The organism is Chitinophaga sp. YR627, from assembly GCF_900114995.1.
In the GTDB taxonomy this organism is placed as follows: Bacteria; Bacteroidota; Bacteroidia; order Chitinophagales; family Chitinophagaceae; genus Chitinophaga.
This window is the reverse complement of sequence record NZ_FOUX01000001.1, coordinates 1,441,786-1,499,456: the sequence shown is the minus strand read 5'-3', so window position 1 is coordinate 1,499,456 and position 57,671 is coordinate 1,441,786. Positions and strand designations below refer to the sequence as shown.

The following is a 57,671-nucleotide window of genomic DNA, read 5'->3' as shown; positions in this document are numbered from 1 at the left end:
TTGTCGCCGTCTGCCAGGCCTTCGATGGTAGTTACTTCCTTGTCCTCACAGGTGGCTGCAAGCGTCAGACATGACAAGACGCGCCTGCCATCAACAATTACCGTGCAGGCGCCGCACTGTCCATGATCACAGCCTTTTTTGGAACCCGTCAGGTCCATACGCTCCCGTAAAGCATCTAGTAAGGTCATACGTGAGTCTACCAACAGTTGCTGCGCGCTACCATTTACTTGAAATGATACATTAACGCCATTTTCAATGACTGTGGGGGGCAATGGAGCAACGGCGGTACTCCTGGCCATTAATTGCTCGATACCAAGAAGATGCGTTGCGAGTAGGCCAGTCCCTGTATATGTTATTAATTTAAGGAAATGGCGTCGCTTAATACCTGATGTAATGATTTCACTCATCTCATCAGGCAGCAGTTCCTCGAGGGCTCTTCTCTCAGCATCCGTCAGATCCGGAAACTTAGGTTGATCTTCCATCGTGTACGTTTGAGGGTACTTGAATATTTATCTGGTAAAAGGCTTCATGGTTGTATTCCGACCCGGACACCAAAACCTATAAGTGGCACAAACGCATGAGGGGCAACAAATTGAACTCAAATAGTATACCGGTAGCAGGCCGCTGGACCGTTCTAATTATCTGAAAATAACGTGATGCCGCACCTCACATCATAATCCTGTCAGCATATTTTTTTTTACCCCGTTATTATCCATTATTTACAATCAGGGTACCTATATGTATTTAGGACAATTTCCCCGCTTTGGGGATACGGATGAATATACATCGCCAGCACAGCTACCTGCGGAGTATATTCAGTAGGTGAGCTCGCTGCTGAGTAATAAATTAGTAACGGCACAAAAAAAAGATCAGTGCATTTTGCACTGATCTTTTTTTTGCATATAATATAAAGCCCTGCTTAATGACTAAGAGCCGGAGATAAACTTTTGGTGTTCACAAGCTTAATGACCCTAAAATATGATAACACACGAATCATATAATATACAGGGTCTATCTCATGCCAGCGACGGCCAAAGTTGACTGAAGCAGGACGTTTATGATGATTATTGTGATAAGATTCTCCCAACATTAATACATCCACGAACAGCAAATTCATAGATGTATTTTTCAGTTTGAAATTAATATAGCCATACTTATGCGCAAACCAGTTAACGATAGCGCCATGAAAAGCTCCCATAGATACGACTATCGGTAAAAGCAGATACTGCCATGGACTGGTAGCAAAAGCTATAAAGAACAGGATATATAGCGCGACCCACATTAGTCTTGAGAATCCGCTATTAGCAAATCGATCAAAGCTATCCCAGGACGGAATATTTTTGGTATATCGTTCTTCCACGTCTATCCTTTGATGCAGAACGTCCTGATAGACCTGTCTTGTATCCCACATCATTGAGAAGATGTTGGAAGAATTTGATGGCGAATGCGGATCAAGCGGCGTATCTGTATGTGCATGATGCAATCTGTGCATGATGGCATATGCCTTCGGACTCATATACGATGATCCCTGCGTAATATAAGTAACAATAAAAAAGAAACGTTCCCAGCTTTTACTCATTGTAAAAGCGCCATGTGCGGCATATCTGTGCTGAAAAAAAGTCTGCGAGAATAATGACAGGTACCAGATAGCAATGAAAAAGATGGCAATGACCATATCAGAGATTTGTTTGAAGGACGCTGAAAATAAATCTCAAATATGCTTTTTGATAGATGGAAATATGAAGAGTAGTCCGGGTGAAGTGATGCTCTGAAGGTAGCGCTTTAAATGTTAAAGAAATGGTAATGTGAAAAATATTTATTGAATATTTTTATCAAATGATGATTTTGAGATAACACTTAACATACGTTCCAGCATCTCGGTGTATCCCTGCATAGTATAAGGTTTGGAAAATACCTGAATGGCGCCTGCCTGTACACCACGTTCGTGCAGAGCGTTATCTGCATAAGTAGAATAAATAAAAACAGGGATAGACGAATAAATCAGGTGTTCCTTTAATAATTTAAGCGTCTGAAGTCCATTCTGTTTGGGCATATTCTGATCAAGAAGGATGATATCCGGTAAAGCAGCCGGCTCTTTTATTACCGTCAAAGTTTCCATTAGTTCAAGTCCGTTTTCAGCAAAGGCGAAAAGACTGACATCATCGCGACCGGTAAGGAAAGTTGAGAACATCTCTATATCGTCAGCATCATCTTCAGCTAATAATATTTTTATACGTGACATTGTGTTAGCTAATATTGTATGTTACAGGTAGAATGATCAGAAATTTACTTCCATACCCTACCTTACTTTTAACGTGAATAGCACCGTTGTGTTTCTCCACTATTTTTTTCGTAATGGCCAGACCAATACCTGTTCCCTCAAACGTCTCTTTGCTATTCAGTCGTTCAAAAAGTGCAAATATATTGGGTATATATTTTTCTTCAAAACCAATTCCATTGTCTTCCACACTGATCATATAATAGCCTCCATCAGGCATTTCAGGGCCATCAAAATTCTTATCAGCGAGAAAATAACCCCCTATTTTTATAACCGGGGCGACATCGGGATTTGAAAATTTTAACGCATTAGATAACAGATTCTGAAACATCTGGCGGATCTGGCCCTTATTCACTTCAAGCACTGGTAGGTTGACAATACTGATCTGTGCATTCTTTTCTTTAATGACCAGCTCAAAATCTTCCAGGATCTCCTGCACAATTTCACTGAGCTCAACCGGAACAAATTCACCGTCATTGACTGACAACCTTGAATAATTCAGGACATCGATGATCAATGTCTTCATACGTTCTGCAGATTTCAGCATCTTTTCCAGATATTGGTACTCCTTACCATCTGACTGCAAAACGCCCGCTGTTTTTATAAAATTCCCAAACATCTGTATTTTCCGTAATGGCTCCTGCAGATCGTGGGAAGCAACTGAGGCAAACTGCTGGAGGTCATGATTACTTAATTCAAGTGTACTGTTCAGTTGCTCCAGCTGCCGGTTATTGTCTTCCAGTATCCGCTGCGTGCTCTTCTGTTCGGAGAGATCCGTGAGGATAATATTCATAGACATTTCACTGGCAATTTCAAGTGGGTTCAATGATAATTTCGTCGGGATAAATGCACCGTTACGGAACAAATCTACTTCTCCCTTCGCATCCTCCCGCCAGCAGGACTCGTATAAATCCATATAAAATAAGCGGGAATGAGGTGCAACAAAATTATAAAGGGGCTGGCCAATGATATACATTAATGGAAGCGCTACCATCTCAGAAAACCGCGAATTGGCATATAGAATAACACCTTCCCTGTTCAGCGTCACAGCGCCTTCATTCATTTTTTCAATGAACATGCGGTACGCATGATCCGCTGTTTGCAGGGTATACAACTGATGAGAGTCTCCCTGTTGTACGACAAGCGCATCAACCTGACCTGTGCGGATGGCTTCGATAGTATCTTCCGCTTCCGCAAGACGCCGGCGTGTCTCGTTTAATTCCTCTAACAAATTGTTTTGTATGTTACTATGACTATCCATTATCCTTATTCACGTCCAGTATTTTTAATATTTTATCAACTTCTGACAAGTCTCCAATCAATTTACGTTGCGGCAGCGGCCGCTTTTTAATTAATAACGGCAATGCCACTATTTGCTCCTGCTGCGCTAATCCTGGTTCCTGATAGACATCGATGATTTCCAGGGAATACCTTCCCTTTAAATACGTTTCGCATATCTGACGGATGTTTGAGACTGCCCGGATTGAATTTGGCGTACTGCCCGTAATAAATAACCGAAGCATATATTCAGATGTATCCGCATCTTCTCTGTCTTGTTTTCCCATATATGCCATGTTAAACTTTTACAGGTTTGATATCGAGTCCAACCAGTACCTTTTCCTCATTAGACAGGTCTCCGATGATCTTCCGGACAGGAACAGGCACCTTTCTTACAAGGGTTGGAATGGCAAGTATCTGATCTCCGGCCGCCAGCTGTGGCTGAACAAGCAGATCGATTACCTCCAGTTCATACCTGCCCTTAAGATGCTCCTCGCAATATCGTTTGAGATTAGCGAGCGCAGCTACAGATTTAGGGGTATTACCTGCAACATATAACCGGAGCTGCCATCTCTCCTTCTGTGTTTTATTACTTTTAGTGTGCGGGGAAGCTACCGGTTGTTTTTCTTTATTTCCTTTTGCCATTGCCCGGTTTTCGGTTAGTACGATTGTTACTGAGGTCCTGTCTGTTTTTCGCCATAATGGAATTTGTTAATTCTTCTTCCAGGAAGGTCCTGTTCAACTCATCCTGCACGGACTCAAACTCTTCTCTCAGCGAAGCTATTTTCGCCTCCAGCACCATGCGTTTTCTTTCCACTTCGCGGTCCTTGCGACTCATCGCATGTGTACGCAATTCCATCCCTGTGGCTTCCGTCAATTCCTGCGCTCTGCGGGCGGAGCCAACAAGAATGCCGTTAGGACCCTGGTAAACATCTATCAGTTCCAATCCTGTATCTCTTATCACAAACTCCCGGACCTGGTTACTATGTTCCATCCCCCGGGATTTCATGATATAAATTCCACGGTTTCTTTCTCCGTTTGATTCAAGATCCCGTACAAGCACCCACGCATCCACCAGAGAAGATACACCTTCATCCGTTTGGGTGGTTGCTTCCTTTTCGAATACCAGGGCAGTGAATATTACCGTGATATTCTCCGATTGCAGAAAGTCAATAAGACGTATTAACATTGACTTGACCTCGGACATGGAACCGATTGTTATCAGGTTCGTAATAGGATCAATAATGACCGTGCGGGGTTTAAACTTCTTTATGACCTTATGCATAGCCACCAGGTGCATTTCCAGACCATATAACGTTGGCCTGGAGGAATGAATTTCCAGTAATCCTGCATCTACATGTTTCTGAAGATCTATGCCGATAGACTTCATATTACGGGTGATCTGTTTGGGAGACTCTTCAAATGCAAAATACAGGCAGCGCTCTTTTCTTTTGCAGGATGCATCTGCGAAGTAAGATGCAATACTTGTTTTACCCGTTCCGGCAGTACCAGATACCAGTATAGAGCTACCTCTGAAAAATCCATTCCCTCCCAACATGGCGTCAAGCGTAGGAATACCAGATGAAATACGCTGAGGGGATACATTATTGTCCAGTTTCAATGAAGTGACGGGAAGAACAGAGAAGCCCTCTTCGTCAATTAAAAACGGATATTCGTTCGTGCCATGTAAAGAACCTCTGTACTTCACAACGCGAAGAAGCCTTGTGGAAATATGATTAATAACGCGGTGTTCAAGCAAAATGACACAATCAGATACATACTCCTCCAGTCCCTGACGGGTAAGCGAGTTCTGCCCTCTTTCAGCTGTAATAATGGTAGTTACCCCCTTTTCTTTCAGCCAGCCGAACAATCGGCGTAACTCGGCACGTAAAATTCCCTCATTAGATAACCCGCTAAATAAGTTTTCTATAGTATCGAGCATTACCCGTTTGGCGCCGATACTGTCAATTGCATGACCAAGCCTGATGAATAAACCATCCAGGTCATATTCACCTGTTTCTTCAATTTCCGTCCGGTCTATATGTACATGGTCTATCCAGACCAGACCTTGTTTTTGTAACTTTTTCAAGTCAAAACCCAGCGAAAGCACGTTCTTTTCGAGGTCATCTGCCTTCTCCTCAAATGTCATAATAACACCAGGTTCCCCAAATTCAATGGCGCCCCTGATAATGAATTCGATGGAGAAAAGCGTCTTCCCTGCACCGGCTTCACCACAAATCAATGAGGGGCGCGCTTCCGGTAGCCCTCCTCCCGTAATTTCATCAAAACCTGTAATACCAGTGGGTTTCTTAGCTAAAGTCTGCTCGTGTTTGTTCTTAGTTAAACGGGCCATTCAATGACTTTTAAATGATCTAAATCCTGATTTTGCCTGGCTTATGAGCCGGCATGTTTATAACGGAAGATAAGTATAAATTTGAACCGTTAGCCCTCCGTTTATCCATGGAAATAATAAATTAGGTGAAAGTTTAAATAAGCCATACCTTTAACGAGATTACAGTTTGAGTTTATTGCATTAGTAACCTAGTTTCTTTCACAGTCTTCTTTTTTACCACCTGCGTTACCTCATTCGATTATTTTTCACAAATAAATAGACTATAATATGGATATCTATGTGTCCAACCTCAGTCCTTTTCTTGGAAAAGAGGACCTCACTAACCTGTTTTCCAAACATGGCGTTGTGAGTTCAGCAAATGTCATTATTGATAAATTCACAAACCGTAGCAGAGGATTTGGCTTCGTTACTATGCCCAACGATGTTGAGGCGGAAAAAGCGATTAAAGAAGTGAACGGTTCTTTAGTAGACGGAAAAACAGTTGCTGCGAGCCAGGCAAGACCAAGGGAGGAAAAGCCAGCCCGGTCTTACAATGATCGTTGGTAATTATATAAAAGCATTTACGGGAAAAGAGATCATTCTCTTTTCCCATAATTTAAATTTCTATTATGACCGTAGGGGATATATATGCACGATTACATAGCAGAACTTATTATGACAGAACTGAACAGTTTAAATTCAGATTTGTAAATAATGCCCTCTTGATAGACCGCCGCGCGATCATACCCATTGTCATTCATATGCTGGATGGCATATTTTATATGCAGGCATCGAAGCAAATCGCAAATGAAAGTTTGTTCCGTATTCAAATGAATGAAGAGGACATCACATTATATAGTGCAGTTGATAATAGTGCACTCTGGACATTAGAGTAATGTATGACTGTCTAAGGTCGCATTAGCCTGATATCCAGCCGTTTTTAATTTAATCCGATAGATTACAGCCAACTTACATCATTATCCCTAACCCAGGCTGTTTCCCCCAGTTTTTTAATTCTCAGCAAGCAATTCGATCACATTTTCCTCCGGATCAAGGATCACCCCTTCATAATATCCATCTCCGCTTACCCTTGGCTCTCCTATAACTTTAAAGCCCTGCGCGCTGAAATGCGCTATCATTGTATCAACCTGCTGACGGTCGCCCACTGTAATAGCAAGATGAGCTATTCCTGTAACGAAACCACGATGCTGGTTACTGCCCCCTATATCAGCCCGATGCATTAACTCTATTCTGCTCCCGCCATCATTGAAGGTGATGAAATAGGAAGAAAACTGTTTCACAGGATTAACATACCGCTCTCCGCAGGTGGTATCAAAATATGTCAGGTAAAAGTTTCTCATAGCCTCCAGGTCTTCTACCCAAAAAGCGACGTGGTCTATCTTCATATGCTAAGTTGTTTGATGTTTTGTTCCCGGATGCCTCCAGGCTGACAATACAAACATGCAACATTTTGCGATAATATGCAATAATCTGCATACTTAGTACAGATTCATACTTGTCGGAATGGACTAATTTCCAGTCGTTTCCTGTTATTTCAGGTAGCCCTTTCTGCCGTCCTTTGTATTCATAAAACAATACTCAATCAATAAAAACAGGACGACATGAAAATTATAACAGCAGGCTCACTAGGTAATGTAGCCACCCCCGTAGTAAAACAATTAATTGAAGCAGGTCATGACGTAACCGTTATCACCAGCAATCCAGATAAAAAGAGCGCAATCGAAGCATTGGGCGCCACAGCAGCTGTAGGCTCCATAGCTGATACATCCTTCCTGACAACCACCTTTACCGGTGCTGACGCTATTTATGCGATGATGCCTCCTGCAATGGGGTCTACAAATATGATTGACAATATCACCAGCGCCGGACAGGCATATGCCACCGCCATCAGAAACACCGGTATTAAGCGTGTGGTTTTCCTCAGCAGTGTTGGTGCAGACGCCCCTCAGGGTACTGGTCCGGTACAGGGCGTACACCGTGTAGAACAGCTATTTAAGCAATTATCAGACGTCAATATCACCGTATTGAGATCAGGCTTCTTCTATGTTAATTTTCTCAGGGATATTCCGCTAATCAAAGCGAGGAATATTTTTGGCAATAACTACGGTGGAGATGTTCAGCTGGCGCTTACATACCCCGGAGACCTGGCAAATGCCATTGTACATGAACTGCAGCAGACCGGGAACGGCTTTGAAGTCAAATATGTTGTCAGCGATATTTCGACAGGGAATGAAATAGCTGCGTTATTTGGCCAGGCGATCGGTAAACCGGATTTATCCTGGACATTTATCCCGGATGGCCAGTTACAGCAGGGAATGACAGCCGCAGGCCTTTCTTCAGAACTGGCGGGTTTGATCACTGAATTAGGTCAGGGTGTAAGAGCAGGGATTATCACCAAAGACTTCTTTGACAAAGGTGCAACGGTGACCGGTAGTACGAAATTGCCCCAATTTGCAGAAGAATTTAAAACCAGATATCAGCAGGCTTAACAAACAGGCATCAGGATGCGCATGTCGCACATCCTGATGTTATTGGGCTTTTTCCGGCATATTTCAGACGAAACTGAACGGCTATAGCTACTATATCAGGGGCATGACTATGCTCCTGATTTTCAGTTTAAAGTTATAAATTGCTGCAATAGCCAAAAGCCAGCAGGATGATATTCAGCTTTTCAGCAACGCCCGATTTCGATTTTATGACCTACTTTGCCCGCCATATCGGGGCGACGGTAAATGATAATTTGCTGGTAATACCTGAATATTTAGGCGAAGGATCTATTAGCAAACTGGATTTCGGCCCGGATTTCAAGATCACCATTCACCGGTATCAACTAAAAGAAGATCTTGTTATCAAACGCAATACTTCCGGTCAGGGAAATGACCTTATCACCGTATTCCTTTATAGCAACGAACAACCACTGGGTATCGCCTATAATGATGACCCGTATGTACAGTTTTCCCAGCGGGAGGATTCGGCGATCCAGGTAACCTCCAATGACCTGAGCTCAACCATCCGTTTTCCCGCCAATCATTCTATCCATTATATGGTTGTTGCGATTAAACCGCAATATCTGACCTCATTATTAGCCTCCAATCAGCTGAATTCCACCTTGCAAACCATCACAGGCAGTGGTAATTCCTTTCTCTACTTTGAGCAAATGACAGCTGAAACAAAGCTGCTGCTGAAAAACCTGAGCACTGTTGATATGCAGGATAACCTGAGCCACTTCTATATGCAGATTAAAGTACAGGAATTGCTGTACCTGATCTTTCACAAGCTGTCAACGCGTGAGAATACGCCACAACAGCACATCAACAATGCCGACGCGGCAAGACTACTCCATATCCGCAATGAGATCATCCGCGACCTCAGCGTGCCACCCGTATTACGGGAGCTGGCGCAGATCGCAGCCATGAGTGAAACCAAACTTAAACAGCTTTTTAAACAAGCCTTTGGCGCTACGATCTATAACTACTACCAGCAGGCAAGAATGGAAGAAGCAGCTTTCCTGTTAAAACAGGGTAAACATTCTGTTGCAGAAGTGGGCTATGAAATGGGCTTTTCCAATCTGAGTCACTTTAGCAGGGTGTTTGAAAAACACTATGGATTGAATCCCAAGAAATTCTCTTACTCATAATCCGTCGTATAAAAAGCAGCTATACTCCTTGCCTGTCGTTTAAGACTATTTTTCCGCCTTTTTGCGCTATTTGCCCCTCCTGAGATGATGCAACTTTGTGATGTAAATAAAAACATCGCAAAAATGAAACAGTTATTCACGTCTTATACAAAAGGCTCATTACAGTTAAAAAATCATGTTGTAATGGCTCCTATGACCAGAAGCAGGGCGCTGGGCAATGTACCGAATGACCTTATGGCCACCTACTATAAACAGCGTTCCGGAGCTGGTCTGATCGTTACCGAAGGTACATCACCCAGTCCTGAAGGATTAGGCTATCCACGCATTCCGGGTATCTTCTCTGAAGCGCAGGTAACAGCCTGGCAGGCAGTCACAAAAGTCGTACATGAAAGCGGATCAAAGATCTTCTTGCAACTCATGCATACCGGCCGGATCGCGCATGTAGCCAATCTGCCGGAAGGATATCATCCCGTTGGCATGTCTGATGTCAGAGCCGCCGGTGAAATCTTTACTGATAAAGAAGGTATACAGGAGCATTCTGTACCAACAGTGCTTGATGTACAGGGCATTGAACAGCTGATCAATGACTTTGTAAAAGCTGCTGAAAATGCCGTAAAAGCCGGCTTTGATGGCGTAGAACTGCATGGTGCGAATGGCTATATCCTTGAGCAATCCCTCAATCCGCTTGTAAATAATCGTACCGACCAATACGGTGGATCGATAGAGAACCGCAGCAGATTACTACTGGAAATAGCCGAAAGAACTGCCCGGACCATCGGTGCGGAAAAGGTAGGTGTACGTCTTTCCCCCTATTCTACCCTGAGTGACATGCCGGCGTATGACGAGACGGAAGTACATGATACCTATGCCTGGCTGAGTGCTGAATTAGGTAAACTGGACATCGCTTATCTCCATATTTCTGACAACCCGGCCATTCCGGAAAAAACGCATCAGGCAATACGCAGTGCGTTTTCTAATACACTGATCTACTGTAACGGACTAACACCTGAAACAGCTGCCGCTAAGTTACAGACCGGCGCTGCCGATCTTGTTGCCTTTGGCAGAAGCTTTCTGGCCAACCCTGACTTCATGAGGAGGATGGAGAAAAACGACCCTTTAAATGAGGTGGATTATATGACCTTATATGCGCCTGGCGAACAGGGATATACAGATTATCCGGTATTAAACTAACTCCACCTGTCATATGATTCACCATAAAGCCCGGCAGCTGTCAGGGTTGCCGGGTCTTTCTTTCTAAAAAATCAACAACAACGCTCTATGAAAAAAGTAATCTATAAACAGTTTGGCAATGAAAACGTACTGGAAATAATTGAAGACGCAGTACCCGTACCGGAAAAAGATCAATTGCTCATCCGGGTAAAAGCCGTCTCTATTAATCCGCTGGACTGGAAAGTCTATGGTGGAGAAATGAAACTGATGTCCGGATCAAAATTCCCAAAAACGATTGGTATTGACTTCTCTGGTATTGTAGAAAGCATTGGTGGCAATATTACCCGCTTTAAATCAGGCGATGCTGTAATCGGTTTAGTCGATGTATTTAAAGGTGGCGCACTGGCAGATTATGTGCTTGTCAAAGAAACAGACCTTGCGCCCAAACCTGCCAATATCTCTTTTGAACAGGCAGCCGCCTTACCTGTAACCGGACTTTCAGCGTTGCAGATCATTGACGAACTGGCCCACATCCATAAAGGCCAGGATGTACTGATAAACGGGGCTACAGGTGGCATTGGCGTATACGCCATACAGATCGCAAAAAAACGCGGCGCCAGGGTGACAGCGGTAGCTGGTACGCAGGGAACAGTCTTAGCAAAAACATGGGGGGCTGACCAGGTCATTGATTATACCAAACAGAATATCCTGCATATTGATCAGCGTTTTGATACGGTCATTGATCTTTCTACGAAACTGTCTTTTACTGCTGCTAAAAAGCTGATGAAAAAGAAAGCTACTTTCATCACTACGCTGCCCTCCCCGCTTGTATTGTTGCAATCTGTTGTCAATAACCTTTTCTCCGGAAAAAAACTGAAAGTATTGATACTAAAACCTACATCGGAAAAGCTGCATACACTGTCAGCGCTGGCGAAGCAGGATCTCAAAATTGTGTTAGATAAGACATATGCCTTTAATGAGATCAGAAATGCCTATCAGGAAGCAAGTAAAGGGAAAATAGTCGGAAAATCAGTAGTAGTAACGGATTGATGTGCAGGCGTAATTACATATTTTTTATACCGATGAATAAAAAGCAGATCAACAGATGGCGTTAAGTGATAAGCAGGATGATGGGGTTTTACTGTCATGTGCGTACCCGGAATATTTGATATCTTACAATAGAAAAGGAAGTAAATAGTATCAGATGCCGTTTAGATATTTGTTATCCTACGTTAATCCTACGTTCCGGAACGTAAGATTAACGTAGGATAACAAATATCTGGTAAAAGACAAACCGAATATCAGCCAGTATCCCTTCTGTTACGCCTGTTCATTTCCGGCCGGAGTAAATGTCCGCATATGAACACTTTAAACATCCGGAAAACTTAAGATAAGCCATAGTAGCCGGTATGGAAAGTGGCAGTCTTTTTGATCCTGTCCCCTGAATAAGATTGCCGCTATCATACCAACACATCATTATGTTAAAAAACTATCTAAAAATTGCCTGGCGCAACCTATCAAGAAAGAAGGCCTATTCGGCTATCAATATAACAGGTCTGGCCATTGGGATTACCTGTTGTATACTGATCATGTTATACGTCCAGGATGAGTTGTCATATGATCGGTATAATACCAATTTTAACCAGATATACCGGGTATTGCATTCCTACCGCAATGCAAAAGATGTTGACAAAAACACCGCTCCTTTTCCTGAACAATACCAGGTATGGGGTAATGCACCAACTGCTCCGGCGCTCGCAGCTGACTTTCCGGAGATAAAGAAAACTGTTCAGTTTACCAGTCCGAATACCTTCCTGCTGGAACATGGTGATAAACATTTCCAGGAAGAAGGCGTCGTATTTACCGACTCCACCGTTTTTGACGTCTTTAGCTGGAAGATGCTGGCAGGTAGCCCCAAACAGGCGCTTGTGGCCCCTAACAGCATCGTGCTGACCAGAAGCATGGCTAAAAAATATTTCGGTGATGAGAATCCTGTAGGGAAGACACTCCGTGTAGAAAACCAGGAGACTTTCACGGTGACAGGTATGATGGAGGATGTTCCGGCCAATTCACACCTCAGTTTTCATGCATTGGTGTCTATGACCACCTTCATCAAATGGCGGCCGGAGATCTTTAATGAATGGGGGTATATAGACTTCTATACCTACTTCCTTTTACCGGAGCAGACCGATATTAAGGCCCTGGAAGCGAGAATTCCCGGCTATGTGTCCCGTCATTATCCCAAAAACAACAATGATCTCTATACCGTCGCTTTTGAGCCTTTATCAGCAGCCTACCTGCATTCAAAGGCACTACGACAACCAGGTCCAACGGGAAGTCTGTCAAACGTCTATATATTCTCCATGATCGGATTGTTTATCCTGTTGATCGCCTGTATCAATTTCGTGAACCTCTCCACTGCCCGTTCTATGGAAAGAGCCAGGGAAGTTGGGGTCAGGAAAGCAGTAGGCGCTTATCAGCAGGGACTGATATACCAGTTTCTGACGGAGTCTATCCTTCTTTCATTTGCAGCAGTACTGCTATCCATCATACTGCTTATCATTACTTTACCTTTTGTCGGGGAGATAGCGGGCAAACCGTTCACTTATGCTTTACTTCTCTCCTGGAAAATAACGCCTGTGCTTATTTTAATGCCCTTCCTGCTGGGTTTACTAGCAGGTAGCTATCCCGCCTGGGTATTGTCCCGTTTCAGGCCTGTAGAGGTCCTCAAAGGGCAATTCCGCTCTTCCAGCAAAGGCGTTGCGCTGCGGAAGGGATTGGTCGTTGTACAGTTCAGTTTATCCGTTGCACTGATTGCGGGTACCATGATCGTCTATTCACAGCTGCGGCACATGCGATCACATACACTGGGTTTCCGTCAGGACCAGATGCTGGTCATTGATTACGGTGGCGATCAGAAAGTAAATGAATCTGTAGAAGCGATTAAAGCCACACTGGCAGAAAATCCTGCAGTACAATCTATTTCCGCATCCAGGGCGGTACCGGGTGACTTTTATCCAAACGGCACTACGCATATCGAATCCAAAAGCGGTGATATGAAAAGTGAAACGCCTGCCATGTATGAAATAGACTACGACTTTATTCCGGTCTACGAGATGAAAATGGCGGCAGGAAGAGCCTATTCCAGGAACTTCCCGGTGGATGATACCGCCTCACTCCTGATCAATGAAGCTGCTATGAAACAGTACGGCTATTCCAATCCGGAAGAGATCGTAGGCAAACGTTTTGAACAATGGGGCCGTAAGGGCACAGTGATCGGCGTGGTAAAAGATTTCAACTATCAGTCCCTGCATAAAAAGGTAGAACCGCTTGCCATGAGAATGGCGCCTCCTTCATCATTGAATAAGCTATCTCTTCGGATAAAAACAGATCACTTATCAAAGACCCTAAAAGAACTCGAACAGACCTGGAGCTCACTGGCGCCACACCGCCCGTTCCTGTACAATTTCCTGGACCAGTCCTTTAACACACAATATAAACAGGATGCCCGCTTTGGAGAGTTATTTGCCGCTTTCGCCGGACTGACGATCTTTATTGCCTGTCTGGGTTTATTCGGACTGGCCACTTATACAACCGAACAGCGGGTAAAAGAGATCGGCGTACGCAAAGTACTGGGCGCATCCGTAACTAACATCGTTACCCTGTTATCTTCGGATTTTGTAAAACTGGTACTGATCGCTATCCTTATCGCGACACCAGCAGTATGGTGGGCGATGCAGGAATGGTTGCAGGGCTTTGCCTACCGGGTAACCATCCAGTGGTGGATGATCGGAATAGCAGGTGTATTGAGCGTTGCCACAGCACTGCTGACGGTTAGTATGCTGGCGGTCAAAGCTGCGCTGATGAACCCTGTAAAAGCACTAAGATCCGAATAACTTTTAACAATAAACGTAATCCCGTCAAGGGGTTCTTACTAAAAAAGCGAATGGCATGGTCATCAGACTATGCCATTCGCTTTTTATACACTACATTTGCCACCCCAAACCATTTAGAGTTAAAAGCCCTATTAAACACGTATTTTTATGAAAGCCAGGTTTATTTACCAGGATGAGAAATCACACAAATTCTGGGACATCGAAACGAACGGTACTGACCTTACTGTACAATATGGAAAAGTTGGCACAACAGGACAATCCCAAACCAAACAGTTCGCTTCCGAAGAAGAATGCAAAAAGGCCGCTGACAAACTGATCGCGGAAAAAACAAAAAAAGGGTATGTAGCCCTCCCCCCTGCAGAAAAGCTCGTCATACCTGTAGAACTGTACGAAAACCTTTTGGCTGTAGCAGATTACGTAGAACAAAATTACCCTGACGTAAAGCCTGAAATTACACCCGTAAATGAAGACAACATTTCTGCGATGGAAGACTGCATCGACTTTGAAATGCCTTCCGACTACGTAGATTACTGGCTTGAAAAAGGAAATTTCTCTTTCGTCAAAGGACCTTTCATCTGTGACGTGTATGCTTTCACAGATGAATTTGAGCAGGCCAATAACCTGTATAACACTTTTAAGTTCTTCGAAGGCCATTACAAGCTTCAATTCGATCTGCTGGAACGGGAAAAGGATTATTTTATGCAGTGCTTCTGGGTACTCGGACAAGTAGGAGATGACGATGAAACGCGTGTGTATGTAGGTGATCCTTCAGGACATGTACATATGATCCACTTTTCCAAAGGATTTGGACACACTGACAAGGAGGGTTTTGAAGCCGCGATGGCTGAGATCATGCGTATAAGGCCACAATTCAGCATGATGATCGTTAAGAGTGCCGGCTTGTTTGATATAGAAACGCCATCCAGTGCTCCGGCAGCTGAAACACAGGTATCCAAAGCATTACAGGATGGTTTCAGAAAAGTATCCTATGATGAAGTGCTTCAGCTGTTGGGAGTAGATCAGCTATTCGACTTCTGGGATGATGAAGACAACAGCTATTCATATAACTATGAAAGCGAACGCGAATATTTCGAAGAAAACATCGAAGAAAAAGGATTCCTTTATCATGATGGTGATCTGCATCTCGACAGAGAGCTTTCTACCGGTGGCTTTATCATCGTACGCGGTGACCTGAATATTCAGGGTGAACTTCCTTCCGAATATTATGTAACAGGTAATACTACTGCTGATTATCTCGCACTTGGATACTTACAGAAAACACTTGGAAAAGAAACCATCAGATATGTAGCGCTCGCTACTGCGGAAGATCACGAAGTGTTAAGAACACTACCACACAGAGAGCTCGATGTGCCGTATTTCTTCTCCTGGTTCTTTGACCTTAACTCTTTCACCTTTCCTCCTGAAACGGTCATCACTGCGCTATATAATTACGATGATCTCATTACCTACCAGACGGACGCTCTCCTGCTGGCATGGCATGAATATGCTTATGTATTCAGGCCGGAGTTTTGCTACCAGATCGAGGAATCATGGCACGATTCCATGGATATCAATTACACAGCCATCTACGAAGCTGTCAAAGCCGGGAAGCATCCTTTTCTGGATGGTGTAACAGCAGAAGGCATCAGGTTAGTGAAAAAAGGAGCGGCACTGAAAGAAGAAAATGACCTTATCGGCGCTTACCAGGCGTACAAAGAGGCGATCAGTAAGTCTCCGGGGTATTACCCTGCCTACAGCGCTGCCGGTAAGTTGCTGTACAGCAAGAAAGCCTATGGACAGGCAATGCAGCTGTATGCCAAAGGGATCCCGCTTACTCCCGAACATGTGCTGTATGAATTTGAGTGTCTCCAGAAGGGAGGCATCTCCGCCATCCGGATGGGCGCCTACGACCAGGCCATTGAATGGGCACAGATAGGCATTGCCAGAAAAAAGGATACCCACTTCTATCTAAGGATCATCGCAGAGGCGCTGATCTATATGGGAGAACTGGAAGAAGCGAAAACTTATCTGGAGAGATCCATTGACATTGAAGGCTTTTTCAGCAACTACTGGTTACTGGGATTGGTTTTTTTCCTACAGGGAGATACCGAAACGGCAGACACCTGGTATCAACAGGCGCTTAGTGCAAATGATAAAGCCAGACCTTACACAGAACATAAAGACCTCTCCTATATCTTTGGTGAACCCGTGACGGTAGACTGGGATACTAAAAAACCGGTATCCACAGAGAAAGGACAGGAATACTGGGACAATTTCTTAACCGAAACCCTCAAAACCTATGGTCCTGATCTCTACGAGAGAGTCGGTCAATCGCCATCTCAATGGATCTATGCAAAGATCAGCAAAATACCGCCTGCGTTCAGAAGCACGGAGATGATGCATGCTTTACTGGACCACAGGACGAAGGGACAACTGGATGTCACCGGAAGCATCATCGCCTTTTTCGACGCTGCATCCCTGACTGAAGAAATCGTTTTCCATGCTGTACAGAGGGCTGAGCCGGCGGAGTATAAGGAAATTCCCGCACGATTCTTTTCCGAAAAACTGCTACGGATCCATCCCGAAGGGATCAACCTAACCGTTTTACCAGCAGATCAGCTAAACTATGCACTCTGCTTTGATGCGGTGAGTCAGAATCAGCATAGCTATCAGGCGGTGCCAAAGGAGTTCCAGGACGAGCGGATGAATATAGCCCTGATTGCCGGAGGAATTCTTGGGGACTATCCTTATAAAGAGCTCCCCTCTAAGTATTCCTCCAATGAATATATCAAACAGGCCGTTGAGACCCACATACTGGCGATCACCAATCTTCGTGCAGGACTGGTTGATAAGGAAATCTATGCGCATGCTGCTGAGAAATACGGGAATGACCCTATGTGGCCTTTTATCGTAGAACGTTATGACACAGATGCGTGGAAATATGGTTCCCTCTCATCTATTGAGAGAATGGGCGAGACGGTACGTAAGTTTGGCATTGACGCTTTTGATCATGTAAATGCAAAGTACGTTGGCAAACAGGACTATGATTACTTTAAAAAACACCTGGGACATCTTCCTGCATTCGCAGAGAAAGCAATAGCTTACGGCTGGGACAAGAACAAAAACAAGGTCGATGAATATGATAAGAGGAAAGAATTCGACTACGATACTTTCCGTAAAGTATGGGCCTGTTTCTGGACGGAAGACTATATCATCAAAGCATTGGATAAAAATGAAGACAAGGAACATCTGTACAATCTCCCGGATAAGTATAAGACACAACGGATCTGCGATATCGCTGTAAAGAGAGATTCCTATGACTTTGCACACGTTCCGGCACAGTTTATTACAAAGGAAATGTGTATGCAGGCCTGCTCAACAAACTATGGTACTGCCCTTGAATACGTTCCTTTGGAAATGCGTACCCGGGAGATCTGTGATGCAGCTATTGCCAGAAGTGCGGAGAATATCAAATTCGTACCTCTTCCGCTCCGCACCGTTGAAACGTGTGGTAGTGCACTCGCAAGGGAAAATAACCTGACCAATTACATCCCGCATGCGATCTATACAGCCGTATTTGAGTGGTGCTTTAAGAACAGAAAGAACAGATTCTCCAATGACTATCTGATGATGCATTGGGGCTTAGGTCTGATCATTGATAAAAACTATGAGGCGGCAAGGGAAAAGCTGTCTGCAGTCACTCCTGTGAACAGCTATGAATACCATCATCAGGCGGTCTATTACATCGGCTGGAGTTACTTCCTGGAAGGAGATGTGAAAACTGCCAAAGAATACTTTACACAGTCCCAGGAGATCGCTAAAACGGCTGGTATTGACGGATCATACAAACTGACATTCCCATATGCGTCTTTCCAGTTACTGCCAGTGCATGAGATCTATCCGTTCAATAAAGAATCGTTTGATGAACAAATGAAGGAGACTTCAGCGCTTGTACAAACCGGATTTTATGACGAGGCGCTTGCATTGCTGGAAAAACTGGAAAAAATGCTGACTGAATCTAATTGCACAGAGATGAGATGGTGGGCTTATGTATGGGATCACCAACGCTATGCCCTTTATGAAGCCGGTCGGGAGGAAGCGTCTTATGAGGTGTGCCACCGTATTATCAATGAATTAGGCAAGGTAACAATGTGGGATTACCTGGAAGAATTCAATATTCTTCGTGCTACATTACGTGCCGCTAATAATAACCTTGCTTACAGATATTATCTGACAGCGACGGACCTTGCAGGTGTGAAAGAGGGTCTTAATCACATTAAAACGACGATGAAGACGATCGCACCGATTGAGGATAAAAGTGTCCTGAATGGGTTCTACGAAACACAGGCACTGCTGCTGTACAAGGCGATGGGCTTTGATCCGGCATACAGGAAAGATCTGGAAAAGGTTGTCGCGAAGATCGAGAAACTGAAACAGAAAGAAGAAATAGAGCTAAGCGACGAATTTGAAAAGATAAAATTATAACTAAAATAGCCGGATCAGTTGATCCGGCTATTTTATTATTGCGTTTGTCAGTCCATCCTTTTGCGACGTTCGAGAATGATATTTTCTACTAATCCCCTGTTCTGCTCTCCCCATTCGTTCATCTGTCGCTGAAGCGGATATTGATACGTATTATGCGGGTGGGGAGAAAGGGTATATCGATTATCCTGATTACGAACCGGTAAATTCACTGTAGTATTTTGGGGGTGGTTATCACCCCCTCCTTTTGATCATTTCAATAATTCCTGGCACTAATGTCAACCAAGGTAATATTATCCTTCCTTCAACCTCAATATCACGGACACATATACGTTGTATTGACTGCTCACTGTTTAATCAGAAATGTACAAACCAATTCAGTCTTACGGGCACTTCTTTCCCCTGACAACAGCCTGGTTTCCATCTGGGCATAAGCGATAATACCCGTAAAGCATCCTTCTCAAAAGGGGAATAGTCAGCTTCGGCTTTATCCAGAATTTTCGCATCGCGCATCTGCCCATCAACATCAATGATATATGTTAACCGGATAGTACCCTGAAATTCATCGTGATCCGGGGGATAATTAAAATTCATCGAGAAAAACCTTAACTGGGCCTCGTCCCCGCTTGCATACTTCGGTCGCTCATCCACCCAATCATATACCTTCTGCTGCAATGTTGAATCGTACTGATAAGTACAGCCGGAAGTATCCTGTTGTGTAACAGTGGTGTTGTATCCGGAGGTATTATTTGTGGTATCCTGTCGACGTCTTTCTGAAGCAAAGCAGGCTGAAAAAACAGCTCCAATAGCTAACAACAGCACACTTGTCTTCATTATCATCATATTATTCTATTTGAGTACCGTGACGTATTATGGCTGATGTGCTTTGGGTGATGAATCGTTTGTCCTTTTAGTAAATGTCTGCAGGATATTACCATACCTGTCTTTTATACAGGTGATATAGATAGGGTTTGCAATGAAGTCACCTGTCGTAGTTGCCGCGTTAATCGTGGTATAGACTTTCAGGCCGTCCTCATACAGATTGTATGGAGATCCGTCAGGTGCTTTATGCGCATTGCACCATTTCTCCAGACTCTCACGCAATACATCTCTGAAGTACAGGTTATAACCTTTATTATATTCTATCTTACTATGACGGAGCAAAATAGGTCTAACTTCTGCTTCCGCTGCTTCCGCCTGGGTAATAAAATCATATTTCCGCATTAATTGAAGTACAGTATTACGGCGTAAAGGAGCCACTTTGGGATTTCGGTATGGATTATATAGTCTGTTACCTTTTAACATGCCAATAAGCATTGCAGCTTCTTCCAGGGAAAGATGACCAGGATCTTTGCTGAAAAATACACGGGCGGCATTTTCAATACCGTATATTTCTCCTCCAAAACGAGCTGTATTAAGATAAAGCGCTATGATTTCCTGTTTTGTGAAATGGCGCTCGAGTTTTATTGTCAGCAGACTTTCCTCTATTTTCAGAAAAGTATCAATATCATCGAACGCATTACCGGTACCATATCTGGCGCCATTATTGATCAGTAGTCTGCGGGACAGCTGCATAGAGATGGTACCATAACCATGTTTCCACTTCCCGATGAGCGGGTACATGAACATGCCCATCATATCGACACTCCTCACTCCGGTGTGATCATAAAAATGCCGATCTTCTGTAGCCAGGAGAGCATTGGTAAGATGCACTGAAATAGCCTCATAATCGGTGTAGGAACGATCTGTTTTATAATACTTACTTAATACAACACCGTCTTCCGTAATTATCTCAGATGACTGTACAGATCCGGGATTCTCTAATGCAGACATTGATACCATATGACCAATGATCCTGAAATTGACAAGTAATATTATCAGAACAAACGATACCATTGCTCCCAAGGCCGTGATCCATAATATTTTAACCGATATTCTCATAGTTAATCTTTCAAAGCTGGCCAGTGTATCCTGAAGCACATACCAGTACCGAGACGGGGACGGCATTACAAACAAAAATATTCAAAGAAATGAAATATGCATGGAGAATTATCGGCATACATCTCCCTGGCTGCCTGCCTTATTAATATTCATTGGCCCGGATGTTATAAAGGCCGGACATCGTCCAGCCTTTATAACATTGTATGTCTCTTTCCCGTTATAGCTGCTCATCCAGTATCACCTCCACAGGATTTGCAATGGTATTATAACCAGGAGAAAACCTGCGGACGTGCGCTACGATTTCATCGTATTGCTCCTGCGTACCATCACCCAGCCATCCCCCCGAGCATATAGCCCTGCGGACCCGGATAATTATTATCTCCTAATAACTCTTCCGGTTCACCGCTCATAAACTTAAACTGTCTGCTATTTTCCTGTGAACCTATTTTTTTAGCGTGTGTCGTTATTTCAGCATTGACCCCACCTTTCCATCGGGCGGTGATCCCCATAAAAGCCTTTCCTTCTTCCGGTTTGTTCTTTACCAGGTCTATATATTGACCAAGGGCTGCTAAGTTCAAATTGTTCAGCATATGAATAATTAATTTGTTGATACAAAGTTCGTATGCATGCTATGGGTGTACAATGGACAAGCAGGAATAAGTCTGGTAGTATTAAGCAAAATGCGAAGGCCCGCTCCCAGGAGCAGGCCTTCAGACTTATAATATCTCTATTTTAACAATAACTCACTAGTTATCAATCTTCGTCTTCATCATCCGGTTCATCCACTTCATCGGTCAGCACAACACGCTCGATGTATAGTTTACCTATAAACTGCTTGTATGTCTTCCGCATCAGGTCAAAAACTTCAGATGGCGCCTTGTCCTTCTGGTAATACATGTTAAATGCCTCCATTGGGATGCCAAGTTCTGCAGCAATAGCCGCTTCGGTTAAAGTTACGCCGGCGTCCTGTGCCCGCTCTATTAACCTGTCAATAGTGGCGGGAAATACCTCCCGTACATTCTCTTTTTTGGCTCTCATTATCAACGCTTTTCATGAAATTCCGGACGTTTGTAATAGTAACGCGCGTCCGCCTTGCTAATGTTCCTGACCCAAAAGTCAGCTTTGGCCGTAAAAATAGGTAAAACCGGGAAAAAGCGCCGGAAATTTTCCGGGAATTACCTGAAATGGTATGCATACATATTATTTCATTGCCAGAAAAATAATAAGGTAACTTTACCGGATGAAGTCCGTTTTAACCACGCTCACATTAGCAGGAACGCTGCTTTGTCAATTTGCCTATTCACAAACTTCCTTCAAAGTGATACCACTTGGCGTCAAAGGCGGTACCGACGAAAGCAATCTCTCGGCTTATATGATCGCTCCGCAGCAACATGAAGCGTATGTATGTCTGGACGCAGGCACAGTGCATTTTGGCATTGAAAAGGCCATACAGGCAAAACTGTTGCATGGTACGGCATCATCGGTATTAAAACAACAGGTGAAGGGCTTTCTGATCTCTCATGGTCACCTGGATCACCTGGCTGGCATGATCATTAATTCTCCGGATGACAGCACAAAGCACATTTATGGACTGGATTACTGTCTTGATATCTTAAAAGATAAGTACTTCACCTGGAAAAGCTGGGCCAATTTTGCCAATGAAGGCGATAAGCCTGCGCTTGGTAAATATCACTATACCACACTTGCACCAGGTGTCGAAGCGCCTTTGGAAAACACAGAGATGCAGGTAACGGCGTATCCACTCAGCCATTCAAATCCTTACCAGAGTACGGCATTCCTCTTGCGTAGCGAAGAGGCTTATCTGCTATACCTGGGGGATACAGGTCCGGATTCAGTAGAACATAGTGATAAATTGCACCTGCTCTGGCAACAGGCGGCGCCGCTGCTAAAAGCGAAAAAATTAAAGGCTATTTTTATAGAGGTCTCTTTTGCCAACGAGCAGGCAGATAAGCAATTATTTGGTCATCTTACGCCACACTGGTTAATGTCGGAGTTACAGGATTTAGCTTCACTTGCAGGCGCGGAAACTTTGAAGAACTTCCCGGTGGTGATCACCCATATGAAACCGGGCGGTAACAGAGAACAGATCATTCAGGAACAGTTAAAAGCATACAACCCTTTACATATTAAACTGATCATTCCTGAACAGGCGAAAATGCTTACATTCTAAATAGCTGGTAAGATTATCATTAAGAGTAGGGCTGGCAATGAGGCTAGCCCTACTCTTTTTATAGTGTTTACATAGGCAGCGAGCCAAGCTCTCCATTCGTTTCCATGATACAGGCATTCCCCACCATGTGACTGCGCAGGATCTCCACCCGTGGCGCTGTACCGCCGTCTATACCAACTACAAAAGCATAAGTACGGCCATTTTCTTTCACGATCTGCACCTGGTTAAAGAGATTAGGATCTCCTCCCGGAAATGCAACATCCTGCGTCGCAGCTGTTTTGAAGATATCGCCATCCTGCAACTGTCCAAAAGAGAGTTTCCTTCCAGGAATAACGGCTGTCAGCAGTGGCTGATAGTACAGATACGATTTCTCTTTTACCTTACCTAAATAGGCAGCTAATGACGTTTGCTGCCCATAATAGAACCCGTTTGCCGGCAGAAAGATTGTGTAGGTACGACTACTGCTCTGAACATATAAAAGTGTCGTATCGAAAGCCTTTTGCAGGTATTCTTTGTTAGTCGCAAGCGCATCGAAACCGCGCAACAGCGTATCTACATATGTAAAAGCAGGGTCCTGGTGCGTCCATCCGATCACAGTAGTCGCCGGGTAACTTTTCTGGCGAAGCGTAAACGTATCCGGGGTTTGAAAGATTGGACCATGGAAGGTTTGCCAGGAAAACGGACCTGCGCCCATAGCGGCAGGTACTTCCACCCAGATGGAATCAATACCATTGTTCTGTACGATCTTAAGCCGTTGTCCCAACAGGTAGATCTCATTGTCGTTATAGCTGGTACTAAAGTGTGCCGTGACCAGGGAGATGGTATCTCCCGGCATGCCATACAGCGGCCAGAACTTCTGTAATACGGGTGTACCATTTACTGCAATAAGCGGTCCGTTGGCACTCTGGAACTGCTGTCCGGCGCTTACTGTTACCTTCACTACGCCTGAAAGCGTTTGTGTGCCCACCACAACTATCAGACTATCACTAGTACTGTTTAACACCTGGCAACTACGATCATGAATGAATACTTCTGTGATACAATCTTTCTGCGCCAGTGATTGTCCGTAGATACGCAGCGTATCGCCTGCCTGGACGGCAGTACGGGCCAATCTGGTAATTAAGGGTGTTACGATCGCTACTGTGTTAGTGGCTTGTTCCTCCTTTTTACAGGCAAAAAAGCCTGTCAGCAGTAACAGGATATATATTCGTTTAAACATGGATCAGAAGTTAATAATGGTAGAAAGATTGAGCGTTTTATTTACATCGCCATCCGGTGTATTGTTATACCCTCGCAGGATCATGGTATAACACTTACCGGCTTCCAGCGGAAACGACTTACGCACCAGCTGATTGTCACCGTTCATGATCCTGATGGCTGGTTTTACATCCGGAGACACCGGAATGTAGTCAGTTACCCCCCGAAAATGCAGGTCCTGTATACCCTTTACAGCTGATTTATCCAGTAATAAGGAGACAGCACCGGCATCTGGACTCAGGTGTAATAACCTTATTTTAGCCATGCCAGGATCGGGGTTTACATCATCACTGGTATACATAGTTTCATAAAAACCGAGACTGTCAGCGAGGTATATAGTGTAATGCTTTTTATCAGCGAAATGATAAATACCCTCCGTTATCTTAGCGGCTTTAATGGTACTATCAGAAAAAGCGATGCGAAAATCACCGGTATCAGTGAATTGATAAAGGGACGAATTATACGCACCTATCAGACCACGGCCATTGTCATTATAGGCGAGTTGTCCGGCGTGCTGATTATTCACCAGTACCATACTTTTTGCATTATAAAAGTCGGGCGCCCCGTTATAGAACATCAGGTAGGCCGCCTTGGGAGGCGGTTTTATAGTCGCTTCTTTTCCGCAGGCGAACAACATCAGCAGCAGCGGTAATAGTTTCTTTATTTGCATACGGTTAGTTAAAGATTAATGTTCGATCACGATCTTACTGATCTTCATGTCTGTCGGTGGTATATTATAATCGAAGCCAACATACAGATTGCCAAACTGGTCAAATACAATTTTATTCAGTCTGCCGGTGAGATTTGCATTTTCACCAGACTGCCTTTGCTTTACCAGCGCACGTAAATCGCCGCCGTAAGTTCCACCACCGGCCAGTTTGGCGATAGTTTCCTCCTGTAAGTTCATTTTATAGATAATGTTCTGACCAAACAGGATATTGCCATCGAAGTCCACATCAAAGGAAGTAATACCTCCCAGGTCTACCTCCCGGAAAGTACCGGTACGTAGCGATGACTGCTGACCTTCCGGCATACCTACGATGGTAGCAGCTTCCAATGTTTCCGGATTTACCTCTACAATGTTCTGACGCCAACCGGCACCACTGCATGGGATATATAATTTACCATTACCTGCCAGTACCAGACCTGACGCACCAGACAACCGTACGGCATCGCCAAAACCATCCATATGCTCGTCGAGGGAATAGTAAAAAGGCACCTTATACAGCACACCATCCACGTCTTCATAGTCATACACCTCTTTACCGATCTTACCCAGTACAGTTTCGAGGGTACCGTCCCTGTTCAAACGCCTCAGCAGGGTGCCAGAACCAGCATATTCGGCCGTACCATCCAGGAAGTAGAGATTTCCCTGTTTATCAAAAGTGAAGGACTGGGGATAGATCACCATTGCCGAATCTCTGGAGCCATCCTCGATACCGGTGTAATCATCATAGGGACGGGAATAGTATTTTTCGATAACCCGCTTGCCACCTACTAATATTTCTACTACTCCTGTAGCTGGCTGCAGTCGTTCTATCAATGCATGGCGGGCTGTAAAACCTGTAACCGGGTCTGGATCCGTATAAAATTTGCTCGAAAAATACAACCATCCATCCGGGCCAGGTTGCAGGTCTTCGATAGCAGAAAGTTTTAATTGAGCAGCTGTAGTAGCCATGTAATTATTGCCACCGCCTGCAATGGTAGTTACCTGTCCCTGGCGCAGCTGACGGATGCGATAGGAATTGTCATCAGGCTGCCGGTCAATAAAGTAGAAAGTATTGCCATTCGCATCGTAAGCCAGACTGGACACCTGGTTGATGACCGCCTGTCCGACCATCCCATCCCGCAGTTCGTTAGGGAGCATATAGCTATAACTGCCATCTCCCTGTCTTACGCTGTCCATGTAGGTGTATAGGAATGGGTCTACGAACGATTTCCCCGGCACCAGAATATCTGGCCGGAAGATCTCAAAAGGAAGTGCCGCCGAGCTTTTTCCATCGAGCGAAAAGTAGAGGGTACCGGGACCAATCTTTGCTGTAGACGAAATTTGTATATCAAATGTATCCACTGGTAAAGCAGCGGTCTGGCCACCGGCTTCCGGTTGTACAATGATTTGTCTGCTACCATGCGATATCACATCGGCAGCAACACCACCGGCAAAGAATTGCAGAGCGGCTCCCGGTTCTCCGACCTTTGCATACACAGTAACCATTTCACCGATCTTTGCTCCGTTTACCCCTACCGATCCGTTTTGCGTGACCCGCACAATACCTGAAGAAAGATTTTGCTGCTCCAGCCTGGCTTCATATTTCCTGCAGGAAAAAAGGAACAATGCAAAAAAGAGTATAAGATTACGCATGTTAAAGTACCATATTGAGTGAGCATGAATAATAAGGCCGCAGGTAGTAGCGGCGGTAAATAATATCGGCGCCATCGAAGCCATTGCCATAAGCCGGAGGTTTACCCTGCAGCTCTTCATAATGATAGTTACGCTTCCAGTCCTGATACATGAGTACAGGTGTATTCAGTATGTTCTGTACACCGGCGCTCATACTGAGCAAATGGTTAATACGCTGCCGGAAAGTGAAGTCCAGTTGATTACGCGCGTGCATCATAATATCAGGATCACCACGACCAGCGTCTTTATTAGATCCTACCACATAGATATAGTCGCCTGCCCGGTTGAACGTCAGGGATATCTTTGTACCATAGACAATACTTTCATAATTCAGTGAAGCATTGATCAGGTAGGGTGACTGCCCCTGCATAGGCCGTTCGCGGGTACCGGCGTAACCACTATATTGTGGCATAGAAGGTACTTTTACGTTGCTATGGAAAAATGATCCATTGACGATCACCGACAGATCCCGACACCAGTTTACCGGCAGGAAATCAAGGTTTTTATGGATTTCCAGTTCTGTACCATAGACGGTTGCCTTTCCTGTATTTGTATAGAAATACTGATCAAAACCTTCTGATACAACATACCGGAGACGCTCTATCGGCCGGTCCAGTTGTTTATAGAAAAATCCTACATTGATCATATCATTGCGCAAACTGCTCCGCGGGTACCATTCGAAACGCAGTTCGCTGTTATCTATCTTAACGGTGGTTAGCGAAGGGTTACCATTGTAGCTCTCCTGATTCAGGTAGTCCACATAACGCATAGGAGCCGCCTCACGGAACTCCGGTCTGTTTAAGGTCTTGCCATATCCCGCACGGATAATAAAGCTACTATCCGCCTTAAAAGAGACATTTACGGAAGGCAGCACAGAGGTAATAGGTTGGTCCACTGATAATGGATAAGCTGCCAGACCCGTTGCATAGGCTCCCAGGATACGAAAACGGTTGTGTTCTACCCTCACACCGCCAAAGACATTCAATCTTTCCTGCAGGAAGTTCAGGTCAGCCAGCAGATAACCGGCACTCAGGGTATTGTCGGCGAAATACTGATTATTGGGGGAAGTACGTTCAAAAAAACGATAGCCGGTGCCATTGTCGCGGAATAGATCATTGGTAAAATACAGTGGCAGATACTTCTCATACACTGTGATCGGCGTACCTGATTGTTGCTTGCCATTACCCAGATCTGGATCTTCCCCTGCATTTATCAGCAGATTGGGATCGTACAGATTTTCGCCATTATTCAGTACGAAGGTGCGGCTATTGAAATCGCGCCAGCGGTGTTCAAAAAAGACGCCGCTCTTAAATGACAACCAGGATCGCGTTTGTATATGCAGATCCAGATTACCCTGCCAGGCATTTTCCTTTACATCATTGAAACTACGTGACAGCAGGTAGCGTGAAACACGCCCTGCAGACAAGGCCCATTCGTCTGTTGTATTGAGTCTGCGGGAGAATGTATAATCACGGTTATCCGGTTCCGATTTATGAATACTGGAATAGCTTACGTTGCCACGCAGGGTATTCTTTTCGCCAAACTGATAATTTCCCGATACCTGGCCGGCATAGATGAAATTGCTGACATAATACAGACTGACATGCCGGTTTTCAAAGTCGGGATGATCTTCCAGCACCCGATAGTCTTCCGCAGTAATACGTTGTCCCCCCTGATTGATGAAGTTGCGCAGTTCGAATGAAAGATTTTTATGTATGCTCATTTCATTGGTCTGGATCAGGGAAAGTCTCGCCCCATGTATCCCCTGTTGAATGTTACCATCGAGATAGCGACCATAGGAATTTTGCGTGGTAAGTCTTTGTTCGTGTGTATTGGTATAGGCAACGGCTGTAAGATTCTTCAGGTATTTACCCCCGATCTTCCAGGCATCATAATAGTTAGCGCTAAAGCGGAGATCTGGTCCGGCGTGAAATTGTTTATCTGCCACATAATTGTTGGCAAATTGACGGGATATGGCGGCATTATCAGCAGTAGACAAATGGTTAAACGCTGTTGCAGCAGGTATGCCCTTTGGAAGACTGCGTGTACCATTATCAAAGCCCAGAAAATCTGTTTTACTGCCTGCATAAGACCATACGTCATTGAAGCTGGAACCGGGCCTGTATTGGGCACTCACCTGTACGTCCACCTGTCGGGTAAGCTGACTTTTTCGGGTGTAGATCTTTACGAGTCCACCGGCAAACTCGCCTGGCAGATCAGGTGAAGGCGACTTATAAACGAGTATACGGTCGATAGCGTTGCTATTGATCACATCGTATGAAAATGCGCGGCTGTCTGCATCCGAGGCTGGTGCAATGGCATCATTCAGGAAAGTCAGGTTATAGCGCTTATTAAGACCACGCACGATCACAAAACGGTCTTCCGAGATATTGACACCGGCAATACGTTTTACCACTTCAGATGCGTCACGATCCAGTGTACGGGCGATCTGTTCGCTGGAAATACCAGATAATACAGTATGTGCATCATATATCTCGCTTGTCAGCGTCGCATCGGAGGTATTATTTACCTTTCTGCGGCTAAGTCCGTTTACCACCACTTCATGCATGTTATTCCCAGGCTGCAGTTTAAAATCTGCATTGGTGCGCTCTCCCGACCTTACCTTCACATTAAACAGGCGGTTGGTGGCATAACTCACATAAGAAAATACCAGTGTATAGCTACCCGGGGCTATATCATTGATATTATAGAATCCTGCACTGTCGGTAATAGCGCCTTTGGAAATACCTTCCACACGTACGGTGGCGCCGGGCAAAGGCTGAGCAGTTTCAAAATCAACCACACGTCCCCTTACCGATCCGCCGGGTTGTTGCTTTTGTACAGGTGACGCCATGCGGAAGGCAATGTTATTGCCAATCACTGACCAGGTAATACCTGATTTATCCTTTAACAGTGCCAATGCCTCCATCAGTGGCACATGTTTACAACTGATTTCATCTACCGGTATTCGTCCCATTTGCACTTCGTCAAATGAGAATACGTAGCTACTCTGTTTTTGCATAGCGACCAATACGGTGGTCAGATTGACGTTTTTAAGGTGTAGGGTAATGCTGTTTCCCGGAGGAGCAGCATCGGCACAAAGGTGCTGCGTGAGCAGCAACAGGCCTAATAACCAGGCAGCGATTCGTTGGTACCTGGTTAAAAAAGTGATACATTTGATCATCATTCGTTTTTTAGTAAACAGTAAATGTTTGCGATGTCCTCCGCTGGCCTGCGGAGGATTTTTTTATAGTGTCACCCGCAAAGTGTCTCCCTGCTGGTGGAAATGCAGTTTATATACAAAGGAGAGGTTAGATAATGCGGCTTTCAGATCATTACCCGGTAATACAGAATTAAAATACAAACCGGTTGGCAAAGGGGCGTCAAACCTGATATGCTTTCCGTAATGATCGCCTATACGTCTTAATACATCCGCCAACGGCAGGTGGTTGAATACCAGACTATTGCCTGTCCAGGCATCACTGAGCAGTACATTCACGGACTCTTCCCGCACGCCCTGTGCATCAGCGATAAGCGCCTTTCCTGGTTGCAGTACTACCTCCCCGGCAGCAAATTTTACGGCTACCTTTCCGCTTATCAGCGACACACGTGTCATCTGCTCCATCGGATAAGCTTCTACATTGAACTGTGTGCCCAATACGGTGGTGTGTAAGCTACCAGCTGTCAGTGTAAACGGATGCGCATTGGCTGCTACCTCAAAAAAGGCCTCCCCTGATAGTTTGACCTGACGGTTCGTTTTAAAATGGGTAACATATTGTAATGTCGCTTTCTGGTGCAGCCATACAAAAGAGCTATCCGGCAAAGTGATCTTTACGATATTAGCATGCGTGTTTACAACGGTTTTCCACTGAATAGCCATCTCTGGCGCCGGGGCTGGTGAATCAGTCTGCCGGTGCCGGCGTAATGTGATCATGACGCCTATTATTACGGCCGCCACTGCTGCACGCCATAACATAGACCGTATACGTCCCCGTAGCTTAAGTTTTGCCTGAAGAGCAGCCTTCAGACGGTCACTGGCTTCCGCCGGCATGACCGCGTCCGCCTTATCCCAGCTCTCATTCAACAGATCGTCCAGTAACTGAGGCTGAGTAGCCAGCAGCATTTCTATTTCCGCACGTTCGGTATCATCAGAAGTTCCATCTATCCAACGTTGTAATTGTAAAGGATCTAAGGGCATGTATTGACATCTTTACAACTAACCCGTAAAAACGCCTGCTTACCTCAATGCAGTTACACAGGCTTAACAATTACGTAACATGGAGGTCCTACCTTTAAAACATCTGAATATATGATGGGGACGAGTTACTCTGATAAAGAACAGCAATTCAACTACCTTTTTGCCAACACCCGTGACAAGCTTTATGGTTTCCTCTCACAGTACAGTAAAGACAGTGCGTTCGTGGAAGATATCATGCAGGAATGTTACCTGAAAGTATGGCTGAAAATGGGCACCTGGCAGGATACAGAAAACCTGCTGCCCCTGGTAAAAAAAGTAGCCAAAGACCTGTTGATCGATGCTATTCGAAAAAAAGCGCGGCTGCCTGAAACCTGGATGGAAACATTGGATACAATGCCACCGTTGCCTGTACAGGCAGCTGAGCTGACGCAGCCTGATCTGCATAAACTGGACCTGGCCATTGCACAGCTACCCGAAAAAAGCCGCACTATATTTTTAATGCACCGGGAGCTGGGCATGAGTTACAAACAGATCGCGGAACGTATGCAGCTCTCTCAGAGCGCTATTGAAAAGCATATGAGCAAGGCCATGAAGTTGTTACTGCAATCTTTGCAAAAAGAGGACCTGCTATTATTTTACGTCTTATTTATGCTGAAGTAGACATTAATAATGATTCGACGGGATAACTTATCTTTACAAGATGTTTGACATTCTAGACAAATACAAAACACAAGACCACTTCTTTCTCACTCCAGAACAGGATTTGCAAAAGGTATGCAATGCGCCTGCTGATAAAAGTGGCGTATATGTTATCTATGCGCTAAAAAAGGGAAGAGTTGAGCTCATCTATATCGGCCATTCAGGTAAGGTTGAAAAAGATGGTACCCTCTCCATCAGAAAAGAAGGATTAGGGGGGCTCAAAGATGAAATTGTTAATGGTCAGCAGTTTGGAAAAACACCTGCACATATTGCCTGGAAAAAACAGATGACCAGAGAAAATATTGAAGCCTTAAATATATACTGGTATGTAACCCATGATACGGGGTATACAGACTGTCCGGACGTGCTGAAAAAGACCTTATTAAGGCAACACCAGGATATCTTCGGATTATTCCCCAAGTGGAACAAAGCTGTTTAAGGAGATTATCATCAACTGATTCATAACGATGGCCGCAAAAAGACAGCTACTTTTTGCGGCCATTTCATTTGATATAGCAGGTATTCGCGAGAGGCCGCAGGAGCTTTATACGATTGTAACCAATGTTTGCACGATCTGCCGGAAAGTGACAAAGGGGTTATCAGACAGGAAAACAGCACACTCATTGAGCAATAGATCAAATGTTTTTTAAGTGTATTAAAAGTGTCATTACCCGGAAAATCCACAAATCTAAAGTGATGTTTTTCAATGCCTCTTTTTATGTGCAACATGTGTTTTAAGTGAATTAAATCACCTTCTCATTTATTGATAATCAGCATTTTGCGAGAACATTTCTTTGTTTTATTGACTTTTATTTCGATAAATTTGAGCATTCAGGAGACAGCCTAACCAACTGTTCATCCTGAGCCATGAGTCAATTATCTGTACACTATTATCGCTATCCACGTCCACGATTATGAAGAGTAATAAGTACCCTTTAACCATAAATATCAGATCCTATGACTTAGCAAGCTTTGCCTGAGCTAACATCAATCGGCCAATTATTAACCAGTAAAAATCCACAAAATGAGAAAAATTTATCTTCGGCTTGCCGCCGCAGGCATGCTTTGTATTGCATTTTATGCATGTAAAAAGAACATTAATACACCAGATGAAGCTGATGGCAGTCAGACAGTTGCGAGGGCAAATGAGTCTGTAAGCATCTGGATGACTACCGGCAACCAGAGTGCGCTCCTGCAACAACAGGGTAATGTCACATTTGCGCCTGATGCAGGCACCAGTGGCACAACAATTACAGTGAACGAGGGAACTACTTATCAGGGTATCGACGGTTTCGGATACACCCTGACCCAGGGGAGCGCCAAATTAATCAACAACCTGTCAGCGTCTGCACAATCGTCTTTGTTAAATGAACTTTTCAGTCCTGCCAGCGGTATCGGCATCTCGGTAGTCCGCATAGGCGTAGGTGCCACCGACCTGAGTGATTATTCCTATACCTATCGCGATGGTGCGTCTTTTAGTTTGTCTGGTCCGGACCTGACCTATACCATTCCCATCCTGAAAAAGATCCTGGCGATCAATCCGGCGATCAAAGTACTCGCAACACCATGGACGGCTCCCCGCTGGATGAAAACAAACGGCTCTTTCGTTGGCGGTACACTAAAGGCGGAAAACTATGAAAGTTATGGTCAATACTGGCTGGATTACATGAACGCCATGAGAGCACAGGGTATTGAAATCTGGGGCATCACCCCTCAGAACGAACCGCTGAATCCCTACAATGAGCCCAGCATGACACTCACCAAAGAAAACCAGCTCGGTCTGATCAATGACTATATCGGGCCCAAGTTAAGGGGAGCTGGTTTTAACTGCAAGATCATCTGTTATGACCACAACTGTGATAACACAGAGTATCCTACTTATGTAGCAAATAACAGCTCCTATGTGGATGGTTCTGCGTTTCACCTCTATGGCGGTAATATCTCTGCTATGACGACCGTAAAGAATGCCACTAATAAGAATGTTTATTTCACGGAACAATATACTTCCGTTGGTGGTAGTTTTTCCGGAGACCTCTCCTGGCACATCCAGAACGTAGTAATCGGTTCACTGAACAACTGGTCTAAAACTGTACTGGAATGGAACCTGATCAGCGATTCTCAGGGTGGCCCTCATACACCAGGCGGCAGCACCGTATCAATGGGTGCGGTAACTATCGACGGAGGCAATATCGTACGCCGTGTTGGTTACTATATCATCGGACATGTTTCCAAATTCGTACGTCCAGGCGCAGTACGAATTGCGTCTAACAGTTCCGGCAACATCCAGACGACTGCTTTCAGAAACAGCGATGGCTCTAAAGTATTACTGGCATTCAATAACGGTGGCGGAAATGTTTCCTTTAAAGTGAAATGGGGCAGCCAATCCTTTACCTATTCGCTGCCTGGCGGTGCTGCGGCTACATTTAAATGGTCAGGCGCCACGACTACACCAACTGCACCTATAGGCCAGAACATTACCCTGAAAGGCTTTAATAACCAATACGTAAGCAGCGAGAATGGTACACAGGCAATGAACTGTAACAGACCAACTGCATCCGGCTGGGAAACCTTTACTGTGGTAGATGCTGGCGGAGGCAAAATAGCGCTCCAGTCCCAGGGAAAATATGTATCATCAGAAAACGGTACACAAGCAATGACCTGTAGTCGTCTAACTATTGGCGACTGGGAAAAATTTGACTGGGTTGTCAATGCTGACGGTAAAATATCCCTCAGGGGAAGTAATGGTCAGTATGTAAGTTCCGAAAACGGAACACAGCCAATGAATTGTAACCGTGCCACAATATCTGGTTGGGAAGCCTTTGGCGTCAATCAGTAGCTCACCTGTTAAATTGAGTTTACCCGCCCGGACCTGCTTCCAGGCGGGTAAGCTACATCATACGCTATGAAATTCTTTTTATTTACAGGTATATGCCTGTTCAGTTGTATCATCGGCCATGCTCAAAACGTGGAATTTGCGGTAACGGGCGGATACCAGACAGCTGATCTGCGATGGTCGATAGCGGGTAACGGCAGCGGACAATCACCCAATATCCTCTCCGAAGTAAAATGGCGCTCGTTAAGCGGCCCTTTGGTCGCTGTAAAAGGGCAATTCAACCTCAACAGCCGCTTGTTTATCAAAGGCGCACTGTCCCGCAGCTTTATCCGATCAGGGAACGCCACGGACACCGATTACGCAGAAGATGACCGTCAGCGGCCCAGCTATCACGCGCAACTGGATGCCGATGAAGGGTATTTATCTGCTTTCCGGCTGTATGGCGGATACCATCTGCTGCAAAGACCGGGTGTACGTTTAGCCATCTTTGCCGGATATGCCGCCAATAAGGAGTTCTTATTCCTGCTGGATCATGCGGCGTATGTGTCCGGCGAGAAAAACCTGCGTTGTACTTATAATACCAGCTGGAAAGGAATTTCAGGCGGATTTTCAGGCCTTTACAGGGTCACTTCCTGGCTGGACCTCACCGGAGAGTTACAGTATGGTCAGATGAACTATAATGCTGTAGCAGACTGGAACCTGATTGACGCCTTTCAACACCCGGTCAGTTTTAAACACCATGCCAGGGGCTTTGATCTGAATGGAACTGTAACAGGTATTTTCCGGTTAAAGTCTTATTTATCATTATTGCTATCTGGCGCCTTGCGACATGCAGCAACCGGAACGGGTACAGATCAATTATTCCTCGAATCTGGTACTGTCCAGACTACACAGTTTAATGGCGCGTTTACCAACGCAAAGCAGGTCACGATCGGTGCACTTATTCAGTTTTGACAGTAAGGGGACTGAGGATCGCTATGTCTTCATTATCAGATCGGTCCAGCTACCTTTTTTACTCTTTTTTGAGGCACCCGACTCCATATCTAACAAGGTTTTTACCCGGGATGCGTATGCCCAGCAGGTACCCTGCCGCATGTCAGTTTTCTCGGCTATCTGATAAGAAGAAATGTTGCCTTTAGTCGTAAATACCAGGTACACAATATAGAAAGCCTTATTGATGGGGATCCGGTTGTTTTCAAAGATCGTGTCATGCATGGGTGATTCCTCATAAGCGCATTTGTTACACCGTCGGCTGAAGGGTTTGCGGCCCGTACTGTAGTTCGCATACCCACATTTTCTGCAGGTAAACCCTTTGTTCCATTTCAGGTCAGCAAGGAAGCTGTAACATTTCTCCTGATCGGGGTATTTCTGGCTGAATTCTTCAAATGTAAGTTCAGCCGATTTAATACGTGCATCCGTGATCTTTTCTATATTCGTCTTCAGTTCAGCATTGTCTTTTTCCAGCAACTTATTCATACGTGCGATCTCCTGTGCCTGTTCGTGTATTTCCCTGGACTGACTCTCCAGTTGCCGGGTACGCGCTGCTACCTGTTCCTCCAGCTGCTGATTGACGGATGCCTGAAGTTTCAGATTATGCTGCATATGATAAAAGGCGTCATCCTGCGCCTGCTTTTTCTCTTTCCTGAACAATCTTACCTGATCACCGATGGAAAAAGACAAGAGTACCATTTCCATCACAAAACCAATTACCATACTGTAATGACCGACCACACCTGATAATCCCTTCACAAAACCTAATACGGTGATCAGCTTGACAATAGCGCCGATAAAAAGTATCGCATTTCCCAGTACAAAGAAACGTGCCGGTTTGAAGCCTTTACACCAGATAACAAACCCGGAAAGAAATGCGACAAAAAGGGGGATAAAATCAAGAAATTTATAGATAAACCATTCTTTCCTGGCAAACAGGCAAACGAGGAAGTACAATGTCCTTATAACGATGGTCCAATTGATCAGGTTATAAAGCAGTGGACTCTGTCTTTTTACCCTTAATAAGGTCCTGGCAAAAACGAGTGCGAAGATACTCATACAATACAGCGAGATGCCGTACATATACTCATTTAATCCCGGCATATCCGGCCATATGAACTGAAACGCAATGCCGTCGGTACTCATCTCATAAACACCTACACTTACGATATATAATACATAATAAAGATAATGGCTGAGACGGGTGGCCAGCAACATCAGCAGATTGTATAAACAGAAAACAAGGATCATCCCGTAGAATAACCCGTACGTGATATATTCGACCAGGGCATAGTTAATGAACCGCTCGATCGACCGGTATACCATGATGAAATTAATCTCGTTCAAAGACTTGATCCTGACATAATATACGTAGGTGCCTTTAGACATATCAGGTATAAGGAATTCGAAATTTTTGTGTCTGTAAAGCCGGTTTTTGAATGCATTGCCTGCCCCTGAATGAAGTTCTGTATATACGCCATGTACATCCGGTAAATAAACAGTCAGTTCTTCAATGGTCTGGTCATAGAACTCAAATAAGCGCTGATTTCCGGGGATGGAATCGGAAAAGGTTACCTGTACTTTAAACCAATATACGGAGTGAGGATTAAAGTTCTTGGGATAGTAATCCGTATTAATCCTGAATGTGCCTGCTGCATCCCGGCTCCTTATCTCTTCAAAACCGATGGTTCCGGAGCGATCTTCTAACCAGTTTATTTCACCATAGGTAAATATATACTCGCCCATTGTATGATCGATATATACAGGACGTTGCGCTTTGGCGCACATAAAAAAGCAGCAGCAGATAATAGCTATCAGATAAGGTTTTGGTGATGGCAAGCTGGTCATCTTCAAATAAGGTGGAATTTTATTAAATGTATCGCATATGAGATCCAGGCATACGGCTAAAACGCATGACACATAATACGTGGAATAACAACAGCTGGTTTAGTGCTACATTGACAGTTAATTTTTTCCGGCTAAAGGTACCAAAGTATCACTTTTTTTATTTAGTAGATACTAAAATAATGTCGATCCGGGAAAAAGGTATTTCAAATAAATCAACCTGTACTTCAGTCAAAAAACAACTGTTATTATTATATTTAAGGCGCTTTAACCACCTATATCGCATTATCAACTATATCCTGTGATCATACCATACCCATTAAAGAACGGCACCCAAAAAGTCATTTCGGGTACTTTACGCCGTGTAGAGATCGTTAAAAAGAACCAGTTACGCTACCATTTTGACGGCTTTGCAACAGACACCTACATCTCAATAGTACATCCCTCCTTTTATGATATCGGGCATTACAAACATGAGATCGAGCACATGCATGGGATGCTTAACATACCCGTCACACTTGAACTGATAGAAAAGAATGGGGAGCATTACCTGATGAAAATCAGCTACAATGATCCGCTCACCCAAGAGATCACCCAACCGCTGACCGGGGCTGAAAAAAGCGATCTGTTAAACAGCGCAGGTATCCGTCTGGGTTGTGTAAGCTTACTTGTGTTGATTGGCGGAATATGGTATGCGGCTACAAAGGATTTCGGAAAAACGGCGCTCCCCGGCCTCCTGATCTTCTGCCTGGTCCCTTTTTTACTGACAGTACTGCTTTATTATATTCCCAGGCGACAGCGAATAAACAGTAGCCATAATAAGATAGTGATAACCACGACCATCCGGGAAGTGATCGGCATTGTCATTTATGCTGTCAGCACTGATAGCAGTGACCGGCACATCAAAAAGTACAGAACGGGTACCGGCGACCTCATAGAACACTATAAAGCGCCTTTACATCCGGGTGATAAAGTAAGACTGACCTACGGGGAAAAGAAAGGGAAAACAGACTGGCTGATCAGTCTTGAAGTTTTGCCGTGATCCTTTCAGGTCGTAAGGACTGTTGATCGACAACCAGCTTCTCTTCGCTGATCAAACCGGGAATTTGATTTACGAAATCCGGAATAATTGCCTCTGACATTACAACCACCCGCTTTTTTTTTAGAATTTTATCCCCTGATGATCAATGAGAAGATATTCACGGACACATATGAGCTATACTGGGAGAAAGTATACAATGTATGTTATGCCAACCTGGAAGACAGTGAACTGGCCCGGGAAATGGTACAGGATATATTTAAATCATTGTGGGAGCGCCGGGAAACACTGGAGATCACGCAATCTGCAGAACATTACCTCGTACGTGCGGCCAAACTGAAAGTATTTGAATACATCCGTAACCAGCGCATCCGCTCTACCCATTTAAAAAGCATCGCCTACAGTCAGCATACGGAGGTCAACTTCACCGAAAACGAGATCTTACACAATTTCCTTTCCCAAAAGCTCCGTGTACTCGTTGGCTATTTGCCTTCGGAAGGCCGGGAAATATTTAAACTGAGCCGCGAAATGGGCCTCTCTAACAAGGAAATCGCTTCTACCCTCAGTGTATCCGAAAGAAAAGTAGAGTACCAGCTGATGAAAGCTATCCGGTTTCTAAAGTCCAACCTCCAGGAGTATACTATCTACCTTACTTGCATATTTTTATTAAATTTGATCGGCTGAGGCAATCTTTATGCAGGTAACAAAAGCACTTATAGAGAAATATCACAACGGCGAATGCTCTCCGGAAGAAAGCGCAGCTGTGGAAAACTGGCTGAATGACGGCCAGACGGATGATATTGTTGCCTTCGTCAGTGAATTCGACAGAACGGCCATGAAAGACAAGATCTGGCAGGAAGTACGCCCTGTCACGCCTTTCTATAAAAGGCCTGTTGCCATCATTACCGCTGCTGCTGCCGCGCTTTTATTCTGCCTGTTCCGGTTCTTACCGTTAACTACAGAGACAGCAGATTCTCCGGGGTTCACTATTGAACTTGGCAGGGAAAGCAAGGCTTCTTTCAATAAAGAACAAGGCGCGATTAATTTCTGCGGCACTATTAAGATCGTCTCCCAGAAAGATATCAACCTCTCTTTTAAAACTACCTGTACTGACGGTACGACCCGCATTAAAGCCATTCATGTCAAAGAAGGAGAATCATATATCGCCCTCCACTATAAAGACAAGCAGTCTTCCGAGATGCTGATAATCAACGAAAATATGTTGTTCGAACTTCCCCCGGTGATCAAAAACCAGCTCAGTGAGCAGTTTAAAATTTAGCCTACTTTTGCCGGATGGGAGCTATTAGCCGTTTTTTATTCCTCATGCTGCCCCTTGCCGCTATTTGCAGCTGTACACAACCTGTACCGCAGCAGTCGAAGAAATACAGCATTATGGTCATGTCGGATGAGGACAAACAATATATTATCCAGACGGATACCCTCGATCACGGTACCGCCTACCCTATCCGGGATGGTGTGCTGGTCGCTTCTCCCCCGCGTATCTGGTATTATACCATCGTGAAAGACGGCTATTATTACTTCGTCAGCAGTCAGACGCACTATTTCGTAAAGAACCAGGTTATTGGTAATAAATTCGTGGCGATTGACTCTGTCTTACTCCCCGGCTTCCGGTACCCCGACAACTGCGTCTTCTATACACCTGATTCTGTGCTAGTTGTCAATAGCAGTAAACCTGCTGCCCCAAAGCAATATGCCCGGATCAATGTGAAAACGATGCAGGCCACCATCGGAGAACTTCCCATACCTGCTCCACAGCCCCCTTTCAAATTCATGTCTGTGGGTTTTGTGCAGTTCCGTTCGCCCTATTGCTGGATTGGCTATACGTACCACTATCAGGATGAGACAAACGGATATGGCTCCAGTGATACCGTATACCTCGCACAAACTATGCTGCCGGGTATGCAGTTACAACAGATCATCAAAGACGCCCGGTCTACCTATCCCGGCAATGTAAATACGGCACAGCAGAATACTTTTGAGGATGAAGCAGGCGATTTTTACTTTCTCTCCTGTCCGGGTATCGTAAGAGGTGCCAATCCCTCACAACCTACCGCTATCTATCGCATGAAAGCAGGCGCCCAGGCACTGGATAGCAGCTACTTCTTCAATATTTCCGCTTCTGCCATTCACAACCATGCATATGGGCTTTGGTATATCGGATATAACGAGGCGATCATCCGTAGCGAGCGTAAAGACCTTTTTGGTTCCTTCGAAGAGCATTACAAAGTCCCTCATATAGAATACTACGTGATCAACCTGCTGACAAAGACCGTACAAAAGCTTGATCTTCCATTAGATAGAGGCAGTTCCCGTACCTGCGTACTGGCGGAAGGTCCGGCAGTGTATATCTCCATTAATGACGGTAAGGGCGGAAATGATATCTGGATATACAATAAACAGGACCGGTCTGTCAGAAAAGGCCTGCACCTGGACGGTCCGGTGAACTATATCATGCGACTCGAAAGTCTTCACTAAATGCCATTATAAACAGTCCACACAGATACTCCTCCGAAGCCTATCCGCTTTTCTAAAAAAAACTTTCCATTTTTTTGTGGTTAAAGGCAAGTTGTGCTACTACTGATTGAATATTTCACCAATCATTACAGCACAGGTATGTCTTTCAATAGAGTTTTAACACTATTACCTTTATTATTATTAACATTATTCACCACTGCACAGACCACCATCCATATTAATGGAAGTGTAAAAAATGCGCAGTCGCAGCCTATTCCCGGCGTATCTATCCAGGTAGCCAATACCAGTAACAGAGCGATGACCGATGACAACGGCCGGTTTACCCTGAAGGTCAGCAACACCGGGAAAGTCCAGCTCATCATCACCTCCGTCGGCTTTGAAAAGTTAGTAAAAGAGGTGGATCTACAGGCAGATCTCACCCTGCACCTTACACTACAGTCCAACGAACAGCAGATCAATCAGGTGGAAGTAAACGGCAAAAGCCAGACCAGGCAACTAAAAGAATCCGGTTTCTCCATTAACGCCATTGATACGAAACTTTACGCCAACTCGACCGCTGATCTTGGCCAGGTACTCAACCGTACCACCGGTATCAAGATGCGCGAACAGGGTGGCGTAGGTTCCGACTTCAATTTCTCCATCAACGGGCTTTCCGGGAATGCGGTAAAGTTCTTTATAGATGGGATACCCCTCGATATTATGGGTAGCACGATGACCCTGAACAACATCCCTGTCAATATTGCCGACAGAGTGGAGGTATACAAAGGCGTAGCCCCCGTATCACTAGGTTCTGACGCACTGGGCGGCTCTGTCAATATTATCACCAATCAGCACCTCTATAACTATCTGGATGCCAGCTATAGCTATGGCTCCTTTAACACGCACCAATCGGCTATAAATGGCCAATACGTGCATCAGCCGACCGGCATCGTCTTAAAGCTCAGCGGCTTCTACAACCACTCCGATAACAACTACCTGATGAAAGGCGTGGAAATATGGGACAATGACGCAAATGAATATGTCAAAAAAGACCTCCGTCGCTTCCATGACAATTATACCTCTGTTATGGGACAGCTGGAACTGGGTATCGCCAACAAAAAATGGGCGGATGTTTTATTCATCGGTGGTTCCTATTCCCGTTTTGACCGGGATATCCAGACCGGTATCGTACAATCCATCGTGTATGGCGGCGTAACCAGAGACGGACATGCCCGGAACTTCAATCTTCGTTATAAAAAGGACAATCTGTTGCATGGTCGCCTGGGACTTAATTTTTATGCTGCTACCTCCCGTGATGAATCCGTACTGACGGACACCACCAAGCGCAAATACTACTGGGATGGTTCCTATATCGATGGTAATCCGGAGACGGGGTCTTTCCGTGTCACTCACATCATCCGGCCCCGCGTATTCAGTCGTTTCAATGCCAACTATAAACTGGCTGAAAATCACCATGTAAACCTGAATTACAGTTTCGACAGAACAAAGAACGAGACCTACAATTCCCTGGATACCGACGTTGATCCCCTGCCGGGTAAGATTGCCAAACACCTGGGCGGACTCTCCTACCAGATGGACCTGTTTGATAAACGCTGGACCAATACCTTCATGGGTAAATATTATGGCCTTCAGTTAAGCAAACTCCAATATGACTACAACCTGTTAAAAAACGTGCTGCAAAGCAGTTTTAAATCCTATTATGGATATGGTCTTGCATCCGTGTTTAAGATTACGCCGGCAGCTGGAGTAAAAGCCTCATTTGAGCATACGTATCGCCTGCAACAGATCAGTGAGGTATTTGGCGATAGTTACCAGGTATCCAATAACCTGGGGCTGGATCCTGAAGCCAGTGATAATATCAATATTGGTGGTTTCTATGGCAGGAAAGTAGCTTCCCACGAATTCTATGTGGAAGCCGCCGGTTTCTTTCGCAGCGCCAAAGGATTTATTTACGCTTCACAGTCCGACAATAACCAGTTGCAGTATAAAAACCTGGCCGACGTACTTGTCAGAGGAGGTGAAGCAGAGATCCGCTACACTTATAACAAATTGCTCAACGCTGTTTTGAATATTACCTATCAGAATGCCATTGACAATACGATGTACCCGAACGGCAGCAATAGCGGTACGGTCTCGGCCACCTATAAAGATAAAATTCCGAATCAGCCCTGGTTATATGGGAACGCGGAATTAGGCATCGGCAAGAACGATCTTCTGGGCAAAGATACCCGCCTGCAGTTTAACTGGAGTTCGCAGTATACGCACTGGTACTATCGTTCCTGGGAAGGTTTCGCTACGCAGAACAGTCTGGTGACGATCCCCACGCAATTCATCCACAACGCTCTGGTATCTTATTCCATGCAGCAAAACCGGTACAATATCTCCGTGGAATGCAAGAACCTGACCAATACCCTTGCCTATGACAATTTCCGTCTCCAGAAGCCTGGCAGGGCCTTTTATGTCAAATTACGTTACTTCTTAAAATAGATATATACACATGAAAAGACTCTTTTCAATTTCCTCCCTGATTGCATGTTTGTTGTTGCTGAATGCATGTAGTAAAAATGACGATAACAATACCAAACCAAGTACCGAAGTGGGTTCTTATGCCATGTGGGTACAGGTGGGCAGCTGGCCGAATGTCAGCTACTATATCATGGGACTGAACAGCGTTACAGAAGGTACCGCTACTCTTTCGGGCAACGGTGTGGATGTCACCTCCGTGCTCAATGCCAGTGTAATTAAACGTGATAGTTTCTATTACTATTATAACACGACCGAAGGGCGTTTTGGTAAATACCAGATCGTCAATGGTGCTGCCAAAGCAATAAAAGAAGTGCCTTTTACCAACTTCGCCAGTCTTGCCGGTCATACCTGGATCGACGAGAATACCCTTGTAATGATCGGTACCAATTCCGCCGCTACTGCCATCAATTACTCTACCGTGAATGTAACGACCATGACTATCACCAATGGTACTTTTACGGGTCTGCCGGCTTTACCTGCTGGTTATAATGCCTACCGTGTGGGTGGCGATCTGCAGTATGTAAATGGTAACCTGTTCTTCGCAGTTGGCTTCAGAAATCCTGACTTTATTATGTATGCCGGGATCAGCGAAATTCAGGCATCTTACCCTGGTTTTAAGATCGGTGATATTTCTACGGATACCCGCACGTCTGGTATGGGAAATACGTCCGGCTACTTTGCCACTTCTTTTGTTGATAAGAACAAGGATATGTATTTCCTGACCAGCTGGGTAAGCAAATGGGCAGGTGGTACCGGCAATGCGCCCATCTACATCTACAGGATTAAAAACGGTGAAACTAAACTGGATGCAGGCTACCATGTAAAGGTATCTGATGTGGTGGGCTTCGAAGCTGCTTCCGGTCTGTTTATGGATCTGGGCAATGGTACCGCGCTCCTGAAATACATTATCAGCACAGTTGATAACAACAGCACCTATGGTTATACTATCATCAACCTGTCCACTGGTACTGAAGTGAAGAAACTTGCTGAAATTCCGGCAGGTGCAGGTAGTGAGAGAAATGTATTTGTCGAAAATGGTAAAGCATACATTGCGGTAGTTTCCGGTCAGGCAACTGACTATATCTGGATCTACGATTCAGCCACCGGTGCCGTTACCAAAGGTACTGCCATTTCCGGAGGATACAATTCCATCTCCCGTATAGAACGCCTGAAATAATCCTTTCAAACAATAAAAGAAAGGGGCCCTTAAAAGCCCCTTTTTTATTTACATCAACATGGCTGCCAAAAAGAGTACGTTCAGAAAAATAAACGATTGGTTTCACTTATGGATCGGTATTGCGTGTGGTATACCCGTGATGATCATCAGCCTGACTGGCTGTCTGCTGATATTTGAACAGGAGATCAGGCAGCAGATCATGTATGCGGACTGGTGGCATATCACCCCGCCTGCCCATACAAAGCCCCTACCTCCTTCCGAAATATATACCCGCGTAAAGGCACAGGTACCGGCCCATGAGTTTCACCGGTTCTGGTATTACGGGGATGATGCGCCTGTGAAGATCACACCGGACAACTCCGATACGCTCATCTATGTACACCCTTATTCGGGCAAAGTACTGGCAGAGCTGGATCACGAAGATATTTTTGATTTTATTGAAGAAGGACATACCCTGCTCTGGATGCCGCAGAAAGTGGGCATACAGGTGGTAAGGTGGAGTACAGCCATTTTCTTTTTTCTGTTGATCACCGGCGTTGTACTGTGGTTGCCTAAAAAGTGGAATAAGAAGACTGTAAAGGACAGCTTTACAGTAAAGCTGCGTGCCAAACGTAAACGCATCAATTATGACCTGCACAATGTACTGGGGTTTTATAGTCTGGTCTTCGCCGTATTAATGGCTTTCACCGGACTAATCATGGCCTTCCCGCTTATCAGAACAGGCGTATTCAACCTTGCGGGAGGAAAGAAAGGACCCAACATTGCCATCCATCCATTGGAAAATCTGCCAGCCGATACCAATAGTCTGCACAAAAAAGTAGATCTCGTGTGGGAGAAGGTGCGTCACCAATATGCCCACTTTAACACAAGCGCTATCAGTATACACATTCCGGAGAAACCGGATAAGGCGATTTACACCTGTACGGATATGTCTAATGGCAGCTGGCGATCCATCTATTTCGATCAGCAGACACTCAGTCAGTTATCCAGTTCGGAATCCAATATTAAAGACGCTCCTGCCGCCACCTGGATGATGCGATCCAACTATGCCTTACACGTGGGCGCTATTGGCGGTGGCGTCACCAAAACCCTGTATTTCCTCGCCTGCCTGATTTGTACCAGTTTACCTGTTACAGGATTTTATATCTGGTGGGGAAAGAGAAAAAAAACGAGAAAATGAGAAATGTACTATTCATACTATCAACTTTTGCGATACTATCATCTACGAGCTATGCACAATCTATCTCCGGACAATTACACAACCAGCAACAGGAGCGTATCCCCTATGTAAATGTATCCCTGATCAAACTACCCGATTCTACAAATGTCTACCGGGTGCTTTCCGATTCTACGGGAAAATTCAGATTCGACAACCTTCAGCATGGCAATTACCTGGTGAAGGTGAATGCCATGGGGTACCGCCCACATCTCAGTCATGTGATCAGGCTCACTCCTGCTGCGTCTACACAGCTGCTGGGTAGTCTGGTCCTCGTTACGAAAGACGAACAGCTGCATGGCGTTACGATTACAGGACGTAAACCGGTGATAGAACAACAGCTGGACAGAATGGTGATGAATGTGGAAGGGACTGTGCTATCAGAAGGGAGTTCTGCACTGGAATTACTGGGTAAATCACCCGGTGTGACGGTCAATGACAATGGTGGTGTTGCCATTAAAGGGCGTACGGGAAGTGTGGTCATGATCAATTGCAAACCGACCTATCTCTCCGGCGATCAGCTGATGAACTTATTACGCAGCACTCCTTCTTCCGATGTATCCAGGATAGAGATCATTGCCAATCCTTCCGCTAAAGAAGATGCTGCCGGTAACGGCGGTATCGTTAACATCGTCCTGAAAAAACCGGTACGTGCGGGTCTTAATGGCAACATATCCCTTAATGGTGGTGCTGGTCGTGGAGCACGGGCCGGAGGCAGTTTATCACTCAATTACCGTACGGCAAAGGTAAACCTGTTCGGTACCTACAATCAGTACTTCGCCAATTATGAAAACCGTACTTATATCAGACGTGATTTTACAGCACAATACAGTGAACAATTTACAAAGGTATTACCTCAGTTAGGCTCCAATAATTTCCGCGCGGGACTAGACTGGACAATCGACTCCGCCAATAGCATTGGCGTAATGGTTAGCGGAGGTTTCGGTAAATTCCCTACACAGGAACCTACGACTAACAACCTGTATGGCGAAAGTCTGCTACAGAAAGCCAGTACGCTAACCGTCGGTAAACAACGCTGGCAGGATATGCTGTACAATCTGAACTATGTGCACCTCTTTAACAACAAAGGACATAAGTTATCTGCCGATCTTGACTATGTCTATCATTTTGACAGAATGGACCAGCAGCTGGATACCCGGTATAACAGTCATTCCGGACAGCTATTAAGACCTGCCAGTTCCAGGGTCGGCGATATTCCTTCCACCAACAATATCTACGCCGCTAAGGTGGATTATACACTGCCATTGACCCATAATATCAATGTCGAGGCCGGATGGAAAGGAAGTCTGGTACGGATGGAAAACAATCTGGTATACGACACGCTGGCTGCCGAAGGATATGTAAAGGATAATAATACCAGCAATCATTTTGTATACAAAGAACAGATCCAGGCAGGTTATCTGAATATTAAAAAAGAATGGCAATCCTTCACGGTGCAGGTAGGTTTACGGGGTGAATACACCCATACCAAAGGTGAACAGCTTACGCTGGATACAACTTTTACACGTTCTTATTTCCAGCTCTTCCCCAGTCTGTTCTTCTCTCATACGACGAAGAAAGATAATAAATGGCAACTGGGATACAGCCGTCGCATACAACGCCCTACCTTCTGGGATATGAACCCCTTCCGGGTATACGAAGATCCTTTCTCCTATTATGAAGGGAATGCGCAACTGGTGCCTTCGCTGGTACATGCGGTAGAACTGGGATATAGTTACCGGTCACTGGTCCATACGGTGGTGAACTACAGCAGGGCGACCAATGTGGTCAGTACGCTCATTGGTCTGACCAGTGGTAATGTAACCTACCAGACACCTGCGAATATTGGCACTTCCACAAACGTAGGTGTCAGCATTACCGCCAGCAAAGACCTCTTCTCCTGGTGGAGCAGCAACAATGTGGTCAACCTGTATTACAATACCTTCGAGATCAGCCATACAAAGTACCAGCGTACTACATTCACCTGGAACAGTCAGCAGACATTCACACTGACAAAAGGCTGGAAAGCCGAATTAAATGGCTTTTATAACTCCGGTGGTCTCGATGGTCTAATTACCTTATATTCCCGTTACCAGGTGTCAACAGGTGTACAAAAATCCGTATTCCATAGCAGGGGGCATATTAAGCTGATGGTGAATGACGTGACAAAGGGCAATATCAACCGTTACCGGATCGCATACAGCGATCTGAAACTGTATAACCGGTATAATCCGGATAGCCGGTACGCGGTGCTCTCATTTACCTATAGACTGGGTAAAGGAACGATGAAAGATGATAAACGGGAAACGAGTGGTGAAGCGCTGAAGGACCGATTGAAATAACCTAATGATCGTATACTTTGAATAGCCAGTCTGCTTGCTGATAGTAGATTGGCTATTGAACAAAATTGGTTTACTTTACGTGGACTTATTCAATAACCTATGGAAAACCTTACTATCTGGAAAAAGATCACACTGGGTGAAGCCTGGGGTGTTCAGCAACTGGCAGCATCGCTGAAAGCGCATAAACACATGATCGACCCTTCCCCCTGGCATATCATGCATACACCGGAATTTAGTACCGGACACATTTCTTCCGAGATCGCACTGATAAGGACAACGCTCAGGGCATTAGGACTTGAAGATGGTGTTAGCTATGCTGATATATTTGCAGCTGCGGAGAAAGCCGGCTTAGCTTTATGTCCGCCCGAATTAGGACCGCGTCTCCGGTTGGCCTATGACCAACCCTATGAAGAAACCCTGGTGATAGCCATGACGCCTATCAAAGATGAAGATAATCTGCCCAGTGTTTTTACTGTTCACCATTGGGACTGGGGCCAGGGCTTAGGTGCTTGTTGTTGTGGTAAGAGTGATATTGAAGACGACTGGCATGCAGATAGTGAATGGGTTTTCAGGTTGAAGTGATCTTACTTCTTAGCACCTGGTCGCGGTTTCTCAAATTCAGGTCTGATAGCATTAGGCACATCTGTCAATTCAATAATCCTCAATTCAAATACCAGCTTTTCCAGCTCCTCAATAATACATTTATCCAGCAAGGCCGGCACGTTGCCGTTATAGGCCCTGGCTGTTTCTTCAATATATTCCCTCACAGTAAGTTTCCCGTTTGCGTTCAGGAAAATTGTTTCCGGCCAGGGATCCATCGTGATCATTCGTGGCCCATGGGGATCGGTCACTGTTATAGTAGATTGATAATAATTCATTTCCATGAAGTGTGCTACCCGCACAAAATATTTGTCCTTATTTACATAGATGGCCAATGCATCCAGTGAGGAGGTATCGGACTTAGGTTTCTTTCTGAAAAAGCTGAACATAGCGGCCAAGATAATAACAAAATGTTGTCCAGCAAACGCCGGGATAGGTGATTTATTTTATTTAATAATATATTATCTTGAGACCACCTATGAAGACCTTACCCATTTTCCTCCTTAGCATATTACTCTTCTGCTCCTGTAGCACCTCTCCTATCAACTCAATGTATTTTGATGTAGACGCACAGCGTGTCCGGTCATGTAGTTTCAAAGGCATTGGTCAGATTACCCTTCAGAATGAGTCAATTCCCGATGAGGAAGCTGTCACCATTTATTGGATCGACTATATGAAGCCCATTCCGTCAAGCATGCCTTTTTCAGAGATCGGTGCGCAGTACTATATCTCGACGGTATCTTCAATGATAAAAATAGAGAATAAGTTATTTCGCCTTTCGGCTAATTCCATGTATAGGATAGAACGGACGGAGGGCAAAGAAGCAACCGTTGTTATATATGTATGGACTGATCAAAAGGGGAAGATCTTTAAGACGGATACAAGGGAGTGTAAGTAGGCGTTCCCTGAACAAAACTGACAACTACTTTGAACGATTTTGCATAACCCGCCTTGCATAGAAAGAATAATCTTGTGGTAATGAAACACTGGTTATGCGGGATCATCCAACAGTTGCCACCCAAAGCGCAAAGTCTATCTGCCTGTTGCGGGCCTGCTTTTTCTTATACCTGACTTTATCTATATCAATAGGCCTTCCTGGTCAGCAACAATCCGCTACCACTGCCTGGATCATTCCCGGGATCACCTATCAATATTCAGAGACACTTAAACTCTCTGCACAATATGCATTATCCACCCACCAGCACACCCACCTGCTATATCTGCAGTCATATATCCGGATCAATAAACATCTAATACTCAATCCGGCTTACCTATATATTAATTACCATCCACCGGCAGGCCCTGTTATTGCTGAACACTCATTCATGACCGGTTGTATATTGACGACAAAACTGAACAGCATCATCCTGGAGGACAGAAATATTATCTGGAACCGCTTTCGGCAGCAGGCCGCAGATATGCATATTTATAGGAACAGGTTGCGGCTGACATGGCCTCTCCCGGGCAAATCACGACCTACCCGGGTCTATTCTTTTGATGAAGCCTGGGTATTGATCAATGAGAAGAGATGGATGCGCAATCGTATAGCAGCAGGTATTTCCAGCGACATTCTACCCTGGTTCAACCTTGATATGTCTTATGCGTATGAACAGGACAAAGTAAACGGAGGACTGAACATCTTCTTCATCATGGGCACTATACAACTTTTCCGTAAACAGCATAATACAACGATGCACTAATCAGTCAACACATTTGAATCAAATGGTAAACAGCTTGCAAATTTTGCTTCGCAACTTTATACCATCGGAGATGACTCCGGATAACCCGGAAGCCTCAAGCAAAAGAACATTCACCCAAAATAATATTCCATGGAAATTACAATGGAACAAGCGACAACCGCTGCCCGGCAGGCAGAATTAAAAGCGACCGAAATACAGGTGCCGGTCAACATCGTCATTCTTGATACGGCCGGATATTTAAAATTCTTCGTTCGCATGGATAGTGCCTTTATCGGATCAATAGACATCGCCTTACAAAAAGCAAAAACGGCGATGCTCTTCCGCACAAGCTCCGAAATGGTCGGCGAGTTCCTTAAACCCGAGGCACATGCTTATGGGCTGTCGCAGACTAACGGCGGACTTGTAGGCTTCCCTGGCGGCCTACCCATATTAAGGAACAACGATATCATCGGGTACATAGGTATCTCCGGAGGGGCTGTCCCCCAGGACCTGCTGATCGCAACAGCTGGCAGCACAATTTAATTCACCAGATTTTTTCACCAATAACAATTGCAATATTATGAGCGACAAGAAAAAAATTCTGATTACCGGAGCAGGTTCCGGTTTAGGAGAAGGAACAGCCATCGGCCTGGCTAAACTGGGACATGAAGTCATTGCAGGCGTTCAGATCTCGCCACAGGTTACCCCGCTTCGCCAGAAGGCAATAGATCTCAACCTGCAAAAGAACCTGCGGGTGGAAAAACTGGACCTCCTCGATCCATATGATGTGGCTTACGCGCTCACCTGGGATTACGATATTCTGCTCAGCAATGCAGGTATAGGTGAAGCCGGACCAGTCTTCGAAATCCCGGTTGACCTCGTACGCAAAAACTTTGAAACAAATGTTTTTGCTCCGCTACACCTGGTGCAACAGTTCATCGCTAAACTGATACGTGAAAAAAGAAAAGGGAAAGTGGTGTTTACCTCCTCTATGGGTGGGTTGTTCACTCCCGATGGATATGGTATCTATGTCTCTACAAAACATGCCCTGGAAGCAATCGCGGAAGCGCTTTCTTCAGAATTAAAGAAATACGATATCCAGGTACAGACGATCAATCCTGGTGCCTACCTTACAGGTTATAATGAAACAATGGCCGACAATCCTTTCCGCTGGCTCGACGATAGTAAGAATTTTACTAAGCGGGCCGATATGAAAGCCGTTTTCGATTCTCTGCTGGGAACGCCTCAGGGCAGGCTTGACCCTGAAGAAATGATCGGTGCAATGGTCAATATTGTACCCTCAGATAAAGGGAAATTCAGGAACGTAGTACCGAAGTTCGTCGAAGACATGCTTAAAGAACACCAGGAGAAAGCCTGGGATGTAACCATTTAAAGAACAATTTGTCGCGCCGGCGTGTTACCAGGCATTCCACTTATTTATCCCTGAGAACGCGCTGTAATACGCCGGCCAATCAATCATTATGGGAAAGCTACATATACACGTTCGCCGGATAAGCTTATGTCTGTTATCTGGCGTACTGTTAACACTTATATTATTATCTGCCTGCAAGAAGACGCACATTAAAAATGAGACCATGACAAACAAAGAGATCATACGCAGAGGATTTGAACGCTGGGCCAGGTCTGAAGGTAGTTTTTTTGATCTGCTGGCAGATAATGTCGTATGGACAATTACCGGCAACAGCCCGGTTTCAAAAACATATACCAGTAAACAGGCATTTATCACGGAAGTGATCAATCCATTGAATGAACGATTTTCCAAGAAGATCACCCCTGAACTCAAAGGCCTCTTTGCAGAAGATGATATGGTGATAGCACTCTGGCATGGCACTGCCGTTGCAAAAGATGGCGTACCCTATGACAACATGTATTCCTGGTACATGAAAATGGAACATGGAAAGATTACTGAAGTAATCGCCTTTTTTGATACCATTGAATTCACCGACATATGGAACAGAATTGATATTACAGGAGTGAAGTAGGTAGTTTTACCCAGCGCTCTTGCCTGAAATACAGATATTTTGTACATTAGGTAAGCGCTTCTCTTATGGCAAGAATACTTTTTACATATCTGCTTCTCAGCTGTTTATTGTCGAAAGTGCATGCACAGTCGACTGTACTTACTACGACAATCAATCATTATAACGAATCCCAAAAGCGTCTGCTTGCCACAAACATCGGGCGCTTTTTTTATGTCGTGAACCAGGGACAATGGGACATGGATAGTTGCGTACGATACGTCTGCAAAATCTACAACCTTAATATCCAGTTACCATATGATGAGACAATCAATAACGGAGACCTTCAACAGGAACTTGCCTGGCTAAATCAACATAACCCGGATCTGTTGCTGCAATCAGTCCCTGGCGCAACGAGAGAAAAAAAGATTGCCATGTTACTGGAATTGGCGCTATACTATCTGCATAAGCCAGGCAGTGCTCCCTCCGACCTTGAAAATGCAGCCAGCTATATATCTCAGGCAAAAGCGTATGCGCAGTCATTAAAGCTGAAAAAGTGGCTGATAGAATGTGATGCAATAGCTGGCGAGCTATATCTTCAAAGAGGCGATGCGAAAAAAAGCGCAGAGGCGTTTATCTCAATCGCCACTCTCTTAAAAAATGACGGAGACAGGAAAAGAAGTGCCATTGCTTACCACCAACTGGCGCTTCATCTGCCATACAACGATGCCAGCCGGCTGAGTAATCTTGAAAAAGCATTTGCGATGTACCAAAAGCTGAAACTGAGAGAGCATGCGATAGCTGCCCTGGGTGATATTGTTACTTATTATTTTTCATCGGACTGGGCACTTGCCGAAACAAAACTGGGCGAGCTGCTGGTACTGCAAAAGCAAAGCAGCTATCGCCATTTCATGGATACATATTACGTAAGAGCTTATTTAAAGGACAACAGAGCGGATTATATCGGAACAATTCTGGATATGGATAGCGCTATCACCATCATGAATAATACCGGTGATTCTACTCTCTATAGTATGATATGCTTGAGAATGGGTTCCATCTATATGGGCTTAGGCGAATATCAGCAAGCAAATGACTGGTTCTTCAAAGGAATCGAACGACGCGCAGTTGAACCACAGATTTTATGGTATACCAATCTGGAGGAGATTGGGAGGGCTATGCCACGCTTAAATAAAGCAAACGAATATTTGTCGATAATAAGAAAATTGCTGGCCGCATATCCTCCCCAAGGCAAGATTGACAGCATGACTATTTCGCTACGCCTGGCAGGGGCTTACCTACATCTGCAGAAACATGATTCTGCGGAAAAATACTTTCAACCTTTCCTTACTTATGTAGAAAAAATACCGTCCGAACACCTGCAAATCCCTGATATATTTGGACTTCAGCAATATTCACGTTTATGTTTCCAAAAGGGGAACTATCCATTGGCAAGAGTTTATCTTAAAAAAGCCGTAGAATATGCCAGAGGCAGATCTTCTATTATGTCAACACTGGAGGTTGCTGCATTACAGTTCACCCTTGATTCAGCAGAGGGAAAGTTTCATGATGCATTTTTTGCGCTCAGGGCATACCTGGACTATAACGATTCCGCCACCAATATCAACCAGCGGTTTAAAACCCAGGAAGCCAATATTCGCTATGCCTCCGAGAAAAAGGACCAGGATATTCAAATCCTGAAACAACAGGGACTAATCCAGGAAAGTAATCTGAAACAGGCAAGGCAGACCCGTAATATTGTTTCAGGTGGTATTATCTTATTACTGATCATTGGCGCATTGGGCTACAACCAGTACCGCATGAAACAAAAGAACCTGCTGCTGATCGGTCAAAAGAATGATCAGCTCACGCAGCTGGTCAATGAAAAAGAATGGCTGCTCAAAGAGGTGCATCACCGTGTAAAAAACAATCTGCAAACAATTGTAAGCTTGCTGGAAATGCAGGCCGATTACCTGGGAGATGACGCCCTGGCGGCAGTACAGGTCAGCCAGAACAGAATATTTGCCACCTCCCTCCTGCATCAGAAGCTCTATCAGTTTGAGAATGTATCCTCAGTCAACATGAAAAATTATCTGCCAGAGCTGATACAACATCTCAGGGAGGCTTTTCCTGTAGGTAAGTCTATAGATATACAAATGACAATTGACGATGTAGAACTGGATGTATCACAGGCTATGCCGGTTGGCCTTATCTTTAATGAGGCATTTACGAATACCATGAAATATGCATTCAGGGACAATAACAGAAAGGGGAAAATTACCGTTTCATGTGAAAAGGATACCGACAACTTTGTCAACCTACTGATTGCCGACAATGGCGTTGGGTTTGATGCAACAGACGAAGCGCATATAGACGGTCTGGGGCTTAGTCTGATTAAAGGGCTCGCTATAGACATTGACGGAGAGGCAAAGATCGAGTCAGGCGCTCAGGGAACGACGCTTTATATTCGTTTCAAAGTGCGATCGCCTCTATCCTCCAACAGATTACAATAAAATGCTTCAATCCCATGCTCATGAGAAAAATACTGATAGTCGAAGACGAATTTATTGAAGCCAAAAACCTGCAACGGATGCTGATTAAAGCCGGGTATGAAGTTTCCGGGATTGCCAACTCCGTTGAACAAGCCCTTTCGTTGCTCAAAAACGAACGGCCTGATTTTGTATTGATTGATATTTTTCTAAGAGGAACATCAACAGGCGTTGACCTTGGCCATATGCTACGCAGTCAGCATGTTCCGTTTCTATATTTGTCTGCCAACTCGAATAAAAGCACACTGGACAAAGTAAAATCAACCCGTCCTTATGGATTTCTGGTAAAACCATGCAGGGAAAAAGACGTACTTGCTATGCTGGAGATTGCCATCTATCAACATGAAAACAGACTGCCTGATCCATTTCCTGACGCAGCACTACCCAAAGATCTGTTAATACACACAGGAGCGTCCGACACTGCCAGTTATCCGGCTATTATTGGCCAGAGTGAAACACTACAACAGACGATGCGGAAAGTACATATGGTAGCCCCGTCTGATTCTGCGGTGATGATCCTTGGTGAGAGTGGTACAGGTAAAGAAATGATCGCACAAGCCCTGCACGTGTTATCTCCCAGGAAAAAAGGCCCATTTATCAAGATCAATTGTGCTGCGTTGCCGGTAACACTGATTGAATCTATTTTATTCGGACATGAAAAAGGTTCTTTCACCGGAGCTGCTGGCAGGTATATAGGAAAGTTTGAACAGGCGGATAAAGGGACACTCTTTCTCGACGAAATAGGCGAAGTCCCTTTTGATGTACAGGCAAAGCTCCTCAGAACACTCCAGGAGAAGGAAATCGAGCGATTAGGAGGCAGTGATACCATTAAGATCAATGTCAGGATCATCGCCGCAACAAACCGCGATCTTGAGAAAGAGATGGCAGAGGGCAGGTTCCGGATTGACCTATATTACCGTTTAAATGTATTCCCTATCTATCTTTCTCCTTTACGGCAACGTGGAGATGATATTTTACTACTTGCCAATCATTTCAAAGATAAGTTTTGTCTCGCGGAGGGAAAGTCGCCCTTTGAGATTCCTTCTTCTGTTACCGATAAGCTGCTTACCCATCCCTGGCCGGGGAACATCCGGGAGCTGGAAAGTGCCATGCGCAGACTGGTACTATTGTACAGTGTCCAGCAAGAGGGACTCGCAGAAGCCGTACTACAACCACAGATACAATACAAAGAACCTCCATCAGAAAGTACCTTAAATGCGGATCAGGACGTTAAAACCTGGCATGAGTATGAAAGGCACTATATCCTCCATACCCTGAAGAAATGTAAAGGAAAGATCAGTGGTGAGAACGGGGCTGCTAAATTACTGGATCTTCCCCCAAGTACGCTGGAATCCAAGATGAAACGTCTGGGCATAAAAAAGGGAGATTACTAGCCATCCAGGCTACAGGCCTATTTATATACGATCTTACTGCTCTCTGGCAGCTCATTCAAATGAGGCAGATGCCCTTCCCGGTACTCCTTATACAAACGGGCAATATCTTCCTGGGAATCGCCAATAAAAGGCCCATGGTTGACAACGGGGACATGGTGAGGTTCGGCTGCATACAAAACAATCCGGGCCTCCTGTCCGGCGGTATTGATTATGATTTCGCTATCCCCTCTCCCGGCAGGTATGTTCAGCCATCCGGCCTGTCCGGCGCCAATACTTGTTTCGCCAACAGATATATGTCCTTCGATTACGTAAACAAATGCATTATAGGCTGCGGGAAGAATCTGTGTAAATGAAGCGCCCTGCTCCATCATCACATCTACCAGTATCAACGGGGTATTATTCCGAAGTGGCGAGCTGACACCGTTGCTGTTACCACTATACACCCTGATATCCAGCTGTGCTGTCTTTATTGTGGGTACCACGGAGGGTAATAATTGTTGCCAGGCAGGCTCTATCCATCTTTTCTCTGGTGCTAACACAAGCCATAATTGCAAAATACGCAGGCTGCTATCCACGCTGATGGTTTCCGAATGAATTATGCCTTTTCCGGCAGTCATCAGTTCCAGACTGCCCGTTATCCAGTCATGCTCATCCCCCTTTAAGACAAGTGTAACGGTCTCAAAACCTGCATGCGGATGTGGTCCTCCAACAGGAGGCCTACCGGCAAGGTCAAGGCGATCATCCATCAATAAAATAAAAGGATCGGTCTGAAAAAAATCAGTCGCGTTGATAACAGCCGCCGCCACATGTCCTTCGCCCAGAAAACCGCGATGTAGTGGACTTTCCACCAATTGTACGATTGTGCGTGTGTACATTGGAATTATTATTTATGATCAGTTGAAGGTTATTGAAAAATGCTCTTTTCAATCAGGTAGTTGCCACCGAAGTCCCCTCTCTCAGTCCGGACGGTGAATGGCGGAAATAGGATTTAAAGGCCCTTGAAAAGTGGGCCACACTTTCAAATCCCAGTGTATAGCAGATACTTGTTACTGTCATATCCGTATTCACCAGCAGTTCTTTTGCTCTTTCCAGTTTCTTTTGCCGTATCCAACGGGATGGAGGCATATTATAGGTAGAAATAAAATCCCTTCTTAAACTTGAAACACTTCTACCTGCTAATCGCGCGAGTTGATTGAGTGAAATGGCGTTCGTCAGATTTTCCTCC

The 57,671-nt window shown here is 44.8% G+C and carries 49 protein-coding genes (2 of these 49 only partly in view); 28 read left to right on the top strand and 21 right to left on the bottom strand.

Going from position 1 to position 57,671, the window contains the following annotated elements; genetic code table 11:
* From BMZ72_RS05465 to kaiC, 7 genes are all read right to left on the bottom strand, one after another.
* On the bottom strand, nt 1–482 hold the 5' portion of the coding sequence (locus BMZ72_RS05465) for a 2Fe-2S iron-sulfur cluster-binding protein (protein ID WP_089806026.1). It extends 307 nt beyond the left edge of the window; the window shows 482 of its 789 coding nt (coding positions 1–482); the start codon lies at nt 480–482; its stop codon lies beyond the left edge, outside the window.
* 437 nt (nt 483–919) lie between these two features.
* Nucleotides 920–1,675: an acyl-CoA desaturase gene (locus BMZ72_RS05460; protein ID WP_089806024.1), complete on the bottom strand. Its 756-nt coding sequence runs from the start codon at nt 1,673–1,675 to the stop codon at nt 920–922.
* A gap of 141 nt (nt 1,676–1,816) precedes the next feature.
* On the bottom strand, nt 1,817–2,242 hold the full coding sequence (locus BMZ72_RS05455; protein WP_089806022.1) for a response regulator: 426 nt from the start codon (nt 2,240–2,242) through the stop codon (nt 1,817–1,819).
* Between the two features lie 4 nt (nt 2,243–2,246).
* Nucleotides 2,247–3,509, bottom strand: coding sequence for a sensor histidine kinase (locus BMZ72_RS05450; RefSeq protein WP_255373116.1), 1,263 nt, complete (start codon nt 3,507–3,509; stop codon nt 2,247–2,249).
* 22 nt (nt 3,510–3,531) lie between these two features.
* Nucleotides 3,532–3,843, bottom strand: coding sequence for a circadian clock KaiB family protein (locus BMZ72_RS05445; protein ID WP_255373115.1), 312 nt, complete (start codon nt 3,841–3,843; stop codon nt 3,532–3,534).
* A gap of 10 nt (nt 3,844–3,853) precedes the next feature.
* Complete coding sequence (gene kaiB, locus BMZ72_RS05440; RefSeq protein ID WP_089806016.1) at nt 3,854–4,201, bottom strand: circadian clock protein KaiB; 348 nt, start codon at nt 4,199–4,201, stop codon at nt 3,854–3,856.
* Nucleotides 4,185–5,909, bottom strand: a complete 1,725-nt coding sequence (kaiC, locus tag BMZ72_RS05435) for a circadian clock protein KaiC (RefSeq protein ID WP_089806014.1) — start codon at nt 5,907–5,909, stop codon at nt 4,185–4,187. The genes kaiB and kaiC overlap by 17 nt, the downstream gene beginning before the upstream one ends.
* Nucleotides 5,910–6,176: 267 nt before the next feature.
* On the opposite strand from kaiC, the gene BMZ72_RS05430 reads away from it, so the two are divergent.
* Nucleotides 6,177–6,455, top strand: coding sequence for an RNA recognition motif domain-containing protein (locus BMZ72_RS05430; protein ID WP_089806012.1), 279 nt, complete (start codon nt 6,177–6,179; stop codon nt 6,453–6,455).
* 443 nt (nt 6,456–6,898) lie between these two features.
* On the opposite strand, the gene BMZ72_RS05420 is transcribed toward BMZ72_RS05430, so the two are convergent.
* Nucleotides 6,899–7,294: a VOC family protein gene (locus BMZ72_RS05420; protein ID WP_089806008.1), complete on the bottom strand. Its 396-nt coding sequence runs from the start codon at nt 7,292–7,294 to the stop codon at nt 6,899–6,901.
* 216 nt (nt 7,295–7,510) lie between these two features.
* Here BMZ72_RS05420 and BMZ72_RS05415 point away from each other — a divergent pair, with 216 nt between their 5' ends.
* The 6 genes from BMZ72_RS05415 to BMZ72_RS05390 all read left to right on the top strand — a co-directional run bounded on the left by BMZ72_RS05415 (nt 7,511) and on the right by BMZ72_RS05390 (nt 19,097).
* On the top strand, nt 7,511–8,398 hold the full coding sequence (locus tag BMZ72_RS05415) for an NAD(P)H-binding protein (RefSeq protein WP_089806007.1): 888 nt from the start codon (nt 7,511–7,513) through the stop codon (nt 8,396–8,398).
* A 167-nt stretch (nt 8,399–8,565) separates the two neighbouring features.
* Nucleotides 8,566–9,546, top strand: a complete 981-nt coding sequence (locus tag BMZ72_RS05410) for a helix-turn-helix transcriptional regulator (RefSeq protein WP_089806005.1) — start codon at nt 8,566–8,568, stop codon at nt 9,544–9,546.
* A 123-nt stretch (nt 9,547–9,669) separates the two neighbouring features.
* Nucleotides 9,670–10,737: an alkene reductase gene (locus BMZ72_RS05405; RefSeq protein WP_089806003.1), complete on the top strand. Its 1,068-nt coding sequence runs from the start codon at nt 9,670–9,672 to the stop codon at nt 10,735–10,737.
* A gap of 87 nt (nt 10,738–10,824) precedes the next feature.
* Nucleotides 10,825–11,766, top strand: coding sequence for an NAD(P)-dependent alcohol dehydrogenase (locus BMZ72_RS05400; RefSeq protein ID WP_089806001.1), 942 nt, complete (start codon nt 10,825–10,827; stop codon nt 11,764–11,766).
* Between the two features lie 428 nt (nt 11,767–12,194).
* Nucleotides 12,195–14,612 carry an ABC transporter permease gene (locus BMZ72_RS05395; protein WP_089806000.1) on the top strand — a complete coding sequence of 806 codons (2,418 nt, stop codon included), beginning with the start codon at nt 12,195–12,197 and terminating at the stop codon, nt 14,610–14,612.
* Nucleotides 14,613–14,759: 147 nt separating this feature from the next.
* A complete protein-coding gene (locus tag BMZ72_RS05390) occupies nt 14,760–19,097 on the top strand; it encodes a WGR domain-containing protein (protein ID WP_089805998.1) in 4,338 nt (1,445 codons plus the stop codon).
* A 354-nt stretch (nt 19,098–19,451) separates the two neighbouring features.
* Here BMZ72_RS05390 and BMZ72_RS05385 read toward each other — a convergent pair whose 3' ends face one another.
* From BMZ72_RS05385 to BMZ72_RS05370, 4 genes are all read right to left on the bottom strand, one after another.
* Nucleotides 19,452–19,928 carry an energy transducer TonB gene (locus tag BMZ72_RS05385; protein ID WP_177222685.1) on the bottom strand — a complete coding sequence of 159 codons (477 nt, stop codon included), beginning with the start codon at nt 19,926–19,928 and terminating at the stop codon, nt 19,452–19,454.
* A gap of 36 nt (nt 19,929–19,964) precedes the next feature.
* Complete coding sequence (locus tag BMZ72_RS05380; protein ID WP_177222684.1) at nt 19,965–20,927, bottom strand: transglycosylase domain-containing protein; 963 nt, start codon at nt 20,925–20,927, stop codon at nt 19,965–19,967.
* A 434-nt stretch (nt 20,928–21,361) separates the two neighbouring features.
* Nucleotides 21,362–21,625, bottom strand: coding sequence for an OsmC family protein (locus BMZ72_RS05375; RefSeq protein WP_089805992.1), 264 nt, complete (start codon nt 21,623–21,625; stop codon nt 21,362–21,364).
* Between the two features lie 163 nt (nt 21,626–21,788).
* Nucleotides 21,789–22,073 (bottom strand): hypothetical protein, encoded by a 285-nt coding sequence (locus BMZ72_RS05370; protein ID WP_089805990.1) that lies wholly within the window; start codon nt 22,071–22,073, stop codon nt 21,789–21,791.
* A 202-nt stretch (nt 22,074–22,275) separates the two neighbouring features.
* Between BMZ72_RS05370 and BMZ72_RS05365 the strand changes: the two genes are divergently transcribed.
* On the top strand, nt 22,276–23,226 hold the full coding sequence (locus tag BMZ72_RS05365; protein WP_089805988.1) for an MBL fold metallo-hydrolase: 951 nt from the start codon (nt 22,276–22,278) through the stop codon (nt 23,224–23,226).
* Between the two features lie 67 nt (nt 23,227–23,293).
* On the opposite strand, the gene BMZ72_RS05360 is transcribed toward BMZ72_RS05365, so the two are convergent.
* From BMZ72_RS05360 to BMZ72_RS05340, 5 genes are read right to left on the bottom strand one after another with little or no spacing between them, the layout of a single operon-like run.
* Nucleotides 23,294–24,445, bottom strand: a complete 1,152-nt coding sequence (locus BMZ72_RS05360; RefSeq protein WP_089805986.1) for an IPT/TIG domain-containing protein — start codon at nt 24,443–24,445, stop codon at nt 23,294–23,296.
* A 3-nt stretch (nt 24,446–24,448) separates the two neighbouring features.
* Nucleotides 24,449–25,153, bottom strand: a complete 705-nt coding sequence (locus tag BMZ72_RS05355) for a DUF4397 domain-containing protein (RefSeq protein ID WP_089805984.1) — start codon at nt 25,151–25,153, stop codon at nt 24,449–24,451.
* Between the two features lie 15 nt (nt 25,154–25,168).
* Nucleotides 25,169–26,845 (bottom strand): NHL repeat-containing protein, encoded by a 1,677-nt coding sequence (locus tag BMZ72_RS05350; protein WP_089805983.1) that lies wholly within the window; start codon nt 26,843–26,845, stop codon nt 25,169–25,171.
* A gap of 1 nt (nt 26,846) precedes the next feature.
* Nucleotides 26,847–30,071: a TonB-dependent receptor gene (locus BMZ72_RS05345; RefSeq protein WP_089805981.1), complete on the bottom strand. Its 3,225-nt coding sequence runs from the start codon at nt 30,069–30,071 to the stop codon at nt 26,847–26,849.
* A 60-nt stretch (nt 30,072–30,131) separates the two neighbouring features.
* Complete coding sequence (locus BMZ72_RS05340; RefSeq protein WP_089805979.1) at nt 30,132–31,082, bottom strand: FecR family protein; 951 nt, start codon at nt 31,080–31,082, stop codon at nt 30,132–30,134.
* 111 nt (nt 31,083–31,193) lie between these two features.
* Here BMZ72_RS05340 and BMZ72_RS05335 point away from each other — a divergent pair, with 111 nt between their 5' ends.
* The 4 genes from BMZ72_RS05335 (at nt 31,194) to BMZ72_RS05320 (ending at nt 35,568) form a co-directional block, all read left to right on the top strand.
* Nucleotides 31,194–31,742: an RNA polymerase sigma factor gene (locus tag BMZ72_RS05335; RefSeq protein WP_089805977.1), complete on the top strand. Its 549-nt coding sequence runs from the start codon at nt 31,194–31,196 to the stop codon at nt 31,740–31,742.
* A 40-nt stretch (nt 31,743–31,782) separates the two neighbouring features.
* Nucleotides 31,783–32,220: a hypothetical protein gene (locus tag BMZ72_RS05330; RefSeq protein ID WP_089805975.1), complete on the top strand. Its 438-nt coding sequence runs from the start codon at nt 31,783–31,785 to the stop codon at nt 32,218–32,220.
* Between the two features lie 585 nt (nt 32,221–32,805).
* Nucleotides 32,806–34,617, top strand: a complete 1,812-nt coding sequence (locus tag BMZ72_RS05325; protein ID WP_089805973.1) for a glycoside hydrolase family 30 beta sandwich domain-containing protein — start codon at nt 32,806–32,808, stop codon at nt 34,615–34,617.
* Between the two features lie 66 nt (nt 34,618–34,683).
* Nucleotides 34,684–35,568 (top strand): hypothetical protein, encoded by an 885-nt coding sequence (locus BMZ72_RS05320; RefSeq protein WP_089805970.1) that lies wholly within the window; start codon nt 34,684–34,686, stop codon nt 35,566–35,568.
* A gap of 21 nt (nt 35,569–35,589) precedes the next feature.
* On the opposite strand, the gene BMZ72_RS05315 is transcribed toward BMZ72_RS05320, so the two are convergent.
* On the bottom strand, nt 35,590–37,452 hold the full coding sequence (locus tag BMZ72_RS05315) for a 7TM diverse intracellular signaling domain-containing protein (protein WP_255373148.1): 1,863 nt from the start codon (nt 37,450–37,452) through the stop codon (nt 35,590–35,592).
* Nucleotides 37,453–37,750: 298 nt separating this feature from the next.
* Between BMZ72_RS05315 and BMZ72_RS05310 the strand changes: the two genes are divergently transcribed.
* The 9 genes from BMZ72_RS05310 (at nt 37,751) to BMZ72_RS05270 (ending at nt 48,827) form a co-directional block, all read left to right on the top strand.
* Nucleotides 37,751–38,491 (top strand): hypothetical protein, encoded by a 741-nt coding sequence (locus tag BMZ72_RS05310; protein ID WP_089805966.1) that lies wholly within the window; start codon nt 37,751–37,753, stop codon nt 38,489–38,491.
* A gap of 87 nt (nt 38,492–38,578) precedes the next feature.
* Nucleotides 38,579–39,172, top strand: a complete 594-nt coding sequence (locus tag BMZ72_RS05305; RefSeq protein WP_218155205.1) for a sigma-70 family RNA polymerase sigma factor — start codon at nt 38,579–38,581, stop codon at nt 39,170–39,172.
* A gap of 10 nt (nt 39,173–39,182) precedes the next feature.
* On the top strand, nt 39,183–39,767 hold the full coding sequence (locus BMZ72_RS05300) for a hypothetical protein (RefSeq protein ID WP_089805964.1): 585 nt from the start codon (nt 39,183–39,185) through the stop codon (nt 39,765–39,767).
* 14 nt (nt 39,768–39,781) lie between these two features.
* Entirely contained in the window at nt 39,782–40,984 is a 1,203-nt protein-coding gene (locus tag BMZ72_RS05295) for a hypothetical protein (RefSeq protein WP_089805962.1), read from the top strand.
* A gap of 138 nt (nt 40,985–41,122) precedes the next feature.
* Nucleotides 41,123–43,471 carry a TonB-dependent receptor gene (locus tag BMZ72_RS05290; RefSeq protein ID WP_089807238.1) on the top strand — a complete coding sequence of 783 codons (2,349 nt, stop codon included), beginning with the start codon at nt 41,123–41,125 and terminating at the stop codon, nt 43,469–43,471.
* 10 nt (nt 43,472–43,481) lie between these two features.
* Nucleotides 43,482–44,687, top strand: coding sequence for a hypothetical protein (locus BMZ72_RS05285; protein WP_089805959.1), 1,206 nt, complete (start codon nt 43,482–43,484; stop codon nt 44,685–44,687).
* 58 nt (nt 44,688–44,745) lie between these two features.
* Nucleotides 44,746–45,867, top strand: a complete 1,122-nt coding sequence (locus BMZ72_RS05280; protein WP_089805957.1) for a PepSY-associated TM helix domain-containing protein — start codon at nt 44,746–44,748, stop codon at nt 45,865–45,867.
* A complete protein-coding gene (locus BMZ72_RS05275) occupies nt 45,864–48,245 on the top strand; it encodes an outer membrane beta-barrel family protein (RefSeq protein WP_089805955.1) in 2,382 nt (793 codons plus the stop codon). The genes BMZ72_RS05280 and BMZ72_RS05275 overlap by 4 nt, the downstream gene beginning before the upstream one ends.
* A gap of 99 nt (nt 48,246–48,344) precedes the next feature.
* Entirely contained in the window at nt 48,345–48,827 is a 483-nt protein-coding gene (locus BMZ72_RS05270; protein ID WP_089805953.1) for a hypothetical protein, read from the top strand.
* Nucleotides 48,828–48,829: 2 nt separating this feature from the next.
* On the opposite strand, the gene BMZ72_RS05265 is transcribed toward BMZ72_RS05270, so the two are convergent.
* Nucleotides 48,830–49,234 (bottom strand): hypothetical protein, encoded by a 405-nt coding sequence (locus BMZ72_RS05265; RefSeq protein ID WP_089805951.1) that lies wholly within the window; start codon nt 49,232–49,234, stop codon nt 48,830–48,832.
* Between the two features lie 89 nt (nt 49,235–49,323).
* Between BMZ72_RS05265 and BMZ72_RS05260 the strand changes: the two genes are divergently transcribed.
* From BMZ72_RS05260 to BMZ72_RS05230, 7 genes are all read left to right on the top strand, one after another.
* Nucleotides 49,324–49,743, top strand: a complete 420-nt coding sequence (locus BMZ72_RS05260) for a putative periplasmic lipoprotein (RefSeq protein WP_143087608.1) — start codon at nt 49,324–49,326, stop codon at nt 49,741–49,743.
* Nucleotides 49,744–49,837: 94 nt separating this feature from the next.
* Nucleotides 49,838–50,545 (top strand): DUF2490 domain-containing protein, encoded by a 708-nt coding sequence (locus BMZ72_RS05255; RefSeq protein ID WP_089805947.1) that lies wholly within the window; start codon nt 49,838–49,840, stop codon nt 50,543–50,545.
* A 141-nt stretch (nt 50,546–50,686) separates the two neighbouring features.
* Nucleotides 50,687–51,067: a GlcG/HbpS family heme-binding protein gene (locus tag BMZ72_RS05250; RefSeq protein ID WP_255373114.1), complete on the top strand. Its 381-nt coding sequence runs from the start codon at nt 50,687–50,689 to the stop codon at nt 51,065–51,067.
* 37 nt (nt 51,068–51,104) lie between these two features.
* Nucleotides 51,105–51,917, top strand: coding sequence for an SDR family oxidoreductase (locus tag BMZ72_RS05245; protein ID WP_089805943.1), 813 nt, complete (start codon nt 51,105–51,107; stop codon nt 51,915–51,917).
* 202 nt (nt 51,918–52,119) lie between these two features.
* A complete protein-coding gene (locus tag BMZ72_RS05240) occupies nt 52,120–52,527 on the top strand; it encodes a nuclear transport factor 2 family protein (RefSeq protein WP_089805941.1) in 408 nt (135 codons plus the stop codon).
* Nucleotides 52,528–52,592: 65 nt separating this feature from the next.
* Complete coding sequence (locus BMZ72_RS05235) at nt 52,593–55,016, top strand: sensor histidine kinase (protein ID WP_089805939.1); 2,424 nt, start codon at nt 52,593–52,595, stop codon at nt 55,014–55,016.
* Between the two features lie 20 nt (nt 55,017–55,036).
* Entirely contained in the window at nt 55,037–56,446 is a 1,410-nt protein-coding gene (locus tag BMZ72_RS05230; RefSeq protein WP_317043475.1) for a sigma-54-dependent transcriptional regulator, read from the top strand.
* Nucleotides 56,447–56,463: 17 nt separating this feature from the next.
* Here the strand turns inward: BMZ72_RS05230 and BMZ72_RS05225 are convergent, their stop codons facing one another.
* Nucleotides 56,464–57,321 carry a pirin family protein gene (locus BMZ72_RS05225; protein WP_089805935.1) on the bottom strand — a complete coding sequence of 286 codons (858 nt, stop codon included), beginning with the start codon at nt 57,319–57,321 and terminating at the stop codon, nt 56,464–56,466.
* A gap of 52 nt (nt 57,322–57,373) precedes the next feature.
* On the bottom strand, nt 57,374–57,671 hold the final stretch of the coding sequence (locus BMZ72_RS05220; protein ID WP_089805932.1) for a helix-turn-helix domain-containing protein. 563 nt of this gene lie beyond the right edge of the window; the window shows 298 of its 861 coding nt (coding positions 564–861); the start codon falls outside the window, past its right edge — the gene reads right to left on this strand; its stop codon occupies nt 57,374–57,376.

Coding starts and splice junctions, on each gene's coding strand:
- BMZ72_RS05355 (WP_089805984.1), bottom strand. CDS start 25,153: ATGCAAATAAAGAAACTATTACCGCTGCTGCTGATGTTGTTCGCCTGC.
- BMZ72_RS05260 (WP_143087608.1), top strand. CDS start 49,324: ATGAAGACCTTACCCATTTTCCTCCTTAGCATATTACTCTTCTGCTCC.
- kaiB (WP_089806016.1), bottom strand. CDS start 4,201: ATGGCAAAAGGAAATAAAGAAAAACAACCGGTAGCTTCCCCGCACACT.
- BMZ72_RS05360 (WP_089805986.1), bottom strand. CDS start 24,445: ATGTTTAAACGAATATATATCCTGTTACTGCTGACAGGCTTTTTTGCC.
- BMZ72_RS05390 (WP_089805998.1), top strand. CDS start 14,760: ATGAAAGCCAGGTTTATTTACCAGGATGAGAAATCACACAAATTCTGG.
- kaiC (WP_089806014.1), bottom strand. CDS start 5,909: ATGGCCCGTTTAACTAAGAACAAACACGAGCAGACTTTAGCTAAGAAA.
- BMZ72_RS05405 (WP_089806003.1), top strand. CDS start 9,670: ATGAAACAGTTATTCACGTCTTATACAAAAGGCTCATTACAGTTAAAA.
- BMZ72_RS05265 (WP_089805951.1), bottom strand. CDS start 49,234: ATGTTCAGCTTTTTCAGAAAGAAACCTAAGTCCGATACCTCCTCACTG.
- BMZ72_RS05230 (WP_317043475.1), top strand. CDS start 55,037: ATGAGAAAAATACTGATAGTCGAAGACGAATTTATTGAAGCCAAAAAC.
- BMZ72_RS05415 (WP_089806007.1), top strand. CDS start 7,511: ATGAAAATTATAACAGCAGGCTCACTAGGTAATGTAGCCACCCCCGTA.
- BMZ72_RS05225 (WP_089805935.1), bottom strand. CDS start 57,321: ATGTACACACGCACAATCGTACAATTGGTGGAAAGTCCACTACATCGC.
- BMZ72_RS05340 (WP_089805979.1), bottom strand. CDS start 31,082: ATGCCCTTAGATCCTTTACAATTACAACGTTGGATAGATGGAACTTCT.
- BMZ72_RS05375 (WP_089805992.1), bottom strand. CDS start 21,625: ATGCTGAACAATTTGAACTTAGCAGCCCTTGGTCAATATATAGACCTG.
- BMZ72_RS05245 (WP_089805943.1), top strand. CDS start 51,105: ATGAGCGACAAGAAAAAAATTCTGATTACCGGAGCAGGTTCCGGTTTA.
- BMZ72_RS05255 (WP_089805947.1), top strand. CDS start 49,838: ATGCGGGATCATCCAACAGTTGCCACCCAAAGCGCAAAGTCTATCTGC.
- BMZ72_RS05350 (WP_089805983.1), bottom strand. CDS start 26,845: ATGCGTAATCTTATACTCTTTTTTGCATTGTTCCTTTTTTCCTGCAGG.
- BMZ72_RS05240 (WP_089805941.1), top strand. CDS start 52,120: ATGACAAACAAAGAGATCATACGCAGAGGATTTGAACGCTGGGCCAGG.
- BMZ72_RS05370 (WP_089805990.1), bottom strand. CDS start 22,073: ATGAGAGCCAAAAAAGAGAATGTACGGGAGGTATTTCCCGCCACTATT.
- BMZ72_RS05420 (WP_089806008.1), bottom strand. CDS start 7,294: ATGAAGATAGACCACGTCGCTTTTTGGGTAGAAGACCTGGAGGCTATG.
- BMZ72_RS05385 (WP_177222685.1), bottom strand. CDS start 19,928: ATGAAGACAAGTGTGCTGTTGTTAGCTATTGGAGCTGTTTTTTCAGCC.
- BMZ72_RS05365 (WP_089805988.1), top strand. CDS start 22,276: ATGAAGTCCGTTTTAACCACGCTCACATTAGCAGGAACGCTGCTTTGT.
- BMZ72_RS05320 (WP_089805970.1), top strand. CDS start 34,684: ATGAAATTCTTTTTATTTACAGGTATATGCCTGTTCAGTTGTATCATC.
- BMZ72_RS05430 (WP_089806012.1), top strand. CDS start 6,177: ATGGATATCTATGTGTCCAACCTCAGTCCTTTTCTTGGAAAAGAGGAC.
- BMZ72_RS05250 (WP_255373114.1), top strand. CDS start 50,687: ATGGAACAAGCGACAACCGCTGCCCGGCAGGCAGAATTAAAAGCGACC.
- BMZ72_RS05300 (WP_089805964.1), top strand. CDS start 39,183: ATGCAGGTAACAAAAGCACTTATAGAGAAATATCACAACGGCGAATGC.
- BMZ72_RS05455 (WP_089806022.1), bottom strand. CDS start 2,242: ATGTCACGTATAAAAATATTATTAGCTGAAGATGATGCTGACGATATA.
- BMZ72_RS05345 (WP_089805981.1), bottom strand. CDS start 30,071: ATGATGATCAAATGTATCACTTTTTTAACCAGGTACCAACGAATCGCT.
- BMZ72_RS05295 (WP_089805962.1), top strand. CDS start 39,782: ATGGGAGCTATTAGCCGTTTTTTATTCCTCATGCTGCCCCTTGCCGCT.
- BMZ72_RS05445 (WP_255373115.1), bottom strand. CDS start 3,843: ATGGGAAAACAAGACAGAGAAGATGCGGATACATCTGAATATATGCTT.
- BMZ72_RS05285 (WP_089805959.1), top strand. CDS start 43,482: ATGAAAAGACTCTTTTCAATTTCCTCCCTGATTGCATGTTTGTTGTTG.
- BMZ72_RS05235 (WP_089805939.1), top strand. CDS start 52,593: ATGGCAAGAATACTTTTTACATATCTGCTTCTCAGCTGTTTATTGTCG.
- BMZ72_RS05275 (WP_089805955.1), top strand. CDS start 45,864: ATGAGAAATGTACTATTCATACTATCAACTTTTGCGATACTATCATCT.
- BMZ72_RS05270 (WP_089805953.1), top strand. CDS start 48,345: ATGGAAAACCTTACTATCTGGAAAAAGATCACACTGGGTGAAGCCTGG.
- BMZ72_RS05335 (WP_089805977.1), top strand. CDS start 31,194: ATGATGGGGACGAGTTACTCTGATAAAGAACAGCAATTCAACTACCTT.
- BMZ72_RS05400 (WP_089806001.1), top strand. CDS start 10,825: ATGAAAAAAGTAATCTATAAACAGTTTGGCAATGAAAACGTACTGGAA.
- BMZ72_RS05315 (WP_255373148.1), bottom strand. CDS start 37,452: ATGACCAGCTTGCCATCACCAAAACCTTATCTGATAGCTATTATCTGC.
- BMZ72_RS05395 (WP_089806000.1), top strand. CDS start 12,195: ATGTTAAAAAACTATCTAAAAATTGCCTGGCGCAACCTATCAAGAAAG.
- BMZ72_RS05290 (WP_089807238.1), top strand. CDS start 41,123: ATGTCTTTCAATAGAGTTTTAACACTATTACCTTTATTATTATTAACA.
- BMZ72_RS05325 (WP_089805973.1), top strand. CDS start 32,806: ATGAGAAAAATTTATCTTCGGCTTGCCGCCGCAGGCATGCTTTGTATT.
- BMZ72_RS05460 (WP_089806024.1), bottom strand. CDS start 1,675: ATGGTCATTGCCATCTTTTTCATTGCTATCTGGTACCTGTCATTATTC.
- BMZ72_RS05330 (WP_089805975.1), top strand. CDS start 31,783: ATGTTTGACATTCTAGACAAATACAAAACACAAGACCACTTCTTTCTC.
- BMZ72_RS05280 (WP_089805957.1), top strand. CDS start 44,746: ATGGCTGCCAAAAAGAGTACGTTCAGAAAAATAAACGATTGGTTTCAC.
- BMZ72_RS05380 (WP_177222684.1), bottom strand. CDS start 20,927: ATGTCTGCATTAGAGAATCCCGGATCTGTACAGTCATCTGAGATAATT.
- BMZ72_RS05410 (WP_089806005.1), top strand. CDS start 8,566: ATGATATTCAGCTTTTCAGCAACGCCCGATTTCGATTTTATGACCTAC.